48 protein-coding genes and 6 pseudogenes (2 of these 54 only partly in view) are annotated in these 57,671 nt (G+C 62.0%); 22 read left to right on the forward strand and 32 right to left on the reverse strand.

Annotated features, from left to right (window positions below; genetic code table 11):
- Positions 1-77, forward strand: partial view of a 2,3-butanediol dehydrogenase gene (locus tag VXM67_RS23880; protein WP_238346505.1) — the final stretch only. It extends 988 nt beyond the left edge of the window; 77 of the gene's 1,065 nt are visible here — the last part of the coding sequence; the start codon falls outside the window, past its left edge; it ends in the stop codon at positions 75-77.
- A 240-nt stretch (positions 78-317) separates the two neighbouring features.
- Here the strand turns inward: VXM67_RS23880 and VXM67_RS23885 are convergent, their stop codons facing one another.
- The 13 genes and pseudogenes from VXM67_RS23885 to VXM67_RS23945 form a co-directional block, all read right to left on the reverse strand.
- Positions 318-1,256 (reverse strand): LD-carboxypeptidase, encoded by a 939-nt coding sequence (locus VXM67_RS23885; RefSeq protein WP_367237414.1) that lies wholly within the window; start codon positions 1,254-1,256, stop codon positions 318-320.
- 95 nt (positions 1,257-1,351) lie between these two features.
- Positions 1,352-2,367: pseudogene (gene lipA / locus VXM67_RS23890) on the reverse strand (lipoyl synthase).
- 2 nt (positions 2,368-2,369) lie between these two features.
- A complete protein-coding gene (lipB, locus tag VXM67_RS23895) occupies positions 2,370-3,017 on the reverse strand; it encodes a lipoyl(octanoyl) transferase LipB (protein WP_023382523.1) in 648 nt (215 codons plus the stop codon).
- The gene (locus tag VXM67_RS23900; protein WP_023382524.1) at positions 3,017-3,292 is read right to left on the reverse strand and encodes a DUF493 domain-containing protein; all 276 of its coding nucleotides are present in this window, start codon (positions 3,290-3,292) and stop codon (positions 3,017-3,019) included. Before VXM67_RS23900 ends, lipB begins: the two co-directional genes overlap by 1 nt.
- 75 nt (positions 3,293-3,367) lie before the next feature.
- Positions 3,368-4,528 carry a D-alanyl-D-alanine carboxypeptidase family protein gene (locus VXM67_RS23905; RefSeq protein WP_023382525.1) on the reverse strand — a complete coding sequence of 387 codons (1,161 nt, stop codon included), beginning with the start codon at positions 4,526-4,528 and terminating at the stop codon, positions 3,368-3,370.
- Positions 4,529-4,684: 156 nt separating this feature from the next.
- Entirely contained in the window at positions 4,685-5,686 is a 1,002-nt protein-coding gene (locus tag VXM67_RS23910; RefSeq protein WP_023382526.1) for a septal ring lytic transglycosylase RlpA family protein, read from the reverse strand.
- Complete coding sequence (gene mltB, locus VXM67_RS23915; RefSeq protein WP_104883254.1) at positions 5,686-6,696, reverse strand: lytic murein transglycosylase B; 1,011 nt, start codon at positions 6,694-6,696, stop codon at positions 5,686-5,688. The genes VXM67_RS23910 and mltB overlap by 1 nt, the downstream gene beginning before the upstream one ends.
- A gap of 17 nt (positions 6,697-6,713) precedes the next feature.
- On the reverse strand, positions 6,714-7,817 hold the full coding sequence (gene rodA, locus VXM67_RS23920; protein ID WP_049818786.1) for a rod shape-determining protein RodA: 1,104 nt from the start codon (positions 7,815-7,817) through the stop codon (positions 6,714-6,716).
- Between the two features lie 38 nt (positions 7,818-7,855).
- Positions 7,856-9,745, reverse strand: a complete 1,890-nt coding sequence (gene mrdA, locus VXM67_RS23925) for a penicillin-binding protein 2 (protein WP_023382529.1) — start codon at positions 9,743-9,745, stop codon at positions 7,856-7,858.
- 17 nt (positions 9,746-9,762) lie between these two features.
- Positions 9,763-10,230 carry a 23S rRNA (pseudouridine(1915)-N(3))-methyltransferase RlmH gene (gene rlmH, locus VXM67_RS23930; protein WP_023382530.1) on the reverse strand — a complete coding sequence of 156 codons (468 nt, stop codon included), beginning with the start codon at positions 10,228-10,230 and terminating at the stop codon, positions 9,763-9,765.
- A 9-nt stretch (positions 10,231-10,239) separates the two neighbouring features.
- Positions 10,240-10,659 carry a ribosome silencing factor gene (rsfS, locus tag VXM67_RS23935; protein ID WP_023382531.1) on the reverse strand — a complete coding sequence of 140 codons (420 nt, stop codon included), beginning with the start codon at positions 10,657-10,659 and terminating at the stop codon, positions 10,240-10,242.
- Positions 10,660-10,702: 43 nt separating this feature from the next.
- Complete coding sequence (gene nadD, locus VXM67_RS23940) at positions 10,703-11,395, reverse strand: nicotinate-nucleotide adenylyltransferase (RefSeq protein ID WP_049818785.1); 693 nt, start codon at positions 11,393-11,395, stop codon at positions 10,703-10,705.
- A complete protein-coding gene (locus VXM67_RS23945; protein ID WP_367237415.1) occupies positions 11,364-12,635 on the reverse strand; it encodes a glutamate-5-semialdehyde dehydrogenase in 1,272 nt (423 codons plus the stop codon). Before VXM67_RS23945 ends, nadD begins: the two co-directional genes overlap by 32 nt.
- 286 nt (positions 12,636-12,921) lie before the next feature.
- Between VXM67_RS23945 and VXM67_RS23950 the strand changes: the two are divergent.
- Positions 12,922-13,615 (forward strand): annotated as a pseudogene (locus tag VXM67_RS23950) (DNA-3-methyladenine glycosylase).
- A 3-nt stretch (positions 13,616-13,618) separates the two neighbouring features.
- A complete protein-coding gene (locus tag VXM67_RS23955) occupies positions 13,619-14,935 on the forward strand; it encodes a bifunctional DedA family/phosphatase PAP2 family protein (protein WP_023382535.1) in 1,317 nt (438 codons plus the stop codon).
- A gap of 109 nt (positions 14,936-15,044) precedes the next feature.
- Here the strand turns inward: VXM67_RS23955 and VXM67_RS23960 are convergent, their stop codons facing one another.
- Genes VXM67_RS23960 through VXM67_RS23970 form a run of 3 tightly spaced genes read right to left on the reverse strand, consistent with a single transcriptional unit; the run spans position 15,045 to position 16,723 of the window.
- Positions 15,045-15,635, reverse strand: a complete 591-nt coding sequence (locus VXM67_RS23960) for an LON peptidase substrate-binding domain-containing protein (RefSeq protein WP_023382536.1) — start codon at positions 15,633-15,635, stop codon at positions 15,045-15,047.
- 9 nt (positions 15,636-15,644) lie between these two features.
- Complete coding sequence (locus VXM67_RS23965; RefSeq protein ID WP_023382537.1) at positions 15,645-16,361, reverse strand: LrgB family protein; 717 nt, start codon at positions 16,359-16,361, stop codon at positions 15,645-15,647.
- Entirely contained in the window at positions 16,358-16,723 is a 366-nt protein-coding gene (locus tag VXM67_RS23970) for a CidA/LrgA family protein (protein ID WP_023382538.1), read from the reverse strand. The genes VXM67_RS23965 and VXM67_RS23970 overlap by 4 nt, the downstream gene beginning before the upstream one ends.
- Before the next feature lie 143 nt (positions 16,724-16,866).
- Between VXM67_RS23970 and VXM67_RS23975 the strand changes: the two genes are divergently transcribed.
- The 3 genes and pseudogenes from VXM67_RS23975 (at position 16,867) to VXM67_RS23985 (ending at position 19,796) form a co-directional block, all read left to right on the forward strand.
- Positions 16,867-17,322, forward strand: a complete 456-nt coding sequence (locus tag VXM67_RS23975; protein ID WP_027907495.1) for a MaoC family dehydratase — start codon at positions 16,867-16,869, stop codon at positions 17,320-17,322.
- A gap of 69 nt (positions 17,323-17,391) precedes the next feature.
- The gene (locus VXM67_RS23980) at positions 17,392-19,125 is read left to right on the forward strand and encodes a C13 family peptidase (protein ID WP_023382540.1); all 1,734 of its coding nucleotides are present in this window, start codon (positions 17,392-17,394) and stop codon (positions 19,123-19,125) included.
- Between the two features lie 27 nt (positions 19,126-19,152).
- Positions 19,153-19,796 (forward strand): annotated as a pseudogene (locus VXM67_RS23985) (oxidoreductase).
- 82 nt (positions 19,797-19,878) lie between these two features.
- Here the strand turns inward: VXM67_RS23985 and VXM67_RS23990 are convergent.
- The 4 genes from VXM67_RS23990 to VXM67_RS24005 all read right to left on the reverse strand — a co-directional run bounded on the left by VXM67_RS23990 (position 19,879) and on the right by VXM67_RS24005 (position 24,142).
- Entirely contained in the window at positions 19,879-20,166 is a 288-nt protein-coding gene (locus tag VXM67_RS23990; protein ID WP_367237417.1) for a YceK/YidQ family lipoprotein, read from the reverse strand.
- Positions 20,163-20,792, reverse strand: a complete 630-nt coding sequence (ubiX, locus tag VXM67_RS23995; protein WP_023382543.1) for a flavin prenyltransferase UbiX — start codon at positions 20,790-20,792, stop codon at positions 20,163-20,165. The genes VXM67_RS23990 and ubiX overlap by 4 nt, the downstream gene beginning before the upstream one ends.
- Positions 20,789-22,138 (reverse strand): UDP-N-acetylmuramate:L-alanyl-gamma-D-glutamyl-meso-diaminopimelate ligase, encoded by a 1,350-nt coding sequence (gene mpl, locus VXM67_RS24000; RefSeq protein WP_023382544.1) that lies wholly within the window; start codon positions 22,136-22,138, stop codon positions 20,789-20,791. Before mpl ends, ubiX begins: the two co-directional genes overlap by 4 nt.
- A 66-nt stretch (positions 22,139-22,204) precedes the next feature.
- Positions 22,205-24,142, reverse strand: coding sequence for a sigma-54-dependent Fis family transcriptional regulator (locus tag VXM67_RS24005; protein WP_023382545.1), 1,938 nt, complete (start codon positions 24,140-24,142; stop codon positions 22,205-22,207).
- A gap of 268 nt (positions 24,143-24,410) precedes the next feature.
- On the opposite strand from VXM67_RS24005, the gene VXM67_RS24010 reads away from it, so the two are divergent.
- The 10 genes from VXM67_RS24010 to VXM67_RS24055 all read left to right on the forward strand — a co-directional run bounded on the left by VXM67_RS24010 (position 24,411) and on the right by VXM67_RS24055 (position 35,133).
- The gene (locus VXM67_RS24010) at positions 24,411-25,931 is read left to right on the forward strand and encodes an aldehyde dehydrogenase family protein (protein WP_023382546.1); all 1,521 of its coding nucleotides are present in this window, start codon (positions 24,411-24,413) and stop codon (positions 25,929-25,931) included.
- Between the two features lie 225 nt (positions 25,932-26,156).
- On the forward strand, positions 26,157-27,605 hold the full coding sequence (eat, locus tag VXM67_RS24015) for an ethanolamine permease (RefSeq protein WP_023382547.1): 1,449 nt from the start codon (positions 26,157-26,159) through the stop codon (positions 27,603-27,605).
- Between the two features lie 49 nt (positions 27,606-27,654).
- On the forward strand, positions 27,655-29,049 hold the full coding sequence (locus tag VXM67_RS24020) for an ethanolamine ammonia-lyase subunit EutB (protein WP_023382548.1): 1,395 nt from the start codon (positions 27,655-27,657) through the stop codon (positions 29,047-29,049).
- 8 nt (positions 29,050-29,057) lie between these two features.
- Complete coding sequence (gene eutC, locus VXM67_RS24025) at positions 29,058-29,876, forward strand: ethanolamine ammonia-lyase subunit EutC (RefSeq protein ID WP_023382549.1); 819 nt, start codon at positions 29,058-29,060, stop codon at positions 29,874-29,876.
- Positions 29,877-29,983: 107 nt separating this feature from the next.
- Positions 29,984-30,442, forward strand: coding sequence for a GNAT family N-acetyltransferase (locus VXM67_RS24030; protein WP_023382550.1), 459 nt, complete (start codon positions 29,984-29,986; stop codon positions 30,440-30,442).
- A gap of 305 nt (positions 30,443-30,747) precedes the next feature.
- Positions 30,748-31,395 (forward strand): DedA family protein, encoded by a 648-nt coding sequence (locus VXM67_RS24035; RefSeq protein WP_023382551.1) that lies wholly within the window; start codon positions 30,748-30,750, stop codon positions 31,393-31,395.
- 9 nt (positions 31,396-31,404) lie between these two features.
- Positions 31,405-32,220 (forward strand): zinc-dependent peptidase, encoded by an 816-nt coding sequence (locus VXM67_RS24040; protein WP_023382552.1) that lies wholly within the window; start codon positions 31,405-31,407, stop codon positions 32,218-32,220.
- A 93-nt stretch (positions 32,221-32,313) separates the two neighbouring features.
- Positions 32,314-32,841, forward strand: coding sequence for an inorganic diphosphatase (ppa, locus tag VXM67_RS24045; RefSeq protein ID WP_023382553.1), 528 nt, complete (start codon positions 32,314-32,316; stop codon positions 32,839-32,841).
- 184 nt (positions 32,842-33,025) lie between these two features.
- Positions 33,026-33,724: a helix-turn-helix transcriptional regulator gene (locus VXM67_RS24050; protein ID WP_027907493.1), complete on the forward strand. Its 699-nt coding sequence runs from the start codon at positions 33,026-33,028 to the stop codon at positions 33,722-33,724.
- Positions 33,725-34,315: 591 nt separating this feature from the next.
- Positions 34,316-35,133 (forward strand): IS5 family transposase gene (locus VXM67_RS24055; protein WP_367237418.1). Its coding sequence is split into 2 segments (ribosomal slippage): positions 34,316-34,625 and positions 34,625-35,133, totalling 819 coding nucleotides; the frame shifts between segments, so codons are not numbered across the junction.
- 42 nt (positions 35,134-35,175) lie between these two features.
- Here the strand turns inward: VXM67_RS24055 and VXM67_RS24060 are convergent.
- From VXM67_RS24060 to VXM67_RS24075, 4 genes and pseudogenes are all read right to left on the reverse strand, one after another.
- The gene (locus VXM67_RS24060) at positions 35,176-35,508 is read right to left on the reverse strand and encodes a hypothetical protein (RefSeq protein ID WP_367237419.1); all 333 of its coding nucleotides are present in this window, start codon (positions 35,506-35,508) and stop codon (positions 35,176-35,178) included.
- Between the two features lie 346 nt (positions 35,509-35,854).
- Positions 35,855-36,706: pseudogene (locus VXM67_RS24065) on the reverse strand (RHS repeat-associated core domain-containing protein); the annotation flags it as partial.
- A 508-nt stretch (positions 36,707-37,214) separates the two neighbouring features.
- On the reverse strand, positions 37,215-37,541 hold the full coding sequence (locus tag VXM67_RS24070; RefSeq protein WP_367237420.1) for a hypothetical protein: 327 nt from the start codon (positions 37,539-37,541) through the stop codon (positions 37,215-37,217).
- 344 nt (positions 37,542-37,885) lie between these two features.
- A pseudogene (locus tag VXM67_RS24075) lies at positions 37,886-38,518 on the reverse strand (RHS repeat-associated core domain-containing protein); the annotation flags it as partial.
- Position 38,519: 1 nt separating this feature from the next.
- On the opposite strand from VXM67_RS24075, the pseudogene VXM67_RS24080 reads away from it, so the two are divergent.
- A pseudogene (locus VXM67_RS24080) lies at positions 38,520-38,759 on the forward strand (transposase); the annotation flags it as partial.
- 363 nt (positions 38,760-39,122) lie between these two features.
- Here the strand turns inward: VXM67_RS24080 and VXM67_RS24085 are convergent.
- The 4 genes from VXM67_RS24085 to VXM67_RS24100 all read right to left on the reverse strand — a co-directional run bounded on the left by VXM67_RS24085 (position 39,123) and on the right by VXM67_RS24100 (position 47,772).
- A complete protein-coding gene (locus tag VXM67_RS24085) occupies positions 39,123-39,500 on the reverse strand; it encodes a DUF2750 domain-containing protein (RefSeq protein ID WP_041925556.1) in 378 nt (125 codons plus the stop codon).
- A 2-nt stretch (positions 39,501-39,502) separates the two neighbouring features.
- On the reverse strand, positions 39,503-44,149 hold the full coding sequence (locus VXM67_RS24090; RefSeq protein ID WP_367237421.1) for an RHS repeat-associated core domain-containing protein: 4,647 nt from the start codon (positions 44,147-44,149) through the stop codon (positions 39,503-39,505).
- Positions 44,146-47,172: a type VI secretion system tip protein VgrG gene (locus VXM67_RS24095; protein ID WP_367237422.1), complete on the reverse strand. Its 3,027-nt coding sequence runs from the start codon at positions 47,170-47,172 to the stop codon at positions 44,146-44,148. The genes VXM67_RS24090 and VXM67_RS24095 overlap by 4 nt, the downstream gene beginning before the upstream one ends.
- An 81-nt stretch (positions 47,173-47,253) precedes the next feature.
- Positions 47,254-47,772, reverse strand: coding sequence for an Hcp family type VI secretion system effector (locus tag VXM67_RS24100; protein ID WP_023381485.1), 519 nt, complete (start codon positions 47,770-47,772; stop codon positions 47,254-47,256).
- Between the two features lie 631 nt (positions 47,773-48,403).
- Here VXM67_RS24100 and VXM67_RS24105 point away from each other — a divergent pair.
- The 5 genes from VXM67_RS24105 to VXM67_RS24125 all read left to right on the forward strand — a co-directional run bounded on the left by VXM67_RS24105 (position 48,404) and on the right by VXM67_RS24125 (position 52,649).
- A complete protein-coding gene (locus tag VXM67_RS24105; RefSeq protein ID WP_023382568.1) occupies positions 48,404-48,610 on the forward strand; it encodes a co-regulatory protein PtrA N-terminal domain-containing protein in 207 nt (68 codons plus the stop codon).
- A 181-nt stretch (positions 48,611-48,791) separates the two neighbouring features.
- Complete coding sequence (locus tag VXM67_RS24110) at positions 48,792-50,537, forward strand: copper resistance system multicopper oxidase (RefSeq protein ID WP_104881197.1); 1,746 nt, start codon at positions 48,792-48,794, stop codon at positions 50,535-50,537.
- A 14-nt stretch (positions 50,538-50,551) separates the two neighbouring features.
- Positions 50,552-50,869: a hypothetical protein gene (locus VXM67_RS24115; protein ID WP_238346509.1), complete on the forward strand. Its 318-nt coding sequence runs from the start codon at positions 50,552-50,554 to the stop codon at positions 50,867-50,869.
- On the forward strand, positions 50,859-51,866 hold the full coding sequence (locus tag VXM67_RS24120) for a copper resistance protein B (protein WP_023382571.1): 1,008 nt from the start codon (positions 50,859-50,861) through the stop codon (positions 51,864-51,866). Before VXM67_RS24115 ends, VXM67_RS24120 begins: the two co-directional genes overlap by 11 nt.
- 9 nt (positions 51,867-51,875) lie before the next feature.
- Entirely contained in the window at positions 51,876-52,649 is a 774-nt protein-coding gene (locus VXM67_RS24125) for a cytochrome c (protein ID WP_023382572.1), read from the forward strand.
- A 91-nt stretch (positions 52,650-52,740) separates the two neighbouring features.
- Here the strand turns inward: VXM67_RS24125 and gabP are convergent, their stop codons facing one another.
- The 4 genes from gabP to lhgO all read right to left on the reverse strand — a co-directional run.
- Positions 52,741-54,153 (reverse strand): GABA permease, encoded by a 1,413-nt coding sequence (gene gabP / locus VXM67_RS24130; RefSeq protein WP_023382573.1) that lies wholly within the window; start codon positions 54,151-54,153, stop codon positions 52,741-52,743.
- Between the two features lie 183 nt (positions 54,154-54,336).
- Positions 54,337-55,614, reverse strand: coding sequence for a 4-aminobutyrate--2-oxoglutarate transaminase (gabT, locus tag VXM67_RS24135; protein ID WP_023382574.1), 1,278 nt, complete (start codon positions 55,612-55,614; stop codon positions 54,337-54,339).
- Positions 55,615-55,652: 38 nt separating this feature from the next.
- Positions 55,653-57,101, reverse strand: coding sequence for an NADP-dependent succinate-semialdehyde dehydrogenase (gene gabD / locus VXM67_RS24140; RefSeq protein WP_104883245.1), 1,449 nt, complete (start codon positions 57,099-57,101; stop codon positions 55,653-55,655).
- A gap of 37 nt (positions 57,102-57,138) precedes the next feature.
- Positions 57,139-57,671: the end of an L-2-hydroxyglutarate oxidase gene (gene lhgO / locus VXM67_RS24145; protein ID WP_041925759.1), read on the reverse strand. It continues 718 nt past the right edge of the window; the window shows 533 of its 1,251 coding nt (coding positions 719-1,251); its start codon lies beyond the right edge, outside the window; its stop codon occupies positions 57,139-57,141.

Raw genomic sequence — 57,671 nt, forward strand, 5'->3', positions numbered from 1 at the left:
TCGAGCTCGGCTTCGAAGAATTGGTGAACAACAAGGAGCAGAACGTGAAGATCATTGTTTCACCGGGCGGGCATTAGGGTCTGTCTGAAAAGTCTTGGGACGAAGGTCAGGCAAGGCGAAAACAGCCGAGGAAGCGGAGTTTACGGGTTGTAAATGAGCATTTCGAGGCTGTTTTCGACGCAGCATCACCGAGTTTCAAGGCTTTTCGTACAAAGCCTAGGTGCACTGGGCGATCAGGATCTTGGGGCGCGTTGCGCCCCTTTTGCCCGTCGAGGCCGCTGCTGAAGGCCGCAGGGATGATCTGCTGACGATGGCGGTCAGGACCGGAACAGGTCCTGCTGCAGCACCAAGGTCTGCTTGCTGCTGTCCAGTTGCACCCACGCCCCCAGGGGCAGACACACATTCGGGTCACAGTGCCCGCTGCGCCACCCGGCCAGTACAGGCACACCCAGCGACGCGAAGATGTCCTCCAGCAGCGGCGTCATGGCGGCGACCGTAACGCCGGCGAAGTCCCCCACCAATACGCCTTTGACGCCCTCGAGCTTGCCGGCCAGGCGCAGTTGGGTCAGCAGACGATCTACCCGGTACAGTGGCTCGTTCACATCTTCGATGAACAGGATACTGTCCTGGGTATCGACCTCGGCCAAGGTACCCATCGTAGCCCCCAGCAACGACAGGTTGCCGCCCACCAAGCGCCCACTGGCTTCGCCAGGCACTACACTGCTCAACGGGTAGGCTGCCGGATGGACGATGGCATCGCCCGCCGCCAGACGCCCGTTCAACTGCGCCAGTAGCGAAGATTCGGTGGGCTCGAGCTTGGCGCCCAGCAGGTCGGCGTTGAGCATCGCCCCATGGAAGGTCACCAGCCCACTGTGACGGCCGATGGCGGTATGCAGCGCGGTGATGTCGCTGTAGCCAATCAACGGCTTGGGATTGCGCCGAATCAGCTCGAAGTCGAGCTTGTCGAGCAGGCGCATGCTGCCGTAACCGCCACGCATGCACAAAATGGCGTGGATGGAAGGGTCGGCGAATGCATCGTGCAGGTCCTGCAGGCGACGCTGGTCGGAGCCGGCCAGATAACCCTGGGCCTGATTGACGCTCGGATAGATACGGGACTGATAGCCCCGGCTGGCAAACCACAGGCCGGCTTTTTGCGCATCCAGCCGGGCCGGCCCGGCGGGGGCGACCACGGCGAAGCAAGCACCTACGGGCAACGCGGCAAGCAAGCGGGACTCGAAGGTTTCAACGCTGTTCACTGGGTAACTCCTTACCGTGTTTCACCGACAATGCTCATACAAAAATGCCGATGCCGCCTTTCGGCGCGCATCGGCATGTCTGACTCAACACAGGATCAGAGCTTGATCTTGGCCTCATGAGCCTGCTGGTCAGCGTGATAGGACGAACGCACCAGCGGGCCGGACGCGACGTTCTTGAAGCCCATCTTGTAACCTTCCTCGGCGAACCAGGCGAAGGTATCCGGGTGGACGAAGCGCTGAACCGGCAGGTGACTGCGCGATGGCTGCAGGTACTGGCCAAGGGTCAGCATGTCGATGTCGTGCTCGCGCATGCGGTGCATGACTTCGATGACTTCTTCGTCGGTCTCGCCCAGGCCGAGCATCAGGCCCGACTTGGTCGGTACATGGGGCACCATCTGCTTGAACTTCTGCAGCAGGTCCAGCGACCAATCATAGTCCGAGCCCGGACGCGCGGCCTTGTAAAGGCGCGGGACGGTTTCCAGGTTGTGGTTGAAGACATCTGGCGGCTGTTGCGCAGTGATCTCCAGAGCGATGTCCATGCGGCCACGGTAGTCCGGGACCAAGGTCTCGAGCTGAACGCCCGGCGACAGCGCACGGATTTCGCGAATGCAGTCGGCGAAGTGCTGGGCGCCGCCGTCGCGCAGGTCGTCGCGGTCCACCGAAGTGATGACCACGTACTTCAGGCGCAGGTCGGCGATGGCGATGGCCAGGTTTTTCGGCTCGTCGACATCCAGTGGCTTTGGTCGGCCATGGCCAACGTCGCAGAACGGGCAACGACGGGTGCAGATGTCACCCATGATCATGAAGGTCGCAGTCCCCCCGAGAAGCACTCGCCCAGGTTCGGGCAGGATGCCTCTTCGCACACGCTGTGCAACTTGTGCTTGCGCAGCAGTTGCTTGATGCGGTCGACCTCCGGGGAAACCGGGATACGCACGCGGATCCAGTCCGGCTTTTTCGGCAGTTCTTCGGTGGGGATGATCTTCACCGGAATACGGGCGACCTTTTCGGCGCCACGCAGTTTAACGCCAGCTTCCACCTTCTTCGGCGCGGGGCGCGGGGTGGAATCCTGGGTAGGAGTCAGGTTCGGCACGGCTTCTTGCACAGTTGTCATATTCAGTCGATTCCGCCCGTGAGGGTCGTCTGCTCAGCATAGTCGAGGTGCTTGACCAGCTGTCCGCGCAGCCTTGTCCTGACCTCGTCGAGTTCGATCGGACCTGCCAGGTCGCGCAGCTGGGTCATGGCCAGCCCCGCGTACCCGCAGGGGTTGATTCGGCGGAATGGCGCAAGGTCCATGTCCACATTCAGAGCAAGGCCATGAAACGAACGGCCATTGCGGATTCGCAGGCCGAGGGAGGCGATTTTCGCTCCATCGACATAGACACCGGGAGCATCGGGTTTTGCCGCAGCCTGGACATCGTAGCTGGCCAGCAGGTCGATCAGGGTGCGCTCGATACGGCTCACCAGGTCACGCACACCGAAGCCAAGGCGACGTACATCCAGCAGCAGGTAGGCCACCAACTGCCCGGGGCCGTGATAGGTCACCTGGCCACCGCGGTCGGTCTGCACCACCGGGATATCGCCCGGTACCAGCAGGTGCTCGGCCTTGCCGGCCTGGCCCTGGGTGAAGACCGCGGGGTGCTCGACCAGCCAGACTTCGTCCTGGCTGTCCGGGCCACGCTGCTCGGTAAAACGACGCATGGCCTCCAGCACCGGTTCATAGGGCTGCAGGCCAAGATCGCGAAAACCGAGACACCGCGGCATCAGAGCACCATTTTCACGATGCCGGTCGCGCGCAGGGCGCTATTGATATCGTGCAGCTGGTTCTCGCTTTCGGCAACGATGTGCAATTGCACGGTGGTGTACTTGCCTTCCTTGCTCTGGCGCTCGGCCAGTGTCTGGAGGTCGACTTTGGCGTGCTTGCTGAGGATCTCGATCACCGTGTCTCGGAAACCGACAACGGTATCGCCGATCACCTTGATCGGGTAATCCTCGCAGGGGAATTCGATTTTGTGCGACTTGACGTCAGCTTCGCTCATGGCGGAAACGGCCTCGTAAGCCGTGGCAACAACAACGCTCCCGCAACGATGCGCGGGAGCGTGGCAGGTCACGTATCAGTTGAACAACCCGTAGAAGAATAGACGAATGCTATCCCACATACGGCGGATGAAACCACCTTCCTCGACGCCGTCGAGGGCGATCAGGTCGGCGCTGTGAACCACGTTTTCGTCCAGTTTGACTTCCACTTTGCCGATCACGTCACCTTTTGCGATCGGTGCGGTGAGCTGCGGGTTCATGGTCATCGAAGCCTGCAGACGCTTCAATTGGCCTTTAGGCATAGTCAGGGTCAGGTCGTTGGCCAGACCCGCTTTCACCTGGCTGGTGGCACCCTTCCAAACCGGCGCCTGGGCCAGTTCGGTACCCTTCTGGTAGAAGGTCTGGGTTTCGAAGAAGCGGAAACCGTAAGTCAGCAGCTTCTGGGTCTCGGCGGCACGGGCTTGCTCGCTGTTGGTGCCGAACACCACGGCGATCAGGCGCTGGCCGTCACGAACGGCCGAAGCCACCATGCAGTAGCCCGCTTCGTCGGTGTGGCCGGTCTTCAGGCCGTCGACGGTCTTGTCGCGCCACAGCAGCAGGTTGCGGTTAGGCTGCTTGATGTTGTTCCAGAAGAACTCTTTCTGCGAGTAGATGGCGTAGTGGGCCGGATCCTCGTCGATGATCGCACGCGCCAGCAGGGCCATGTCGTGGGCCGAAGAGTAGTGCTCCGGGTTCGGCAGGCCGGTCGGGTTCATGAAGTGGCTGTTGCTCATGCCGAGGTCGGCGGCGGTCTTGTTCATCATGTCGGCGAACGCGTCTTCGCTGCCGGCGATGTGCTCGGCCAGGGCGACGGAGGCGTCGTTACCCGACTGGATGATGATGCCGTGCAGCAGGTCGCTGACGGTGACCTGGCTGCCCACTTTGATGAACATGCGCGAACCACCGGTGCGCCAGGCGTTTTCGCTGACGGTGACCGGGTCGTTCTCGCCGATCTGGCCACGGCGGATGTCCAGGGTGGCGATGTAAGCGGTCATCAGCTTGGTCAGGCTGGCTGGCGGCAGACGCTCGTCACCGTTGTTCTCGACCAGCACGTTGCCGCTGGACGCGTCCATGAGTACGTAGGACTTGGCCGCCAGCTGCGGTGGCGATGGCATCATCTGCTCCGCCGCGAAAGCGGCAGGCGTGATCATCAGCAGTACGGGCAGGCAAAGTCGTTTGGCAAGCTTGGTGATGTTCATCCGTCTCTCGAAAATCGCTAATGGTCTGATGCCCGGAGGGCAAGGGTTCCCTGGCCGGCAGCAAAAGCGGCCATTGTACATGCCTGCGCCCGCCAATTCATGACAAAACCGACAGTTTGGCATGGTTCAGTACCGGCCCTGTTGCCGTCGACAGGGTCAGTCAGCTGTGACCAGCTTTGCCTGCCCCAAGTTCGCCAGGCGAATGCTGTCCTGAGCCTGCTGGATCTCGCCCTGGCTGCCGATCGGTCCCAGGCGAACACGGTGCAGGGTCTGCTGGTTACGCACGATGGAACTGATGAACACCGGGGCGCTGACCATGGTGCTCAGTTTCGAACGCAGCAGCTCGGCGGCGTCCGGGTTGGCGAACGCCCCCACTTGCAGGAAGCTGCCGCCGTTGCCGCTTGGCACATTGTTGCCGCCAACCTGCACCGGCACCACAGGTGCGGCGTGCTGCTGCGGCGGCGGCGTCCACTGCTCGACGCGCCCGGTGCTGGCCGGAATCGGCTGAGCCTGGGCCACCTGAGGCTCCTTGAGCATCAGGGGCGGCTGCTGGCCACGCTGGGCCCACCATTGCTGCGGGTCGATACCCTCGACCCGCACGTGGGCGGTACCGATCTCGGCGTAACCGAGCTTCTTCGCCGCCGCGTAGGACAAGTCGATGATCCGGTCCGAATAGAACGGTCCACGGTCATTGACCCGCAGGATCACACTGCGGCCGTTGGCCAGGTTGGTCACTCGCACATAGGCAGGCAGCGGCAGCGTCTTGTGCGCCGCGCTCATGCCATAGAGGTCATAGAGCTCGCCATTGGCGGTGTTCTGACCGTGGAACTTGGTGCCGTACCACGACGCCGTGCCTTCGGCGCGGTAATTGCGCGCGTCTTGCATCGGGTAGTAGGTCTTGCCCAACACCGTGTACGGGTTGGCCTTGTAGGGACCGGTGTGCACGGTGGGCGTGGCATCGGGGATCTTGTTCACGTCCACGTCCCACCAGGGCGCACCGTCCTTGTGGGCACGGTTGATATCCAGTCCAGGCTGGGAACGGACCACGTTACCGCTCTGCTGGGAGGTTGGGCGGCTGGACGAACAACTGGCCAGCGCCAGGCCGACCGCGACACAGGTCAGCAACTTGAAGGAGTTGGCAGAGATGATTGCGCGCATTACTTGACGCCCCGTGCTTGAACCAGCTGTTCCGAAAGCTGATGCACCGCCATGGCATACATCACGCTGCGGTTGTAGCGAGTGATCGCGTAGAAATTCTTCAGGCCCATCCAATATTCGGGGCCGTTTTCACCTTCCAGGCGGAAGGCGGTCACTGGCAGATCATCGCGCAGCGCATCATGACTCGACCAGCCTAGCGCTCGCAACTCCCCAACCGTCTTCACCGGCTCGATGCCGGTCGTCAGCCCCTGATCGGCCTGTGTACCGGCCACCTGGGCCCGACTGACCACAGGCTCGCCAGCTACCCAGCCATGGCGCTTGAAATAGCTGGCGACGCTGCCGATGGCATCATCGGGATTGTTCCAGATGTTGATGTGGCCATCGCCGTCGAAGTCGACCGCATAGTTACGGAAACTGCTGGGCATGAACTGCGGCAGCCCCATGGCACCGGCGTAGGAGCCCTTGAGGGTGAGCGGGTCGAGCTGCTCCTCGCGGGACAGCAACAGGAACTCGCGCAGCTCTTTGCGGAAGAACTCGGCACGCGGCGGATAATCGAAGCCCAGGGTCGACAGGGCGTCGATGACCCGGTAATTGCCCGTGTTGCGACCAAAGAAGGTTTCAACACCAATGATGGACACGATCACCTGGGCAGGCACGCCGTATTCCTGCTCGGCACGGGCCAGGGTCGCTTCGTGCTGGCGCCAGAAGTCCACGCCGCGGGCGATGCGTGCGTCGGTGATGAACATCGGCCGGTAGTCCTTCCACGGCTTGACCCGCTCGGCAGGGCGGGAAATCGCGTCGAGAATCGACTGCTTGCGCTGGACCTCGCCGAACACGGCCATGAGCTGCTCGCCGGCAAAACCGTAGTCACGGGTCATTTCGCTGACAAACTCGGCCACCTGGGGCGAGCCCTCGTAATCGCCGGCATTGGCTTGCTGGACAGCGCCAAACAGGCCCAACGCGCCAATCCAAGGCGCAAAACGGGCAGCCCAGCCACGCACTGCTTGCATGAAAATTTTCACCTTATTCAAACTTGCGCGATCCATTTGCGGTGCGTGTGGATCGACATCAGAACGCCAAACGCTGACAGCAGCGTCACCAACGAAGTTCCGCCATAGCTAATGAAGGGCAGCGGCACGCCCACCACGGGCAACAGGCCGCTGACCATACCGATATTGACGAATACGTATACAAAGAAGGTCATGGTCAGGCTACCTGCCAGCAGCTTGCCGAACAGGGTCTGGGCCTGGGCCGTGATCATCAGGCCACGACCAATGAGCAACAGGTAGATCAGCAGCAGCAGGCAGATGCCCACCAGGCCGAACTCCTCGCCGAGCACCGCGATGATGAAGTCGGTATGGCTTTCGGGAAGGAAGTCCAGGTGCGACTGGGTACCCAGCAGCCAGCCCTTGCCGAACACGCCACCGGAGCCGATTGCGGCCTTGGACTGGATGATGTTCCAGCCGGTGCCCAGCGGGTCGCTTTCCGGGTCGAGGAAGGTCAGCACGCGCTGCTTCTGGTAGTCATGCATGACGAAGAACCACATGGCCACCGCCACGGGCACCGCCGCCGCCAGCACGCTGATGATCCAGCGCCAGCGCAAGCCGCCCATGAATAGCACGAAGGCCCCCGAGGCCAGGATCAGCAGTGCTGTGCCGAGGTCAGGCTGGCGCACGATGAGTATGAACGGCACACCGATCAGCACCAGGCTGATGGCCACATGCTTGAGGTGTGGCGGCAAGGTGCGCTTGGACAGGTACCAGGCGATGGTCGCCGGCATGATGATCTTCATGAACTCTGACGGCTGGAAGCGGATCACCCCGGGGATGTTGATCCAGCGCGTGGCGCCCATGGCGTTATGGCCCATGACGTCCACCACGATCAACAGGAACACCCCGGCCAGGTAGGCCAGCGGAACCCAACGCGCCATGAAGCGTGGCTCGAGCTGGGCGATGATGAACATCGACACCAGACCGATGCCGAACGAGCTGGCCTGCTTGAGCAGCAGGTCCCAGTTCTTGCCACTGGCCGAATAGAGGACGAACAGGCTGCCGGCCGCGAGGGTCAGCAGGATGACCAGCAAGGGGCCGTCGACGTGGATGCGCTGCAGGAAGCTGGCGCGTCGACGCATCACGTCCTCGCTGGAGAGCATGCGATCGAAATTGTTCTTCACTGAGCCGTTTCCTGGGCAACGGTGGCAGGCGCGAACTCAGGCTTGAGCCGGCCGTTTTCGTCGAGCAGCCAGGCGTCCATGACCTGACGCACCACCGGGGCGGCGACACCAGAGCCGGATTCACCGTTCTCGACCATCACCGAGACCACGATCTTCGGATCGTCAGCCGGGGCGAAGGCAACGAACAGCGCGTGGTCGCGATGGCGCTCCTGCAGTTTGTTGCGGTCGTACTTCTCGCCTTGCTTGATCGCTACCACCTGCGCGGTACCGCTCTTGCCGGCAATCCGATACTGGGCACCCAGGGCAGCCTTGCGTGCTGTACCTCGGGCGTTGTGCATCACTTGCTCCATGCCATGGGTGACCTTGGCCCAATCGGACTTGTCACGCAGGACGATGTTCTCCATGGGGTTGTCGTCCACCGGGGGTTGACCTTCGATGGTCTTGGCCAGGTGCGGACGGTTCCACACGCCCTTGTTGGCAATCAGCGCGGTGGCCTGCGCCAGCTGCAGCGGCGTGGCCTGCATGTAGCCCTGGCCAATACCCAGGATCAGCGTCTCACCGGGGAACCAGGCCTGGCGACGGGTGGCGCGTTTCCACTCGCGGGACGGCATCAGGCCGGCCGATTCCTCGAACATGTCGAGGGAGACCTTCTGCCCGATACCGAACTTATTCATGTAGCTCGACAGCCGGTCGATGCCCATCTTGTGGGCAAGATCGTAGAAGTAGGTGTCGTTGGAACGCATGATGGCGGTATCCAGGTCGACCCAGCCATCGCCGGTGCGGTTCCAGTTGCGGTACTTGTGGTCGTAGTTGGGCAACTGGTAGTAACCCGGGTCGAACACCCGGCTGCTGGCGTTGACCACGCCACTGTCGAGGCCGGCGATGGCCACGGCAGGCTTGATGGTCGAGCCAGGCGGATACAAACCGCGCAGCACGCGGTTGAACAGTGGTCGGTCGATCGAGTCACGCAGCTCGGCATAGGCCTTGAAACTGATGCCGGTGACGAACAGATTCGGATCGAAGCTTGGCTGGCTGACCATCGCCAGCACCTCGCCGGTGCGCGGGTCAAGTGCGACCACCGCGCCACGCCGGCCACCCAGCGCTGCCTCGGCAGCCTCCTGCAGCTTGATATCCAGGCTCAGGACAATGTCCTTGCCCGGTTTCGGGTCGGTGCGCTTGAGCACCCGCAGCACACGGCCACGGGCGTTGGTCTCGACTTCCTCGTAACCTACCTGGCCATGCAGCTCGGCTTCGTAGAAGCGCTCGATGCCGGTCTTGCCGATGTGGTGGGTACCGCTGTAGTTCACCGGGTCGAGGGACTTGAGCTCTTTCTCGTTGATGCGCCCGACATAGCCGACCGAGTGGGCGAAGTGCGCACCTTGCGGGTAGTGGCGCACCAGCTGCGCAACCACTTCCACGCCAGGCAGGCGGAACTGGTTGACCGCCACGCGAGCGATCTGCTCTTCGTTCAGCTCGAACAGGATCGGCACCGGCTCGAACGGCCTGCGACCCTGGCGCATGCGCTTCTCGAACAGCGCGCGATCGTCGGGCGTCAATTCCAGCACTTCGACGATGGTATCCAGCACTTCCTGCCAGTTACCCGCACGTTCCCGGGTCATGGACAGGCTAAAGCTGGGCCGGTTGTCGGCGACGATCACGCCATTGCGGTCGAAGATCAGCCCCCGCGTTGGCGGGATGGGCTGGACATGCACCCGGTTGTTCTCGGACAACGTCGAGTGATAGTCGTACTGGATGATCTGCAGGTAGTACAGCCGCGCGATCAGCACGCAGATGAGCAACATGATCGCAACCGCGCCGACCACGACGCGGTTGCGCACCAGGCGGGCGTCTTTCTCGTGGTCCTTGAGACGGATCGGCTGCGACATCGGGCGGGCTTACAGGCTCATTTGTGATAAGGATGCCCGGACAGCACGGTCCAGGCGCGATAGATCTGCTCGCCGATGAGTATCCTTACCAATGGGTGCGGCAGGGTCAACGGCGACAGCGACCAGCGTTGCTCGGCGCGTGCACAGACTTCAGGCGCCAGCCCTTCCGGGCCACCCACCATCAAATTCACCGTGCGCGCGTCCAGGCGCCAGCGGTCCAACTCGGTCGCCAACTGCTCGGTGCTCCAGGGCTTGCCATGGACCTCGAGCGTGACGATGCGTTCCCCAGGCTGAACCTTGCTCAGCATGGCTTCGCCCTCCTGACGGATCAGGCGGGCGACGTCGGCATTCTTGCCACGAGTGTTCAGCGGGATTTCCACCAGCTCCAGCGACAGCTCAGGGGGCAGGCGCTTGGCATATTCATGCCAACCGTCCTCGACCCACTTGGGCATGCGCGAGCCGACCGCGATCAGGCGCAGACGCACGACGCTTCCTTATTCCCGATCCTTGAGCTTGTCGGAGTAGTCGTGGCTGTTCTCCGGGCTGTGGTGCTTGCCATCGGCCGAACGGCTCTGCTCGGCGCCCAGCCACAGACGCTCCAGGTCATAGAACTGACGGGCAGCGGCGGTCATCATGTGCACGATGACGTCGTTCAGGTCCAGCAGCACCCAGTCGCTGTCGCCCTTGCCTTCTTCACCCAGAGGCTGAGCGCCCTTGGCCTTGACCGCTTCACGGACCTTTTCCAGCATCGCGTTGATCTGACGATTGGAGGTACCGGTGGCAATGATCATGTAGTCGGTCAGGCTGTGCTTGTCGCGCACGTCGATGACCTGGATGTCCTGGGCCTTGACGTCTTCCAGCGCTGCCTTGGTCAGCTCGACCAGCTCTTCGCCATTGATTTTCTGCTTGCTCATAAAAAACTCTTTCAACTCGTTAGGTGAGGTGCCTGCGGCACCGTCAGTTAGGGGCACGGTACAGGTCGTGCGCCTCGATATAGGCCAGTACGGCGTCCGGCACCAGGTACCTCACCGACTTGCCGCTGGCCAGCAGCTGTCGGATCTGAGTAGCCGACACCGCAAGCGGCGTCTGCCAGACGAACGAAATATTCCCCGCCGGGCCGGACATGGCGGTGGGATCGCTCTCCGAGCGCGCCGCCAGAAGGTTGCGCAGCTCGTCAGGGGGTTCTACGTCGGCATCCGGGCGTTGCAGCACCAGGATGTGACAGTGTTGCAACAGCTCTTCCCAGCGATGCCAGCTAGGTAGGCCACAGAAGGCATCCCAACCCATCACCAGAAACAATTGGTCGGCAGCGCCCAGCTCGGCACGGATCGACTCCAGGGTATCGATGGTGTACGACGGCTTGTCGCGCTCCAGCTCCCGGGCATCCACGCTCAGGCATGCGACGCCTTGAACCGCCTCGCGAACCATCGCCAGCCGGTCCTGCGCCGCCACCTGCGGGGTGTCGCGGTGCGGTGGCCGGGCGTTGGGCAGCAGGCGCAACTCATCCAGCGCCATGAACTCGGCAACCTCCAGCGCGCTGCGCAGGTGGCCGATGTGCACGGGGTCGAATGTGCCGCCTAGAACGCCAATGCGCCGGACTGCCTGGGCCTTGCTCAACTCAGCAGGACTCCTGGCCGCGTAGCTGGCCATCACCGATCACCACGTACTTCTCGCAGGTCAGCCCTTCCAGGCCGACCGGGCCGCGAGCATGCAGCTTGTCGGTGGAAATGCCAATCTCAGCACCCAGGCCATATTCGAAACCATCGGCGAAGCAGGTCGGGGTATTGAGCATCACCGATGCGGAATCGACCTCGGCCATGAACTGGCGGGCCTGCCCCTGGTGTTCGGTGATGATCGAATCGGTATGGTGCGAGCCATAGTGGTTGATGTGCTCGATGGCCTGGTCCAGGCCGTCGACCACTCGAATCGACAGGATCGCGTCGAGGTACTCGGTGTGCCAGTCGTCCTCGGTGGCCGGCTTGGCATCGATCAGCGCCTGGGTGCGTTCGCAACCGCGCAGCTCGACCCCTTTCTCGGCGAAGCGGCGGGCCATTTTCGGCAGGAAGCCTTCGGCCACGCGCTGGTCGACCAACAGGGTTTCCATCGCCCCGCAGATGCCATAACGGTAGGTCTTGGCGTTGAAGGCCACACGCCAGGCCTTGTCGAGGTCGGCATGCTCGGCCACATAGACGTGGCAGATGCCGTCGAGGTGCTTGATCACCGGGACCCGGGCGTCACGGCTGATGCGCTCGATCAACCCTCGGCCACCACGCGGCACGATCACATCGACGAACTCCGGCATGCTGATCAAGGCGCCCACGGCTTCGCGGTCGGTGGTCTCGACCACCTGCACCACCGCCGCCGGTAGGCCGGCCTCAGCCAAGCCACGTTGAATGCAGGTGGCGATGGCGCGGTTGGAGTGGATGGCCTCGGAACCACCGCGCAGGATGGTGGCGTTACCCGACTTCAGGCACAGGCTGGCAGCATCGATGGTCACGTTGGGACGCGACTCGTAGATGATCCCGATCACACCAAGCGGCACGCGCATCTTGCCCACCTGGATGCCCGACGGGCGGTAGCTCATGTCACGGATCGCACCGACCGGGTCCGGCAGGCTGGCCACCTGGCGCAGGCCGGTGATCATGCCGTCGATACGCGCCGGGGTCAGCGCCAGGCGGTCCAGCAGGGCTGGCTCCAGGCCATTGGCACGTCCGGCGGCCAGGTCCAGTTCGTTGGCTGCGGCGAGCTCGTCACGGGCAGCATCCAGCGCATCGGCGGCAGCTTGCAGGGCGCGGTTTTTCTGCGCGGTGCTGGCACGGGCGATCACCCGGGAGGCCTGGCGAGCAGCGCGACCCAAACGGGTCATATAGTCAAGAACGGACTCAGTCATGGGTTCGGTGTCTTGGCGAAGGGGAAATCGGCTGATTATAACTGTCGCGCAGGTATACGCCCAGCGGCGGGTGGCGGATGGTAGAAAATGGTAGCGGGGAATGCCTGGGAAAGATGTAACCGCTCTTATCGAAATTGCTTCAAGCCACCTCGACCTGATCGCCGGCAAGCCGGCTCTACCGGGCCTTGGACTGACTTGCCGCGATGCGACGGCATTTCCTCAGCTTCAGCCTCGGTTAAGCCAATCATTGTTATCATCGCCGCCTCTGAAACGACGAACCGCCAGCATGCCAGCTACCGCACCCTGCCCTGCCCGCGCCCTGCCCGACAGCTTCTTCGACCGCGACGCCCAGACGCTCGCCAAGGACCTGCTGGGTAAAGTCATCCGCCATCGCCACGGCGACCTGTGGCTGGCGGCGCGCATCATCGAAACCGAGGCCTACTACCTGACCGACAAAGGCAGCCACGCCTCGCTCGGCTACACAGACAAGCGCAAGGCACTGTTTCTCGATGGCGGGCACATCTACATGTACTACGCCCGCGGCGGCGATTCGCTGAATTTCAGCGCCCAGGGTCGCAGGCAATGCGGTGCTGATCAAGTCGGGCTATCCGTGGGTGGACGCCCTTTCGGATGCCAACAGCCTGGCACGGATGCAACTGAACAACCCCGATGCCAGCGGCAACCTGCGCCCGGCCGAGCGCCTGTGTGCGGGCCAGACGCTGCTGTGCCGGGCGCTGGGCCTGAAGGTACCGCGCTGGGACGCCCAACGCTTCGACCCCGAAAACCTCTATGTCGAAGACTGCGACATACAGGTCCCTCGGATTGTGCAATGCGCCCGACTGGGCATTCCCACAGGCCGCGACGAGCATCTGCCGTACCGCTTCGTCGACGCCGAGTACGCCCGCTTCTGTACCCGGAACCCGCTGCGCCGGGGACAAGTCGAAGGGCATGATTTCTTCACTCTCGAACAAGGAAGCTGATAGATGGGCCAATGGCTCGATAGCCTGACTGGCTGGCTCAGCGCCAACCCTCAGTGGCTTGGCCTGGCAATTTTCCTGGTGGCCTGCGTGGAGTGCCTGGCCATCGCCGGCATCATCGTGCCAGGGACCGTGCTGCTGTTCGCCGTCGCCGTGCTCGCGGGTAGCGGCACGTTCGGCCTTGGCGAAACGCTGCTGCTCGGTTTCCTGGGCGGCCTGCTCGGCGATGCGATTTCGTACACGATCGGCAAGCACTTCCACCAGAACATCCGCCGCCTCCCCGTGTTGCGCCACCACCCGGAATGGATTGGCAGCGCCGAAAACTACTTCCAACGCTATGGCATCGCCAGCCTGCTGGTAGGCCGCTTCATCGGCCCGCTGCGCCCGATGCTGCCCATGGTCGCGGGCATGTTCGACATGCCCCTGCCGCGCTTTATTGCCGTCAGCCTGGTGGCGGGCGCCGGGTGGTCAGTGGCGTACCTGCTGCCAGGCTGGGCCACCGGCGCGGCCATGCGCCTGCCTCTGCCGGAAGGCTTCTGGCTGGATGCAGGAATCATCGGCGGCAGCCTTGCGGTGCTGATCGGTCTGAGTCTGAGCAGCAGCATTCGCGATCAACGTCATGGCACACGGCTGATCGCCGGCCTGAGCTTCCTGGCGCTGCTGGGACTGTTCCTTGGCTGGCCTTATCTGCATGAGTTCGATCAAGGCGTGATGAGCCTGGTCCAGGAGCACCGCAGCCAGGTCATCGATGGCGCCGTGGTGCTGGTGACCCGCCTGGGCGATTTCCGTACCCAGCTGTTCCTCGGAGGGTTGCTCACTGGCTTGCTGCTGCTTGCCCGCCAATGGCGCCATGCGCTGTTTGCCGGCGGCGCACTGATGGGAACGGCCATTGCCAATGGCACACTGAAATGGTTGTTCGCCCGGGCTCGACCTGAGGTGCTGACCGACCCATTGACCAGCTACAGCATGCCCAGCGGGCACAGTTCGGCCTCGTTCGCATTCTTCGTGGTGCTGGCGTTGCTGGCCGGACGCGGGCAGCCACCGAGGATGCGCCTGACCTGGGTGCTGCTGGGCTGCATTCCTGCCCTGGCCATTGCGCTGTCGCGAGTGTATCTGGGGGCGCACTGGCCGACTGATATTCTGGCCGGCGCATTGCTGGCTTGCTGCGTCTGCGCGGTCAGCCTGACGCTGGCCCAGCACCGCCAGCCGCTGGGTGCCTTGCCGCTGCGAGTGTGGTGGCTGGTGTTGCCGGCCTGTATCGCGCTACTGGCGTTCTTTGCCCTGCATGCGCTGCCTCAGGCGTTGTTGCGGTATCAGTATTGAGCCTGGCGGGGGTTGTTGGCGCCTGTGAGAGCGCGCACCGCCGGTGCGGCGCATCGCGAGCAAGGCTCGCTCCTACGCTAGTGAGGGGCCTTGCTCGAATCGATGACCTTCAGGCAAACAGCTCACCCTGGATGCGCTCCAGCAGTTTCTGGATTTCAGCCAACCGCTCCTGAGGCGAGTCGATCGCCAGCAAGTCCAGCTTGTCCTCCTCCATGAACGGCAACAGATACGCCAGCTGATTAGACAAGGCCTGCCGCCCATCGACCTCCCGAGGCATGTCCAGAGCTTCGACCATCGGGTGCTCACCCAAGGCCACCAGCAACGCCAGCAGGTCATCATCGTGCTCGGTCAAAGGGCTGTCGGCCTGCTCCGGCAACCAATTGACTTCCCCGACCAACAACTGGTCCTTCTGCACCTCGGTCTGGCTCAGCTCGAAGCGTCGAACACCTTCCACACGAATACCCAGCAGGCCGTTCTCCTGCTGCACGAAATCGCGAATCATCGCTTCGCAGCCAATCGACGCGACCACTGGCGGCGCCTTGCCGACCTGCTCGCCTTCCAGGATGCAGACCACTCCAAAACCTTCGCCCTTCTTCATGCAGCGCCCGATCATGTCCAGGTAGCGCGCTTCGAAGATCTGCAAGTCGAGCAGGCAGCCGGGAAACAGCACGGTATTGAGGGGAAACAGCGGTAGCGTCATCACAACTCCTCAGGCCACCAGGCTGACGGCCAAGGGCAGGAATACTGCCGTGGCCACGCCCATCAGGCTCATCGCCAGCGCTGCGAAGGCGCCGCATTCGTCACTTTCCTGCAAGGCCACCGAGGTCCCCACGGCGTGCGCCGTGACGCCCAGGGACATGCCGCGCGCCTCGGGGTTGTGGACCCCGAAACGGGTCAGCAAGGCCGGGCCGAAGATCGCCCCGATCACCCCGGTAATCAACACGAACACCGCCGCCAACGCCGCCACGCCGCCGATCTGCTCGGCCACCAGCATGGCGATTGGCGAGGTCACCGACTTCGGCGCCATGGTCATCAGAATCATGTGTTCGGCGCCAAACCACCTGCCCAGCAGTAGGCAGGCCACAGTCGCGAACAAGCCTCCGACTACCAGCGTAGTAAATGTCGGCCAGAACAACTGCCGGATCCGTCGAAGGTTCAGATACAGCGGTACCGCCAAGGCTACCGTGGCCGGGCCCAGGAGGATGTTCATGATTTCGGTGCTCTTGCGGTATTCGGCGTAATCGATGCCGCAGGTCAGCAACACGCCGATCACCAGCACCATCGACACCAGCACTGGCTGCAGGAAGATCCAGCGAGTCTTCTCATAGGCGGCCAGCACGATCTGGTAGGCCCCCAGCGTGATGCCTATGCCGAACAGCGGGTGATGGATAACAGCATCGAGCGCGCCTTGCCAATCGAGGTTCATGGCCGCTCCTCGCCGCGCTGGCCTTGGCGCTGCATGAGCTTCTGCATGAGCACGCCGACGAACACCAGGGTCACCAGGCAAGAAATGAACAGAGCACCCACGATGGCCCAGAAATCGGCGGCGATATCCTTGGCATACACCATCACCCCCACCGCTGGTGGCACCAGCAACAGCGGCAAGTAGCGCAGCAGGCTGCTGGCCGCTTCGTTCAACGGCTGGCCCACTTCACCGCGGGCCATCAGGAAGCACAACAACAGCAGCAGACCGATGATCGGCCCCGGCAGGATCGGCACGAACAAATGGTTGATCGCCGTACCCAGCAGCTGAAACAGCACTAGCCAGGTCAAACCACGCAACAGCATAAGCATCTCCTTCGGGCATGGCGGCCATTATAAGCACGCCCGACTGATAAGCCGATATTCGCCGAAAAGCTGGCAACTTGACTGGAACGGTTCATCGTGCTGATCTTGCACCTTCGTACCAAAAGACAACTTGGAGAGTCGCGATGCCTTATGTACCGGTTACAGAGCTTTCGCAGTACGTTGGTAAGGAACTGGGGCGCTCCGCGTGGTTGAAGATCGACCAGCAGCGCATCAACCTGTTCGCCGAGGCCACCGGCGACTTTCAATTCATCCATGTCGACCCGGAAAAAGCCGCGAAAACCCCATTCGGCACGACCATCGCCCATGGTTTCCTGACCCTTTCGCTGATCCCCAAGCTCATGGAAGACATTCTGGTCATGCCAGAGGGCCTGAAGATGGTCGTCAACTATGGCCTGGACAGCGTGCGCTTCATCCAGCCAGTGAAAGTCGACAGCCGGGTGCGCCTGAAAGTCGAGTTGGTCGATGCCCTCGAGAAGAAACCAGGCCAGTGGCTGCTAAAGGCCACCGTCACACTGGAAATCGAGGGCGAAGAAAAACCGGCCTACATCGCCGAGCCGCTGTCGCTCTGTTTCGTTTGACCTCTCATCAGGGCCGCAAAGCGGCCCATTCTGCGGCATACTCGGCAGATCTATTGCCCGGATCCCGCCATGCGTCCACTGCTCCCCCTAGCCCTGACCCTGTTACTCGCTGCCTGCGGTGATGGCGAATCGCTTCTTCCGCCGGATGCACGTCTGCCTGACGGAGGGCGCTACCGCGGTGAAGTGGTCAATGGCTTGCTGCAGGGCGAAGGGCGTATCGACTACCCCAACGGCAGCTGGTACGCCGGCACGTTCAAGGATGGCCAATGGCACGGCCAAGGTGAGTGGCATGGACGCAACGGCGAGGTCTATCGAGGGCAATTCGCCGAAGGCCTGTTCCAGGGGCTGGGCGACCTGACGACGCCTGGCAGCCATTATGCCGGCACCTTCAGCCATGGCCGCCGGGACGGCGAGGGCACGCTCAAGCAAGCCGACCAGACCTACCGCGGCCAGTTCAAGGACGACCTGTACGAAGGCGCCGGCGAACTGGAACTGGCCGATGGCAGCCGCTACCAGGGCCTGTTCGCCAGGGGCAAGCCCAACGGGGCGGGCGTGCGCAGCGATGCCAGTGGCAACCAGTTCAGCGGCCGTTTCGTCGACGGCCTGCTGCAAGGCAGCGGCACCTACGACAGCGTCGATGGCGAACAGTACATCGGCGAATTCAAGGACAACCGCCTGGAAGGCCGAGGGCGCTATGAAAACGCCGACGGCGATGTCTGGATCGGCGAGTTCAAGGATGGATCGCTCAGCGGCGAAGGTGAGTTGTTGGGCAGCGATGGCAGCCACTACAAGGGCAACTTCGTCGATTGGCGCCTGTCTGGCCAGGGCAACCTGCAGTTGGCCGATGGCAGCCGTTATATCGGCAGTTTCCAGAATGACGCCTATCACGGCCGCGGCAAGCTGATACAGGCCAATGGCAAGGTCGAGGCCGGGTACTGGGTCAACGGTGTGCGCGTGCGCGACCAGAAAGGCACTTTGCTGCCCGACCCGCTGGACCTGGCCCTGCTCAATCAGGGCCGCCTGCTGGAAGACGCCCTGGCCAAGGTACCTCGCTCCGCCCCGCCCGTTCAGCTGTACAGCCTGGTGGTTGGCGGCGATGGCCAGCAAAGCGTCTTCCTGCGCGAAGCAGACTATGTCAGCAACATGCTCAAGGTGCGCTTCGGCGCCCGGGGCCAAGTCACCCTGGTCAACCATCGCGACCACATGACCACGCGCCCCATGGCCACCCGCGAGAACATCACCCGTGCCGCCCGCATCCTCGCCGAGCGCAGTGGCCCGGAGGACCTGGTGTTCATCTACCTGACCAGCCATGGCAGCCAGGACCACCAACTGGTACTCGACCAGCCGCGCCTGCAACTGGCCGACCTGTCCGCCGATGAACTGGCCAGCGCACTGGCTCCGCTCAAGGAACGCGACAAGGTGATCGTCATCTCCGCCTGCTATTCCGGTGGCTACATCACCCCGCTCAAGGATGATCGGACGGTCATCATGACCGCGGCACGTGCCGATCGGGTGTCCTTCGGCTGCTCCGAGGAAGCGGATTTCACCTACTTTGGCGACGCCCTGTTCGCCGAGGCGCTGAACCAGACCGACGATTTGAAACTGGCGTTTGAACTGGCCCGGACCAGCGTTGCCGAACGTGAACGAAGGGAAGGTTTCGAAGCCTCGGAGCCTCAGATATGGGCACCACCCGCAGTACTGGCACACTGGCAGCAGTTGCGCCGACAGCAGGCCGAGGAAGCCTTACGTAACGCGGCACAAGCCCCTGTGGGGGAGCAGGCAAAAAAGCCCGGCAACCACTAAGCTTGTGTGTAACAAGGGAGAGACATCATGTACTTGACGCCTCAGCATGTCCTGCTTGCCGGAGCCACGGGCCTGACGGGTGAACACCTGCTCGACCGCCTGCTCAACGAACCCACCATCAGCCGCGTGCTGGCGCCTACCCGCCGCCCCCTGGCCGAGCACCCACACCTGGAAAACCCGGTCGGCGACCCTGCAGTGTTTCTCCCCCAGCTGGCCGGCCGGGTCGACATCGCCTTCTGTTGCCTGGGGACCACCCTCAAGCAAGCGGGCTCCGAATCCGCCTTCCGCGCGGTCGACCTGGACATGGTCGTGGCATTCAGCAAGCGTGCCCGGGAAATGGGCGCTCGGCACCTGCTGGTGGTCAGCGCCCTGGGTGCCGATCCCAAGTCGTCGATTTTCTACAACCGGGTCAAGGGTGAAATGGAAGAAGCCCTCAAAGCCCAGGATTGGCCGCAACTGACCATCGTACGGCCGTCGCTGCTGCTGGGCGAACGTGTCGAGCCGCGGCTTGGCGAACGATTGGCGTCGCCATTTGCCCGTCTGATCCAGGCAAGTACCGGGGCATCGAAGCCTGCACCCTGGCGCGGGCGCTCTGGCGGCTGGCGTTGGAGGAAGAGGACGGCGTGCGGATTATCGAGTCCGACGAGTTGCGAAGGCTGGGCAAGAAGTAGGCGCCGCCGAGGGCTTCTGCGCGGGTGAAACCGCTCGCACACGCCTTCTCGGCACTTTAGGCAGCAGACCTGCTTTGGGCCATCAAAGGCCGCCGGTGGCCTGAAACCCAACCCCCGCCGCCGTCAGCAGGGACAACGGCAGCAACAGGGTATCGAGCAACAGGCTACCCGGCAGGTCCAGCCCAGGATACGCCGGCGCCTCGGCGCCGAAGCGGTCCTTCGGGCAGCACCCGCCGTTGATCACGTACACGTCCAGACGCGTGCCGGCATATACCAGCGGTGCGCCCGGTTTGTTGGTATCCAGCGTACGCACCGTCGCACAACCGCCGAGCAACAGCGTGGCGAGCAGCCCGACCAGCGCCGGCTTCAATCATCGACCCCGAAGTGGTGCTCGCCCCAGCGCGGTAGCATGTCCTGCGGAATATTGAGCAGGTTGAGGATGCGCGCCACCACGAAGTCGACCAGGTCGTCGAGGGTCTGCGGCTGATGATAGAACCCCGGCGCCGCCGGCAAGATCACCGCCCCCATCTGCGACAGCTTGAGCATGTTTTCCAGGTGGATGGTCGAGAGCGGCGCCTCCCTCGGCACAAGAATCAACTGGCGACGCTCCTTGAGGGTGACATCCGCAGCCCGCTCGATCAGGTTGTTGCAAGCACCTGTAGCGATCGCCGACAACGTGCCGGTGGAACACGGCACCACCACCATTGCCGCCGGGGCTCCCGAACCGGAGGCGACTGGCGACATCCAGTCCTCCTTGCCATACACACGGATCTGCCCATCGGCTGCGCCAGTGTACTCGGTCAGAAACGCCTGCATGGCCTGGGGCTTGGCCGGCAACACCACGTCGGTTTCGGTGGACATGACCAGTTGCGCTGCCTTGGAAATCAGGAAGTGCACCTCACGGTCCTCGCGCACCAGGCAGTCGAGCAGGCGCAGGCCATACTGCGCCCCCGAGGCACCGGTCATGGCCAGTGTGATGCGTTCCGGCCCGCTCACTTCAAGGCCTCGGCCAGTTTGCCGTGCAGGCCGCCAAAGCCGCCGTTGCTCATGATCACCACATGGGTGCCCGGACGCGCCTGGCCCTTGACCCGCTCGATGATCGCCTCGAGGCTGTCCGCCACGATCGCCGGCACCTTGCACTGCGCAGCAGTGGCCGCCAGGTCCCAGCCCAGGTTAGGCGGCGCATACCAGATCACTTGGTCGGCATCCGTCACACTGCCGGGCAAACCCTCGCGGTGGGCGCCGAGTTTCATGGAATTGGAGCGAGGCTCGATCACGGCGATGATCGGCGCCTCGCCTACCCGCTTGCGCAGGCCATCAAGGGTGGTGGCAATGGCCGTCGGGTGGTGGGCGAAGTCGTCGTAGAGGGTCACGCCCTGCACTTCGGCGACCTTTTCCATGCGCCGCTTGACGCTCTTGAAGGCACTCAGGCCCTCGATCCCCATGGCCGGTACCACGCCCACATGGCGAGCGGCGGCCAGGGTCGCCAGCGCGTTGGCGACGTTGTGCTGGCCGGTCAGCGCCCAGTCCACCACGCCCTGCGCCTGACCTTCGAACAGCACTTCGAAGCGCGAACCATCGGCGCTGAGCAGCTTGGCTTGCCATTGGCCACCTTCGCCGGTGGTTTGCACCGGGGTCCAGCACCCCATGCCGATCACCCGCTCGAGTGCCGGCTCGGTGGTGGGATGAATGACCAGGCCCTCGCTGGGGATAGTGCGCACAAGATGGTGGAATTGCCGCTCGATGGACGCCAGATCAGGGAAGATATCCGCGTGATCGAACTCAAGGTTGTTCAGAATCGCAGTGCGTGGGTGGTAGTGGACGAACTTGGAGCGCTTGTCGAAGAAGGCGCTGTCGTACTCGTCAGCCTCGACCACGAAGAACGGGGTGTCGCCCAGGCGTGCGGACACCGAGAAGTTCTGCGGCACCCCGCCGATCAAAAAGCCCGGACTCATGCCCGCATGCTCCAGCACCCAGGCCAGCATGCTGCTGGTGGTGGTCTTGCCGTGGGTACCCGCCACGGCCAGGACCCAACGCCCCTGCAAGACATGGTCGGCCAGCCACTGCGGGCCGGACACATATGGCAGGCCTTTGTTCAGCACGTACTCCACGGCCGGGTTGCCGCGCGACATGGCGTTACCGATGACTACCAGATCCGGCGCCGGGTCGAGCTGAGCCGGGTCGTAGCCCTGGGTCAGTTCGATGCCCTGGGCCTGGAGCTGGGTGCTCATCGGCGGATAGACGTTGGCGTCCGAGCCGGTGACGCGGTGGCCGAGCTCTTTGGCCAGCACCGCCAGCGAGCCCATGAATGTGCCGCAAATACCGAGAATGTGAATATGCATGGTCGACCTCGCAAAACTTCGAGGCAGGGTAGCCCAGGGCGCAGGAAATCGCACCCGCTGTTTCGCTCAGACGACCCTGGCGATGCCGTGTTTACGCAGTTTTCGATACAAGGTATTGCGGCTGATCCCCAGATGCTCGGCGACATGGGTCATGTGCCAGTGTTTTGCCTCTAATGTGGCCAGCAGCGTGTCGCGTTCGGCACTTTGCAGCGGCGCGCCCATCGCCAGCACGCCTCCGCCCTCAGCGGCGGTGTCGTCAACGTCGCGATCGAGGGTGGCGCCTTCGCGTACGATGGCAGGGAGATCGAGGTATTCGATGCGGCCGTCGTCACACAGCGCCACCAGAGTGCGCAGCACATTGCGCAGCTGCCGCACGTTCCCCGGCCAGGCAAAGCCCAATAATGCCTGACGCGCCTCGGGGGCCAATTGCACGACCTGCCCCTGCGACTCCTGGCGTAACAGGAACTCCAGCAACTGCTCTTTGTCGCTTCGCGCGCGCACCGCCGGCAGCGCTACTTCAAGGCCGTTGAGGCGGTAGTAAAGGTCTTCGCGGAAACAGCCCTGCTCAACCCGCTCGAGCAGGTCTCGGTGGGTGGCGCTGATGATGCGTACATCCACTGCCTGGGGCTCACCGCCGATGGGCACCACCTGGCGCTCTTCCAACACGCGCAGCAAGCGGGTTTGCAGGGCGAACGGCATGTCTCCGATTTCGTCCAGCAACAAGGTGCCGCCATCGGCCTGAAGCAGCTTGCCGCGCATGCCTTCCTTGCGCGCCCCAGTGAAACTCCCACCGCGATAGCCGAACAACTCGCTCTCGATCAGGCTCTCTGGGATCGAGGCGCAGTTGACCGCCACGAACGGCTTGCCACGGCGTTGGCTCGCCTGGTGCACGGCCTGGGCGAAGGCCTCTTTGCCACAGCCGGTCTCACCGCGCAGCAGCAAGGGTACATCACGCTCGAACACCCGCACCGACCTGCGAAACTCATGCTGCAGCGCCGGGTCGAGCAAGCAAATGCCCGGCTCTGCCACAGTGGGAGCCTGAGGCAAGCTCACCGGCACCGACCACGCCGGCGCCCGCGCCCGACCGCGCAGGCTGGCAAACACCAGGCGGCCATCACGGGTATGCAGCGGCCAGGCGGTGCTGCCCTGGGGCTGGGCCCGGCTGAACAAGTCGTCATGACTGCAGGCGAAGAACTGCTCCATCGGCTTGCCCAGCAACCCGCCACGAACGGTGCCCAACAGGTTCAGTGCGCTCTGGTTGGCCGCGCAGATGCGCCCTTCGCCATCGAAGGCCAGCAACCCTTCGCTGAACAGCCCCACCGACTCGGCCTGCAAGTGAAAGCGCAGCAGCCACTGCTGCTCGAAATGGCGCAGGAAGTAACAGCTTTCGATCATCTTGGCCGACAGGTTGACCAGCGCCATGGTGTGGAACTGGCTCTGGCGCGAGACGTCAGGCCGCGCCGACGACACATCGAGCACCGCCAGCAACTCGCCATGGGGGTCGAAGACCGGGCTCGCCGAGCATGTCAGCCCGGTGTGGCGGCCACGGAAGTGCTCGTTCTGGTGGATGGTCAACGCCTGGCGCTCGACCAGACACGTGCCGATGCCATTGGTGCCCTCACGGGCTTCGCTCCAGTCGGCGCCCAGCCACAGGCCGGCGCGCTCGAAACTGCGGCGCTCGGTAGGAGCAGTGACACAATTGAGGATGACCCCGCGAGCGTCGGTCAACAGCACCGCGTGGCCGGCACCGGAGAGTTGCTGATGCAGGCTGTTCATTTCGCTATCGGCGATCTTGAGCACCTGGCGCAGGCGCTCACGGCTCTCCAGCAGACGCCCATGCTCAAGCACCACAGGGGCTTCGATCAGCGCCGGATCGAGGTGATAGTCCTCCAGGCAACGCAGCCAGGAACGGGCGATGGAGGGATCGCTGCCGGCGCCGCCCGCCTCGCCGCGGGCGACGGTATGCACTTGCTGGGCATGGCTGCTGAACGGGTTGCTCTGCATTTGTTGTTGTTCTCCGCAGATAGAGATTCCCGTCAGCATCCTCCACCTGACCTTCCATTGCAATGGCACCGGGACTGCCCAGTCACACAGCGTGTCGCAAACGGTACAAAGTGTCACCCACCCCGTGCCAACGCTGGCACAGCACACGCCTGGCGCGCCTGTAAAACTGTCCCAACTCATTGATTTACAAGGGGTGCAAAGCACTGGCCCAACCTTTGCTCTACGCTTTACCAGCTCCCTAACAAACACAATAGCCAGGAGACACACCATGCGTTACGCACATCCCGGTACCGAAGGCGCGAAGATTTCCTTCAAGAGCCGCTACGGAAACTACATCGGTGGTGAGTTCGTTCCTCCGGTCAAGGGTGAGTACTTCACCAACACCTCTCCGGTGAACGGTCAGCCGATCGCCGAATTCCCTCGCTCCACTGCCGAAGACATCGAGAAAGCCCTGGACGCAGCCCACGCCGCTGCCGATGCCTGGGGCCGCACCTCGGTGCAGGACCGCTCGAACGTCCTGCTGAAGATCGCCGACCGCATCGAGCAAAACCTCGAAGTGCTGGCCATCACTGAAACCTGGGACAACGGCAAGCCGATCCGTGAAACCCTCAACGCCGACATTCCGCTGGCCGTCGATCACTTCCGCTACTTCGCCGGTTGCATCCGCGCCCAGGAAGGCGGCGCCGCCGAGATCAACGAAAACACCGTGGCCTATCACATCCACGAGCCGCTGGGCGTGGTCGGGCAGATCATCCCGTGGAACTTCCCGCTGTTGATGGCGGCCTGGAAACTCGCGCCGGCCTTGGCCGCTGGCAACTGCGTGGTGCTCAAGCCCGCCGAGCAGACCCCGCTGGGCATCACCGTGCTGCTCGAGCTGATTGGCGACCTGCTGCCCAAAGGCGTGCTAAACGTGGTGCAAGGCTATGGTCGCGAGGCCGGTGAGGCCCTGGCCACCAGCAAACGCATCGCCAAGATCGCCTTCACCGGCTCCACCCCGGTGGGCTCGCACATCCTCAAGTGCGCTGCCGAGAACATCATCCCGTCCACCGTCGAGCTGGGCGGCAAGTCGCCGAACGTGTACTTCGAAGACATCATGCAGGCCGAGCCGAGCTTCATCGACAAGGCCGCCGAAGGCATGGTGCTGGCGTTCTTCAACCAGGGCGAGGTCTGCACCTGCCCGTCGCGGGCGCTGGTGCAAGAGTCGATCTACTCGCAGTTCATGGAAGTGGTGATGAAGAAGGTGCTGCAGATCAAGCGCGGCGACCCGCTGGACACCGACACCATGGTCGGCGCCCAGGCCTCGCAGCAGCAATTCGAGAAAATTCTCTCGTACCTGGACATCGCCCAGGAAGAAGGCGCCGAGCTGCTCACCGGCGGCAAGGTGGAGAAACTCGAAGGGACCCTGGCCACCGGGTACTACATCCAGCCGACCCTGCTTAAGGGCACCAACAAGATGCGCGTGTTCCAGGAGGAAATCTTCGGCCCGGTCGTCAGCGTCACCACCTTCAAGGACGAAGCCGAGGCCCTGGCCATCGCCAACGACACCGAGTTCGGCCTCGGTGCTGGCGTGTGGACCCGCGACATCAACCGCGCCTACCGCATGGGCCGTGGCATCAAGGCAGGCCGCGTGTGGACCAACTGCTACCACCTGTACCCGGCGCATGCCGCGTTCGGTGGCTACAAGAAGTCCGGCGTCGGTCGTGAAACCCACAAGATGATGCTCGACCACTACCAGCAGACCAAGAACCTGCTGGTGAGCTACGACATCAACCCGCTGGGCTTCTTCTAGACCGCGTTGCCTTCTTCGCGGGTAGACCCGCTCCCACAGGGACCGCACAGGTTTCACTTCCAGTGCGGTCACCGTGGAAGCGGGCTCACCCGCGAGGGGGCCAGACCTGCGGCGTCAAAGCCAGGGCGGCATCCGTGCACCATCCGCTCTGGCTCGCTTCCTGCAACCTCTATCACCAAGGGCCGGAATCCTTCTGGCCACCAAGAAAAAAAAACAGGTGAAACCATGCCAAGCGATCATTCCGCCGGCACGCCGGCAGGCTCTTCCGTCGACTTCGAAAAAGTCGGCTCGGATTATTTCCAGCAACGTGAACTGAAAAAAGGCGCCGCCGGCTGGGTCCTGCTGGTAGGCCTAGGCGTTGCCTATGTAATTTCCGGCGACTACGCCGGCTGGAACTTCGGCCTGGCCCAAGGTGGCTGGGGCGGCATGTTCCTGGCCACCCTGCTGATGGCCACCATGTACCTGTGCATGTGCTTTTCCCTGGCAGAGCTGTCCTCGATGATCCCCACCGCAGGCGGCGGCTATGGCTTTGCCCGCAGCGCCTTCGGGCCTTGGGGCGGTTTCCTGACCGGGACGGCCATCCTGATCGAATACGCCATCGCCCCGGCCGCCATCGCCGTGTTCATCGGCGCCTACTGCCAGTCGCTGTTCGGCATCGGCGGCTGGATGATCTACCTGGCGTTCTACATCGTGTTCATCGGGATCCACATCTTCGGGGTCGGCGAGGCACTGAAGCTGATGTTTATCATCACCGCGATCGCCGCCATCGCCCTGGCTGTCTTCTTGGTGGGCATGTTGCCCCATTTTGATGCAGCCAACCTGTTCGACATCGCCAAAACCGACGCGGTGGGCGCCAGCAGCTTCCTTCCATTCGGCTATGTCGGTGTGTGGGCGGCCATTCCCTACGCCATCTGGTTCTTCCTGGCTGTCGAGGGCGTGCCGCTGGCCGCTGAAGAAACCAAGAACCCGCGTCGCGACCTGCCGCGCGGCCTGATCGGTGCCATGCTGGTACTGCTGGCATTCGCCCTGCTGATTCTCGTGGTTGGCCCAGGTGGCGCGGGCTCCGAGGCCCTCAAGGCATCCGGCAACCCGCTGGTCGAGGCCTTGGCCAAAGCCTATGGCGGGTCCACCTGGATGGGCAGCTTCGTCAACCTCGTGGGCCTGGCTGGCCTGATCGCCAGTTTCTTCTCAATCATCTACGCGTACTCCCGGCAGATCTTCGCCCTGTCCCGCGCCGGCTATCTGCCGCGCAAACTCTCGGAAACCAACAAGAGCAAGGCACCGGTCTTGGCGCTGGTCATCCCCGGTATCATCGGTTTCGCACTGTCGCTGACCGGCCAAGGCGACCTGCTGATCCTGGTGGCAGTGTTTGGCGCCACCCTGTCCTACGTACTGATGATGGCCGCGCATATCACCTTGCGCATCCGCCGGCCGAAGATGGAGCGCCCCTACCGCACCCCCGGCGGCATCTTCACCTCCAGCGTGGCCCTGGTACTGGCCTGCATCGCAGTGGTCGCCGGTTTCCTGGTCGACCCGCGGGTGGTGATTGGCGCCGCGGTGATCTATGGAGTATTAATTGCCTACTTTGCTTTCTACAGCCGCCACCATCTGGTAGCGGGCACACCGGAAGAGGAATTCGCCGCGATTCAGAAGGCTGAAGAGGCCCTGCACTGATCGCCGACACCCGTCGCGGGCCACGCCCGCGGCGCTCTGGAGAATCTGTATGGCAAGTTTCGTACACACCGTGGGCCATCTGGTCTACCGCTTCGACAGCCTCAAAGAGGTCATGGCCAAGGCCAGCCCGGCGCGTTCGGGTGATTACCTGGCCGGCGTCGCCGCCAGCAACGACGGTGAACGGGTCGCCGCGCAAATGACCCTGGCCAATATCCCGCTCACTCACTTTCTCAACGAAGCGCTGATTCCCTACGAAGAAGACGAAGTCACCCGCCTGATCGTCGATACCCATGACGCCGAGGCGTTCGCAGCGGTCAGCCACCTGACCGTGGGCGGCCTGCGCGACTGGCTGCTCAGCGACCAGGCCAACGAAGACAGCCTGCGTGCCCTGGCCCCGGGCCTGACGCCGGAAATGGCCGCGGCGGTGTCGAAGATCATGCGGGTGCAGGACCTGGTGCTGGTGGCTCAGAAAATTCGCGTGGTCACTCGTTTTCGCGGTACCATGGGCCTGCGCGGTCGCCTGTCCACCCGCCTGCAGCCCAACCACCCCACCGACGAACCCGCGGGGATCGCCGCCAGCATCCTCGACGGTTTGCTGTACGGCAATGGCGACGCCATGATCGGCATCAACCCGGCCACCGACAGCATCGCGTCGATCTGCGCCCTGCTGGAAATGCTCGACGCCATCATCCAGCGCTACGACATCCCCACCCAGGCCTGCGTGCTGACCCACGTCACCACCTCGATCGAAGCGATCAACCGTGGCGTGCCGCTGGACCTGGTGTTCCAGTCGATTGCCGGCACCGAGGCAGCCAACGCAGGCTTTGGCATCAACCTAAACGTCCTGCAGGAAGGCTACGAAGCGGGTCTTTCGCTCAAGCGCGGCACCCTCGGGCAAAACCTCATGTACTTCGAAACCGGCCAGGGCAGCGCGCTGTCGGCCAATGCCCACCACGGTGTCGACCAGCAAACCTGCGAAACCCGCGCCTACGCCGTGGCCAGGCACTTCAAGCCATTTCTGGTGAACACGGTGGTCGGTTTCATCGGCCCGGAGTACCTGTACAACGGCAAGCAGATCATCCGCGCCGGCCTCGAGGACCATTTCTGCGGCAAGCTGCTCGGCGTGCCCATGGGCTGCGACATCTGCTACACCAACCACGCCGAAGCCGACCAGGACGACATGGACACCCTGCTGACCCTGCTGGGTGTAGCCGGGATCAACTTCATCATGGGTATCCCCGGCTCCGACGACATCATGCTCAATTACCAGACCACCTCGTTCCACGACGCGCTGTATGCGCGCCAGACCCTGGGCCTCAGACCCGGCCCCGAATTCGAGGCCTGGCTCGAGCGTACCGGCATCTTCACCCAGGCCGACGGCCGGGTGCATTTCGGTGACAACCTGCCGCCGGCTTTCCGCCAGGCTTTGGCACAGCTTGCATAGGGATGACCATGGACCATCGCACGCCTACCCCTGACAACCCCTGGCTGGCCCTGCGCAACCTGACCCCGGCACGCATCGCCCTAGGCCGCGCCGGCACCAGTCTGCCGACCGGCGCCCAGTTGGATTTCCAGTTTGCCCATGCCCAGGCCCGCGACGCGGTACACCTGCCCTTCGACCATGAAGGCCTGAGCACTCAGCTCAGCGACCGTGGTCGCGAGAGCCTGGTGCTGCACAGCGCGGCCAGCGACCGTCACCAGTACCTGCAACGGCCCGACCTCGGTCGGCGCCTGAACGAAGACTCGGCAGCCTTGCTGCGCCAGCATGCTCAAGCCAACCCGGGTGGCGTCGACCTTGCCATCGTGGTGGCCGATGGGCTCTCGGCCCTGGCCGTGCACCGCCATACCCTGCCCTTCTTGACCCGATTCGAAGAGCAGGCGGCCGCCGACGGCTGGACCAGCGCCCCGGTAGTGCTGGTCCAGCAAGGGCGGGTTGCGGTGGCCGACGAAGTGGGCGAGCTGCTGGGTGCCCGCATGACCGTCATGCTGATCGGCGAACGACCAGGGCTCAGTTCCCCTGACAGCCTTGGGCTGTACTTCACCTACGCGCCAAAGGTCGGTCTAACCGACGCCTACCGCAACTGCATCTCCAACGTGCGCCTGGAAGGGCTGAGCTACGGCATGGCCGCTCACCGTCTGCTATACCTGATGCGCGAAGCCTGTCGCCGGCAATTGTCCGGAGTGAATCTGAAGGACGAAGCCGAGGTCCATAGCCTCGACAGTGAGCATGCCCCCAGCCCAAAAGGTAACTTCCTGCTGGGAAAAGGGTAAAAAACATGTCACGGAAGGCGGATTGCGCTCGAAGCCCGCATTGGGCAGGATGCCATCAGAGCCACTGGCAATCCGCTGTTTCCCCAAATGGACTCTGAGGGCTGCACATGCGCATCATCAAGGCAACGCTGGAACACCTCGACCTGCTGACCCCGCTGTTCGTCAAATACCGTGAGTTCTATGGGCAACTGCCCTACCCGGACAGTTCACGCAGCTTCCTGGAAAAACGCCTGAAACGCGACGAGTCAGTGATCTACCTGGCGCTACCGGATGACGACGACCACAGGCTGCTGGGCTTCTGCCAGCTCTACCCAAGTTTTTCGTCGCTGTCGCTCAAGCGCGTCTGGATTCTCAACGACATCTACGTGGCCGAGGACTCCCGACGCATGCTGGTGGCCGACCACCTGATACGTGAAGCCAAGAAAATGGCCAAGGACACCAATGCCGTGCGCATGCGGGTATCCACCAGCGCCAACAACGAAGTGGCACGCAAGACGTACGAGTCGATCGGCTTTCGCAAGGACACCGAGTTCGAGAGCTACGTGCTGCCGATCCAGTTGGATTGAAGCCAGTCGCCAACCTCTGAAAAGCTGGCACGACGCCTGTGGGAGGGGCGGTACGGCGATTGGCCTAGATTGCCTGCACGGCGGATATAACCGCTCCCACAGGCTCAGCTGAATCGGCTGGTCCGCCGCCGCCCGTTGGTAACCCCCCGCTACAATCTCTCCGGGCACGATTCCTACTTCGCCGTATAATGCCTCCCTCTGTCATGTGTGAATTTTTACCCATTGCGCGGTAAACAAGCCCACGCCCTTGGCATTGTCCGTCATCGCGTGCCCGTCGTAGCGGGTCAAGAACACAGGTGCTGTACATGGATTTCAACCCGCTGGACCTCATCCTGCATCTCGATGCGTACCTCGATCTGCTGGTCACCAATTACGGTCCCTGGATCTACGCCATCCTGTTCACCGTGATTTTCTGCGAGACCGGCCTGGTGGTGATGCCGTTCCTGCCGGGCGACTCGCTGCTGTTCATCGCAGGGGCCGTTGCCGCGGGCGGTGGCATGGACCCGGTGCTCCTGGCAGGCCTGCTGATGGCGGCGGCAATCATGGGCGACAGCACCAACTACATCATCGGGCGAACCGCGGGCGAACGGCTGTTCAACAACCCCGAGTCGAAGATATTCCGTCGTGACTACCTGCAGCGCACCCACGAGTTCTACGAACGCCATGGCGGCAAGACCGTGACCCTGGCGCGCTTCCTGCCCATCCTGCGCACCTTCGCGCCCTTCGTGGCCGGCATAGCCCACATGCACTACCCGCGCTTTTTGGCCTTCAGCGTCGCGGGCTCGGTACTTTGGGTCGGAGGCCTGGTGACCTTGGGCTTCTTCTTCGGCAACGTGCCGTTCATCAAGCAGCACCTGTCGCTGATGGTGGTGGCCATCATCTTCCTGTCGCTAGTGCCGATGATCCTCGGCTTGCTGCGCAGCCGCCTGGGCCGCGCGGCCAAGGCCCACTGACCACAGCCCATGTGGTCGTTGAGCGCCTGGCGGCGCAAGCGCACCCTGGCGCGCTTCCCGGTCACCGCACAGCAGTGGCAGGTGGTCCGCGACCATCTGCCGATGCTCGATGGCATCAGTGATGAAGAGGACCGCTGGCTGCGCGAGGCCTGCATCCTCTTCCTGCACGACAAACACCTCACCACCCTGCCCGGCGTCGAACTCAGTGACGAACAGCGCCTGTTCCTCGCCGCCCAGGCACAACTGCCGCTGATGCACCTGGGTGACCTGAACTGGTACCAGGGTTTTCACGAAATCATCCTCTACCCCGACGATTTCAAAAGCCCCCAGCGCCACCGTGACAGCAGCGGTGTCGAGCACGTCTGGGATGCCGAGCACAGCGGTGAGGCCTGGCAGCAGGGCCCGGTGATCATGGCGTGGCCCGGCGTGCTGGCCAGCGGTGGCTGGGAGGCCTACAACCTGGTCATCCACGAGCTGGCACACAAGCTCGACATGCTCAACGGCGATGCCAACGGCCTGCCGCCGCTGCACAGCGGCATGCACGTAGAGCATTGGGCCAGCGCCATGCAAGCGGCCTACGACGACCTCAACCGGCAACTGGATGCCGACCCCGACGCAGAGACCGCCATCGACCCTTATGCCGCCGAGAACCCGGCGGAGTTCTTTGCCGTCAGCAGCGAATACTTCTTCAGCGCTCCCGACCTGCTGCAGGGCAGTTATCCACAGGTGTACCATCAACTGTCGCTGTTCTACCGGCAGGACCCGCTGGCCCGCCTGACCCGGCTGTTGGCGGAGCATCCGGACTACCGCGAAAGCCACGCCTGATGCGGCCGCACATCAGGCCAGGCGTGGCATGCCCGGGCAGAATGTGCCTATAATCGCCGCCACTTTTTTGATCAAACACGGGGGCATAGCCCAATGAGCTACAGCAAGATCCCGGCTGGCAAAGACCTGCCGAACGACATCTACGTCGCCATCGAGATCCCGGCCAACCACGCGCCGATCAAATACGAGATCGACAAGGACAGCGACACCCTGTTCGTTGACCGCTTCATGGCCACCCCGATGTTCTACCCAGCCAACTACGGCTACATCCCCAACACCCTGGCTGACGACGGTGATCCGCTGGACGTGCTGGTCGTTACCCCCTACCCGGTTGCCCCAGGCTCGGTCATCCGCGCCCGTCCGGTTGGCGTCCTGCACATGGACGACGAAAGCGGTGGCGATGCCAAAGTCCTGGCCGTACCACACGACAAGCTGAGCCAGCTGTACGTCGACGTGAAGGAATACACCGACCTGCCAGCCCTGCTGCTGGAGCAAATCAAGCACTTCTTCGAGAACTACAAAGACCTCGAGAAAGGCAAGTGGGTCAAGGTCAAGGGCTGGGCAGGCGCCGACGCCGCCCGCGCCGAGATCACCAAATCGGTTGCAGCCTACAAGGGCTGATACCGATTGGAAAAAGACCCCGCTTCGGCGGGGTTTTTTGTAAGCGAAATTCAAACCTCGAAGGTTGGCTGTAAGTAATCCTACTTAGTCCTAATCCATTTCCCACAACTCAGGCAGCTTGCCGTAGTTCGCATCAACATCAGGTTCATTTCCCCGCTGGCACTCGGTCGTTACACTCGCTGTCATGAATACATCCGGTGAACGCTTAAGGGCCCTGCTCAGGGAATGCGGTCTGACCCCTTCCGACCTTGCCGCCTTGCGTCATGTGTCGGCCCAGCACGTCAACAACTGGTTCAAGCGCGGCGTCCCACTGGCCCGACTAGACGAACTGGCCGAGCTGTTCTGCGTAAACCGACGCTGGCTACACACAGGCGATGGCCCCAAGCACCCGACGTCCATCTTGCGTCAGCCCAGACAACCAGAGGCTGGCGAAGGGTTGGTTGCCGTGTCGACGATGGATGGGCGGCTGCTGCCAGTACCCTTGCACGAACTGCACGAAGGCAAGCTGGTACCCATCAAAGGCAAATACCTGCGCCTCCCTGCGCAAGCGCTGCAGAAACTCGGCGTCGCCGCCAGCCAGACCGTCTGCATGATCATGCCGGCCACTAACATGGCGCCGCTGATCCCAGGAAACGCCCTGTTGGCCATCGACCTTAGCCTGACCGACGTGATCGAAGGCGAAACCTATGCCTTGCTGCATAACGGCACGCTCAGGGTGAACTGCCTGAGCCTGGGCCAATCGGGGACCCTGTGCCTGCACAGCCACGACCGTCGAAATCACGCGGTCGAACGCTACACCCCCGCGCAGCTAAGAAGCCAGGACCTGAAAATTCTAGGCTGGGTATTCCACTGGTCACATTTTCGCCAGAAGCGCGCCGAATGAAACAACCTGTGCCATTTTTCGCTGGGCATCCAGCGCCAGCCCTAGTATGCTACGCGCCACATCAGCCCCGACCGGTGCAAACCGCGATCCAGAGGGCTTGGCGACGTCTCACACAGCCGTCTGCCATCTCTATTCTGGCCGAGTGCCAACACGATTAAGGCGATTGCGGCTTACCAAAAATTAGCCAAGACCGTCCCCGAGAAGCCGGCCACAAGCCGGCTTTTTAATTGCCCAAAATAATCTCCTCCCATCCTAGTCACCGCCTAGATAAGGTTTACGCAGATCAAATTCGCCCTCTTCAAAAGTTAATTCATTAAACATCCCACACCTCTAAATCAAATCGTACAAGGACAGTTCGACAAGAACTGCTCCGCTTCCTGCCTTAACTGCCGGGCTCGAGAGGCCGGCAGGCCTGATGTTCGCAACGCTCACTGCCAAACATCCATCTGACGCCTACTAGGCTCTGTCTGAGATCCCAAGAAACTGAAATGTGGCCCCGGAACAGCCGGGGTTCTGTACAGTCGCCGGCCATCTGCGGAAAGGAATTCTGTGATGGCAAAGCGTTATTAACTCTCGGATGAGGCGTGGGCAGTGGTCGCCGATCTCTTTACGGCAGCCCACGTCAGGGGCAGGCCCCGCAGCAGTGATCGCTTGATGCTCGATGGTGTGCTCTGGGTGCTGTGCTCAGGAGCAGCCTGGCGAGATATGCCCGAGCGCTTCGGGTCTTGGGCGACGGTCTATCACCGCTTCCGGGTCTGGCGAAACCGCGGAACATTCGATCAGATGCTCAGACGATTGCACCTCAGACTCAATGACAAAGGCTGGATCGATCCCCACACCTGGATGATCGATTCGACCGCTGTTCGAGCAACCAGTGCTTCATCTGGAGCGCGGAAAAAAGGGGGCCTGACGAGCCTACCGATCACGCTCTAGGCCGCAGTCGCGGCGGACTGACAACCCAAATTCATATGCTCTGCGATGCCAACGGGATACCGTTGCGCTTCCTTCTCTCTGGCGGCCAAGCCAGCGACATCAGCTATGCCCAGCCGTTACTTGATGATGTCAGCATCCCGACAAACCAGCGTGGTCGTCCACGCAAACGATGCAAATGGTTGCTGGCTGACAAAGGCTACGACGCCGAGGCCTTGCCCCGTTACTGCGATCGATATCGGATGCAGCCGGTCATTCCGCTGCGCTCAATGAAACGCAAGCCCAAACCCGGCTTGCCAAGACTGTTTGACCGCCCAAAATATCGACAGCGCAACATCATCGAACGCATGTTCGGCTGGCTAAAAGAGAACCGCCGAATCGTCACGCGCTTCGACAAGCTCGCAAAAAGTTATGCCGCAATGGTCTCGCTGGCTTGTGTCATGCGGTGTATGCGACGGCTTTTTTCAGACAGAGCCTAGGCTCAAGCACCTACTGGTTAGCCAGTCTAGAAAGCAGCGCAGCTAGAGTTTCTTCGCACGAATATCCATCAAAGCCTTCTCAAGAGATCTTAAGTCATCTGGGTCTTTGAATCTTGCCTTTGAGCGCAACCACTTATCGACTGCATTATTACGACCACTTGATAGCAAATCGCCCTCCGCGGTAATTTCGCTACTCATAATCACACGCTTTACTAATTTCCCGCGCTCATCACTTACCCGACAATTCAAAAGACCATTACTTTCCATGAACAAAAATAGGTTTCCAAGAGCTCTACCAATGCTTGCATGCCACTCTGGTATATTAGCATATGCTTCAAGCACACCATCTATATCCCATACTGGATAGTCGCTCATTCAATCTCTCCTAACGACCTCTGAAATGCCCGCCACAGGTACTAGTTTCCCAGTGGAGCGATCTTTAAACATATTTACCACCCGTCGCTAATATTCGACGCTCTTTAAGAATCTGGTCCGTTTTATCAGCCGTCATACTCGTAACCTCGTAGGTTTTGGCCTCTCCGCTCTCGATCACAACTGTGTCTACCCGCCGGCGTTCACCAGTATGAGGGTCTTTGACTGACTTCCCGCTTGCATCCCGCAGATAACACTCACTCTGAATAGTCGCATTTGGATGCTGCGTTTTAATTTCCGCATTGAATTCCTGATGGCGGCGATCCCCATCAATCGCATTCTTGATCCGCTTCAGTCCCCACGGATCGATCCAATCAATAGGGTTCGGAACATACTCATAGAGGTTGAAACCACCAACGTAGCTAATCGGGTCCTGGCTCACAAACCGCCCAACCCTCGGATCATAGTACCGATACCGGTTGTAATGCAGCCCGGTCTCATGATCGTGGTACTGCCCCTGGAAGCGAATCGGGTTGCTCATCCCAACCTGCTTGGCCCACTCCGAACGCTCCTCGCGCACTTCCCCCCACGCCTTGTACTGCCCCGCCCACGCCACCTCTCCGTGGTGGTCGGTCAGCTCCATCGGCGTACCGAGGTGATCGCACTGGTACCAGGCAATCGCATCGATCGGCTGCGGTTTCACTTCGTGCTGCCACAGCGGGTCCTGGTCGATGTCGTATTCGCGTCCACGCCAGTCCGGCTGCCGTAACAGGCGAATCGGTGCCTTGCGCAGCGCCTGCGCAACGGGCACGAAGCTGTCCGGTTCGTACAGGTAATGCACCGTCCGCCCGGTCTCCCCTTCGTCCTGCGGCGGCGAGCTTTCCCAGGCGAGGTTGTCGCCATCCCAGCCGTACAGGGTGTAACCGCAACCCAGTTCGCGCTGGCGCTTGGCGCGTTGCATCTGGTTCCAGCCGCTGCCCGCACGGGGATCGTCGTAGTGATGCGCGGTCGAGTGTTTGTGCAGGCGACGGCCCAGGGCGTCGTAGCTGTACGCGACGCTGAACTTGCCATCGTCGAAGCGGACCAGACGGTCGAACAGGTCCCAGGTCAGGCGGGCCTTGTCGCCGTTGTGCAGGCGGTGGATGAGGTTGCCGCGTTCGTCGTACTGGTAATGCGTGCCGGCGTACTCGCGCAGCAGGTTTCCGGACGGGTCGAAGGCGAAGGTCTGCACACCCAGGCGACCCACCGGTTTTCTTCTTGTAAAGCTTTATGAGCTTACCGTTTTTAGCACCTCATCGAACCACTGGAGCTGAATGCCGCTTCACACTCTCTTTGTGTCCTGCCGAAGGCTTTAGCTTTATCATGATCAACGTGCTCCCTGGCCGAGATTCTGTTGTACATGCCTTACTCATACGAGCGACCAGGCCGTCGACGTCCATCGCCTCCGGTAGGTAGCTGCCTGGACTGTAGCGGAAGCTGGTCTTGCATGCGCTCGCCAGCCGATCCAGCGGCCCTACTTGTCCGAATCGCGACTCAATGCATTGTGAGCGAGTCTAATTCTGACGGAGGCAATTGACAGTGCGTCGACCACCATATATTGGCCGCAAAAATGCATTAATCTTTACAGGCAGACCTGAGCCATACTCCGTAATAACGTTAACAGGAGCTAAAGTCACAATGCATCTAACAGCAAACAAATCACGCCACAATCAACGCCTTATTTCCAAGAGCGCCCTTTCCAACATTTTCATATCTGGAGGAGTTTTCTGAGCCCCCTTCGAAGCCAGCCATCTATGAACAGGGTTTTTAGGACCAAATGCTATACTTCTACCCTCATCTGTAAGCTCACTAAATTTTACCTTCCTCTTTATTATCTGCCCCCTCTCATTTGTCACCCTACAACAAAGCAGGCCATTCATCTCAAGGAATCTGAACAGTTCCTCTAACGTATTATTTACACTAGCCTCCCACTCCGGGATATCCTTGTAAGACTCTAAAATACCATCGATATCCCACATTACAAAGTCTTCAGACATCACTCCCTCCTATGCAATTTAGACAGCCCCGAGACTGGCACAAGCTCTTGAGTACTTCTATCCCTAATATAGCTACCGCCCGCGGCCAAGATTCGTCTTTCTTTAGCCTGCTGCTCCATTTTGTTAGCGGCCATACTGGTGACTTCATAAGTTGTTGCAGTACCGTTTTCAATGACAACTGTATCGACTCGTCGACGTTCGCCAGTCACTGGATCTCTGACGGAACGACCAGTCACATCCCTCAAATAACATTCGCTCTGAATTGAAGCAGTTGGGTGTTTAGCTTTAATTTCCGCATTGAACTCCTGATGGCGGCGATCCCCATCAATCGCATTCTTGATCCGCTTCAGTCCCCACGGATCGATCCAATCAATAGGGTTCGGAACATACTCATAGAGGTTGAAACCGCCGCCGTAGCTAACCGGATCCTGGCTTACAAACCGCCCAACCCTCGGATCATAGTACCGATACCGGTTGTAATGCAGCCCGGTCTCGTGATCGTGGTACTGCCCCTGGAAGCGAATCGGGTTGCTCATCCCAATCTGCCTGGCCCAGTCCGAACGCACCTCGCGCACGTCACCCCACGCCTTGTACTGCCCCGCCCACGCCACCTCTCCGTGGTGGTCGGTCAGCTCCATCGGCGTACCGAGGTGATCGCACTGGTACCAGGCAATCGCATCGATCGGCTGCGGTTTCACTTCGTGCTGCCACAGCGGGTCCTGGTCGATGTCGTATTCGCGTCCACGCCAGTCCGGCTGCCGTAACAGGCGAATCGGTGCCTTGCGCAGCGCCTGCGCAACGGGCACGAAGCTGTCCGGTTCGTACAGGTAATGCACCGTCCGCCCGGTCTCCCCTTCGTCCTGCGGCGGCGAGCTTTCCCAGGCGAGGTTGTCGCCATCCCAGCCGTACAGGGTGTAACCGCAACCCACTTCGCGCTGGCGCTTGGCGCGTTGCATCTGGTTCCAGCCACTACCCGCAAGCAGTTACAAACATCACGGCAAAGACAGCGTGCTGTACCGAGTCAAGCGCAAAATCGAATACGCCACGGCGCAGCTGCGTGCCAAGGTCGAGCATCCCTTCCAGGTGATCAAGGTGCGCTTCAATCATCGTAAGGTTCGCTACCGTGGACTGGAAAAGAATACGGCGCAGTTGTTCAGTCTGTTTGGGTTGGCCAATCTGGTACTGGCCAAGCGGTATTTGCAACGGACGCCGGGATAAGTCCGTCTGAAAGGCGGGGCTGGCCCGCTAACTCAGCAAAATCAGGATAGAAATCGGCCCAAGAAACACAGAGTAAGGCCAGTAGGTTGGAAAAACCGGCTTGAAAATGGGGACGGTAAGAAACGGCTAATTGTTCAGCGTCTCCGTATCGAAATGATGACGGCAATGATAGCCAAGCACCATGAGAAACCCATCTTTAATTCAATAGCCTCTGAATCTGCCCCTAACTACTCTGTAAATCCGCATCATGCAACGCCGAGCAAATCATAAAATTGCTCGGCGCCTCTATAAAAAATACAACCCCCCTTAATCGCCACCTAGATATCGATCATTGAGCAGGTACTCGCGCCTCAAAGCGAACATCTACTCGTATTGTTCAAGCTCTTCTCGCAAAGCAACTTCAAGAGCAGTCGGAGAAATCACCACCCCCACATCCCCTGGCACAGGAAACACTTGACATAGTCGAGAATCTGAATGCATACCCGGAAGCCACTTATCTAAAAAGTCCTCAATAGCAATTTTACGCGGCCAAAAATCACCCCATTCATCCGTCGCACAGCGCTTAGCAAATTCCTCCTCAGGCCAGAACGGCACCACTACGTTTCCTTCTAGGGTAGCAGTGGCCCATCCCTCATCATACAAACCCCAAACAACCTCAAAATCTGCAACTTTTCTGATGAAAAACTCAAACCTACCCTCTGAGCTTAGAGAGGATACATTTAAAACTTTACTATCGTGCATTCTCAATATCCTCCTATCCTGTGCTGAGTTTTATGAAGGTCTGCATCTTGCAGTTTAGAGTGACGATAGCAGAAGCCATCTTTCGCCTCTGTATTATATCCATGCGCCAACTCCTTCCCCTTACCTTTTGAGTTGCGTGAATTCCCTGGTAGTCTTAGCACCGTTCTGTTTCCACTCTTGATATGGCGCATGTCATTCTTCACCCATCCTCGAATCCACGCTGGCTGCTTATCGTCACCCGCCAATGCCCGAATCCGCTCCTGCTTGTTTGATCGACCATGCGATCCATCTTGACAGATCGGACACTGCTTCTTGGGAGCTAAACCAAATACGTCAAACCACTCAATTGGATTCGGGGCGTAAGCATATAAATTCAGCCCCCCCTCATAACTGATCGGGTCTTGGCTAATGAAACGGCCCGCCTTCGGATCATAGTACCGATACCGGTTGTAATGCAGCCCGGTCTCGTGATCGTGGTACTGCCCCTGGAAGCGAATCGGGTTGCTCATCCCAATCTGCCTGGCCCAGTCCGAACGCACCTCGCGCACGTCACCCCACGCCTTGTACTGCCCCGCCCACGCCACCTCTCCGTGGTGGTCGGTGAGTTCCATCGGCGTACCGAGGTGATCGCACTGGTACCAGGCAATCGCATCGATCGGCTGCGGTTTCACTTCGTGCTGCCACAGCGGGTCCTGGTCGATGTCGTATTCGCGTCCACGCCAGTCCGGCTGCCGTAACAGGCGAATCGGTGCCTTGCGCAGCGCCTGCGCAACGGGCACGAAGCTGTCCGGTTCGTACAGGTAATGCACCGTCCGCCCGGTCTCCCCTTCGTCCTGCGGCGGCGAGCTTTCCCAGGCGAGGTTGTCGCCATCCCAGCCGTACAGGGTGTAACCGCAACCCAGTTCGCGCTGGCGCTTGGCGCGTTGCATCTGGTTCCAGCCGCTGCCCGCACGGGGATCGTCGTAGTGATGCGCGGTCGAGTGTTTGTGCAGGCGACGGCCCAGCGCGTCGTAGCTGTACGCCACGCTGAGCTTGCCATCGTCGAAGCGGACCAGACGGTCGAACAGGTCCCAGGTCAGGCGGGCCTTGTCGCCGTTGTGCAGGCGGTGGATGAGGTTGCCGCGTTCGTCGTACTGGTAATGCGTGCCGGCGTACTCGCGCAGCAGGTTGTCCATCAGCTTGTTGCGACGCGGGTCGCTTTCCAGCGGGCGGTTGAGTTCCTGGGTCTTCTGGTCCAGCAGGTTGCCGGCCGGGTCGAAGGCGAAGGTCTCGACACCCAGGCGACTGGTGGCTTGCAGCAGGCGGCCCACCGGGTCGTACTGATAGGCCAGGTGACCACGGCGGGTGTCGTGGATGTCGGTCAGCTGGCCGACGGCATCGTATTGATACTGGCGCTTGAGCAACGTGGACTTGCCGTCGTGGCTACCCAGCCATTGCGCCTGCAGGCGACCCGCCGGGTCCCACGCCTGGGTCTGCATCAGCTGGTTGCCCTGATGCCGGACCACCTCACGGTGCAGAGCATCGCGCTCATAGGCCAGCAGCTCATGCTGGTCAAGGGTCATGCCCAGCACATGACCGCTGCCGTAGGTGAGCGTGCTGACCTTATGGCCATCGGGACGAATCGTCGCCGTGCGCAGGTTCAGCGCGTCGTACTCGTGCTTCCACACCGCGACCATCGGCACAGCGGTCTTGAGGTAGTACTGATGCTCGCGAGTGAGGTTGCCCGCTTCGTCATGGAACCATTGCAACTTGCTGTCGGCATTGATGGCCTGGATCAGCTTGCCGTTGCCGTCGTAGGCAAAGGTTTCTTCCTGGCGCTGGTCGCCCTGGCGGGCCGTGCGCGAGGCCAGACGCCCGACGGCATCGAAGGTGATGTCGATCCGGCGTTGACCGACCTGGGTGCTGGCCAGTCGACCGCTGTCCGGGTCGTACTGGTAGCGGGTGACCAAACCATCGAAGCCCTTTTCTTCCAGCAGGCGGCCGACCGGGTCGTACAGGAACGTGGCCTTGCTGTCGTTCTCGTTCTCCAGCCCGATCAGGCGGCCCAGCTTGTCCCAGCGGTAGCGCAAGGTGTGCTCGTTGGCGTCGACCCGTTCGACCAGTTTGCCGGCCGCGTCGTAGGACCAGGTGGTGCAGCGGTCCAGCGCGTCGACGTGGGCCAACAGGCGGCCTTCGGCATCGCGTTCGAAACGCTCTTCGGTGTTGTCGGGGTGGGTGACTTTCGCCAGCTGACCGGCCTTGTACGCGTAGGTGGTCTTGTTGCCCGCCGCATCGGTGAACAGCACCAGACGACCGACGTCGTCGTACTCCCATTGACTGGTCTTGCCCGAGCAGTCGGTGTACTCGATCAGCTGGTCCGCCGCGTTGTACGCCAGCTTCTTCTCGTTGCCGTTGGCATCCTTGATCGCCTTCACCAGGCCCGAAGGCGTGTAGGTGAATTCGGTCTTGTTGCCCAGCGGGTCGGTGGTTTCGACCAGGTTGCCTTTCCGGTCGTAATCACGCAGCCACAGGCCGCCTTCTGCGTCGCGGATCTTGATCGGGTGACGACGGTCGTCGTAGGCAAAGTGCGTCTTGCTGTGGTCGGCACGGATATGGCGAATGACGCTGCCTTGATCGTCGTAGTCGTAGCGGTCTTCGCTGCCATCGGCGTGCACGTGGCGCAGGAGCTTCTTGCGCTCATCGCGGAACAGCCACTCGGAGCGTTCGTCCGGGTAGCGGATGCGATACAGGTGGCCCTGGATATCGTAGTAGTACCAGGTCTCCTGGCCGTGAGCGTCGGTGACGTAGGTCAGGCGGATGTTCTCGTCCCACGCCAGACGCGTGTCGTAGCTGCCGTCGTCGGCCCATTCATGGATGGCCTTGGCCTGGGCGCTGCTGCCCTCCCATTCCAGGTTCATGCCGCGCCCGGTGCGGTCGGTGTAGCGGGTAACCAGGTGGTGCTGATACTGGTAATGCCAGGCGGCGCCGTTCTCGTCCTGGGCGGCGATCAGGTCGCCCTGTTCGTCATAGTGATAGGCGCAGAGCTGGCGTAGCGGCTGACCGTCGCGCATTTCCCACAGGCCTTTGATATGGCCGTGATCATCGATCAGGGTGCCGAGGTGACGTAGGACGTTCTTCGCATCACCCTGGAAGGTGATGATGTCGGACAGCACCGGGCGGCCTTCGTGGCGATGCTCGTAATGCAGCATGCAGCCGGCGTCGTTCTCCAGCAGGATCTTGCGCAGGTAATAACGATCGCCCACGCGCAGGTAGTATTCCTTGCGCACGAACCCACGGCAGATCACCAGTTCGCTGTCGGTGCTGCGCACCAGCAGCAAGTCTTCGATGGCGTTGAACAGCGCCTTGCCGACCTTGGGCAGCTCGAATGCGTGGCTGCGGCCGTCGAAGTCGTGGAACAGCACGCCTTTGCCGACGATGTCGATGCGGGTGGTGAACTCGGTTACCCAACGAGCGCCCAGGCTGCCCTGGTCGTACTCGGCCAGGCGCGAGTGGTAGATCCGCTCCCACTCGATGGGAAATGGGCCAGGCAAGCTGAAATCGGTGTGCTGAATGAATTCCGAGCCCAGCGAGAAGCTGATGCTGTGGCCGGTACGGGCCTTCGGTTCAGCGGGGCACGGTGGACGCTTGGGGCTTGGGGTCTGCTCGGCTGGGGCCTGTTTACCCACGACAGCAAGCTCACCCTTGCTCTGCTCCCGCTCCACCTTGGTCACGGTATCCGGCTTGGCCACCCCTGGCTGGCCGTTCTTGTGGCGGCTGCGGAAGCCTGCCACCGCCCCACCCAGCACCGTCAGCATCCAACCGATGCTCATCTGCGTCGCAGGATCGGACAGCTTGTTCAGCTGCGTGGCCATTTCCCCGCCCAGCGCTCGCAGCTGCCCGGTATTGGCCAGCACGCTGTTCTTGATGTCATCGGGCAACAGCTTGCTGGTAGCGCTGTTGGCCATGCCTTTACCAGCCGCCTTGCAGGCGCTGTGCACCGCCCCGAAGAAGTTGCTGATCGCCGCCTTGGGGTCGTTGAGCAACTGGTCGCTGGCGGCTGCCATCTGCTTGCTCGCCGCCGCCTTGTCGCCCTGGGCGTCGAGTTGGCCGAGCACGACTTTCTCCAGGCCCGTGGCAATTTCGCCAGTCACCTTGGTACCCAGATCGCCCGCGTCCTTGAGAATGCCGGCGATCTTTGGCTGTGCCTGGGTCACAAAGTCGTCGAGGGTCCCGGCGATGGTGGCGTTGAGGTGGCCCATCAGCACCGTGATCAGCGAGTCGCCCAGCAGCATCTTGGCGCTGTTGCGCAGCTCCTGGCGGACCAGGAACAAGGTCGGGCGCAAGCTCATGCGGGCGGCTGCCATGGTCGGCGGCGCCGGCAATACGCCGATCAGGTTGATGCCCAGGCTGACCCAATCGAGCACCTGGCGGTGCTTGCTCTTGACCAGGGTGACCACATCGCCCAGGGCGTCGACCAGGGCCATGATGTTGCCCACCACCGGCAAGGCACCGGCCACGGTCTTGATCCGTTCGAGGGTGACGTAGCCGCTGCTGACCGACTGCAACCAGGCGTCGAAGGCGGCGGCGCCGCGGCCCACGTCCTTGGCGTCGATGGTGTTGAGCGGGGCGACCGCGACTTGCGCTTCGCGTTGCTTGGTTTCGCCACTCATGCCAGCACCTCACTGCCCTGCGGGCGCTTGGCCGGGTTGGCGGGAGGGCTCAGCGTCGGCAGCGTGGGCAGTTGCTTGAGAGTGTCGGCGGCCTTGAGGGCCGAGGCGGCGCCGGGCACCACCGTGCTGGCGAGCTGGGTCATGGCGCTGGTGTCGCCGCCGACGACGGCCTTGACCTGTTGCACCTGTTGCAACGCGGCCTGGCCACTCTGGGCCAGTTTCATGCCGGTGCTGGCCAGGGACTTGCCCTGCTCCAGCAGGCCGCCGCCGCTCGAACCCAGCATGCCCTGGGCCACGGTTTTTCCTTGTGCCATCGCGTCCTGTACCAATGCCTTGCCTTTGTCCATGCCTTGCTGGGCCAGCGCCAAGCCCTGGCCCAGCAGCCCGTCCGCGCCCTTGGTGCCACTCGCGACTTCGCCGACCACGGCCTGCTGGCCGGGGGCGATGTCGTCGAACTGGCCTTTCACCGGCCAGGCGTTCGCGCCGAAGAAGCTGGCATCGGACCAGGTGTCGGCCGGGTCTAGGCCGAAGTCGACCCACAGCGGGCCAGCGGCAGCGCCGGATGCCTGATTGAAGCCCTTGCCGTCGAGGCTGCCCTTGATCGAGGCGCCCAACGCGTCGATCACCCCGTAGTCGCCGGTCTTCACACCCGCGCTGTTGACGTACTGGTAGAGCAGTTCGAGGTTGCCCTTGCCCGGCTTCGGCGGTTCGGGGAACGTACCCGCCTTGCTCGCGGCGCCGATGTGGGCGAACTGCGCCGCGTGGGCGGTGTAGTTGCCACTGGTGACATGGGTGATACCCGCCGCGTTGTACGTGGTGGCGCTGCCGCCGCCTTGCACGACCAATTCGGTCTTGGCGGTTAGCACGATGCGGTCGGCATTGGCGGTGATGTCGAGCTTGGCCAGCAGGTTGATGTTGTCTTTCAGCGCGCGGATATCGATGTCGCCCGCAGCCGCCACCAGTCTCCAGCCCAGGCTCTGCACGAACAGGCGCATGCCCTGGCTGGCACTGGCCAGCAGGCGTTTGCCGATCGACAGGCTGGTGTGCCCGGTACTGCTCAGGGCCAGGTGCTCACCGGTCGACACGTGCGTCGGCCCTGGCGTGGTCAGGGCGATGCCGGCAGGGCTGGCGAGCACCAGGTGCGGCTGGGTGAGTTCGGGAAACTCATTGGCGCTCTGGTTGGCCGGGCCGCTGCCGAGAATGCCCTGATGCTGCTCGTGCAGTCGCTTGGCCACCTCGTCCTGATCGCCTGGCTCCTGTGCCTGCATCTGCTTGGCCAGTTCAGCCAGGCTGTCCTGCTGCTCGCTGGCGGTGGCCAGGCGCTCGGCCGTCTCGGGCAGGTCCTTGTGGTGCCTGGCTTCGTTCGGCCGGGGCTCGGTGGTGATCAGCAGGCCACCAGCGGCGCGCACGGCGCCGTGGCGGTCGGTGCGCAACTCGAAGCCTTCACCGCGCGGGGCGCCGCCGCTCGGCCGGGGGTGGGTCAGGTAGCCGAGGTTCAGCGCACTGGCGCCGTGGTCGCTGCGCAGGGCGATGCTGATTTCACCGGTGGTGTCGTCGATGCGCAGTTCGTTGCCGCGGCTGCCCTTGTATTCCTTGCTCTTGATCGTGGCCAGGGTCTTGAGGTCGGGCAGCTTGTAGTGCGGCATGTTCACGCCGTGGTACAGGCAGCCGGTCACCAGCGGCTGGTCGGGGTCGCCTTCAAGGAAGCTGACCAGCACTTCCATGCCCACGCGGGGCAACTGCAGGCCGGCGATGCCCTGGCCGGCCCAGCCGGAGGCGACGCGCAGCCACACGCTGGACTTGTCGTCGGCCTGGCCTTCGCGGTCCCAGAAGAACTGCACCTTGATGCGGCCGTATTCGTCGCAGTAGATCTCTTCGCCGGCCGGGCCGCTGACCACGGCGCGCTGGTCGCCCAGCACCCGGGGCTTGGGGTGGCGCAGCGGCGGGCGGTACGGGGCGTCCCACGGCGTGGCGGTGAAGGTGTTGCGGTAACCCTGCTGGAAACCGTCGTACTTCGCGTCGATGTCGCTGGTGATGACTTCTTCCAGCACCTGCGGCTGGCGGCCTTGGTGGTGCACGGCGAGCAGCAGCCAGAGGTCGTTCCAGGCCGCGTTGGGGTGGCTGGCCAGGGCCAGGAAGTGCCCGCTGGCCAGCAGCGGTTGGTCACTGCGGCCCTCGGCCTGGCGGAAGTCGCTGCGGTGGCGCTCCAGGGCGCGGGTGGCCAGGTGCTTGCCACGGGCGCGGTCGAGGAAGCGGCCGGGGTAGTCGTAGTCTTCAAGGTCCGGCTCGGCGTGGCTGACGGCCTCGCCTTCGAGCTGGATCAGCGGCTTCTTGAAGTCGTAGTCGCGGCGCGTGACGCTGCTGGTGCGGGTTTCCAGGCGCAGGGCGAAGCCCTTGATCATCGGCGTGTCGGCGACCAGCCCGGCGTCGTGCTGGAAGCTGACCGGGGCCAGTTTGGGAAACACCGTCTGGTCGTCGCCGAACACCAGCAGGTGGCCGTCGGCGCGGTGACGAAAGTGATAGTGGATGCCTTCTTCTTCGCACAAGCGCTGGATGAAGTGCAGGTTGGACTCGTCGTACTGCACGCAGTATTCGCGTTGCGGGTACTGCGCGCCCAACTGGAACTGGTAGGCATTGGCGAGGATGCCATGCTCCTCCAGGACCAGGGCGATGATCTGCGGCACGGTCTTGTGCTGGAACATGCGCTGGTTGATGCGGTGGTCCAGGTACGCCAGCTGCGGGCGCAGGGTGACCTGGTAGCGGGTCAGGCGCTTGCCCGACTCGCCCTGGGCGGCGCGATAGATCAGGCCGTGCAGGCCACGGCCGGCATCGTCGAGCTGGAGGAAGGCGGGTTTGTGCAGCAGGCGTTCCAGGTCCAGCGAAGGGCGTTCGCTGACCAGCTCGAGGTCAATGGCATAGGCGTGGCTGATGGCTTCCGTGCCGTTGAAGGCGAGGACCTGGAAATCGTGCTCCAGGCCGTCGATGTGCAAGCTGAAATGGGTCTGGTTCGCGGCGGCAAACATCCCTGTCCTCCTTTAGGAAAACGTAGTGAAAACGACCGCAGCCCGCCGCGCGAACGCGGCAGGCAGCGGTGTGATCCAGGTTTAGCCTGCGACCGGAACGCGCCAGTCGTCGGAACCGGAAGTCCCGGAGACCTCGTGGGTCCAGGTGATCTTGCGGTAGGTGAAGTACACGTCTTCCAGGTGGGTGAAGTGGGCGTTGGCCGGGTCCTGGCAGTTGTGCATGTAGTCCTTCATGTCGACGATGATCGCGTCTTCCAGGACGGTGGTGTAGTAGTGCTCCTGGGTGCCGGCGGCCGAGGTGCGGTACCACTTGATCTCGACCTTGGTCATGCGCTCGCCGGAGGTCAGGGCCGCCAGCAGCAGTGGCGAGGCCTTGTCGAAGACCTTGGTGATCTTCACCGGTTTGTGCACGCGCTGGCCGGTCGGTTGGCCGGACTGCGGATCACGGGGGATGATCACCTGGTGGTCGAAGCCCTGGACCATCACCTGGTCTTCGTGGCCTTCCTGGTAGGTGTTGCCCACCGAATCGGCGGTGAACGCGCCAGCGGTGATCAGGCCTTGTTTTTCGCCGGTGACGGACATGTACGCGGGTGTTGCCATGGTGCTGCTCTCCTTGCTGTGGATAAGTGCCTTTTTCGGCAGCTAATTGCCGGTCAATCGGGTCTTGATATGACAAAAGTCGTGCCAACTTGAGGAAAAGCCTTATAGATCAAGGCCTGCAGCGATCCACGCTGAAAATCGGGGAGCTTTTTCGGAAAAAACCACGGGAAAAGTGCGCAACTTCTTGCGCAGTGGTGTGCAAAAAGTTGCGCAGTTGCCTGTACGCCATATTTCTCAAGGCCTACAGGAATGTATGCACAGGCTTATCCACATTTGAGTGCGCAACTTCTTGCGCAGTTGACTAAAAAGTCAGGAGAGTGCGCCGAAGCTGTAAAAAACATCGCAAAGTGCAGCACGCCGGCCACAAACTTAAGCTCGGGTTGCCATGGACTGGCTGTAGGCAAACACGAGGTAGGCGACCCAGCTACTGCTTGGTGGGGTACTGTCAGGAAGTGCCGGATGATGGCCTTTCCGAACCACCGCTGCGTGCGCTTCAAACTGGCAGCCAAGCCACCCTGCAAAAGCTGACGCAAACGTCATGCGCCACTCAGTTTCCTGACAGGCTCAGGTCCCTAAATTGCCTCTGGACAGAGCGCCGATCGGCGCCAACGAAAAACCAGAGGGAACACCCATGAACAGCGTCAAGGCAGTTGTGATGGCAGCAACCTTCGGCATGGCAAACCTGGCCCATGCAGAAGGCGGTGGGGACCGCACCTTCATGAGGATGGAAGCCGCTCGGCAATCCTCCCAGCAGGCTTATCAGCTTACCCAGGAGAACAATGACCAGACACCCGTCGCCGCTCAGCAAGACCAGCACACAGGGCACAAGCACTGCTGAAGCAAGCTTACAGAAATGTAATCACCCTCGAACCCGAACTATGGCAGTTTCAAGTGACCTCCTCCGGCAAATCGGGTGCTTCGTCGAAAACCTGCGAAGCTTGCGAGGACCGAACTGAAACCGAGGGCTGCGACATTCGGCGGCCTGGATATCAGCTATTTCTCTGACTGGACGCAACGGCATGCAAAGCAAAACCACACGACGATCCTTCGTCAAAGGCCTGGCTGCTACCGGACTACTGGGCGGGTTGGGCATGTGGCGCGCGCCGGTGTGGGCGGTGACCAGCCCTGGCCAGCCCAATGTGCTGACAGGCACAGAATTTGACCTTTACATCGGTGAGCTGCCGGTCAATATCACCGGCGCCCCGCGCACCGCCATGGCAATCAACGGTTCTCTGCCAGGCCCCACGCTCCGTTGGCGCGAAGGCGATACCGTCACGCTTCGGGTGCGCAACCGTTTGAAGCAGGACACGTCCATCCACTGGCACGGCATCATCCTGCCGGCGAACATGGACGGTGTCCCAGGCCTGAGTTTCCATGGCATCGCCCCTGATGGCATGTACGAGTACAGGTTCAAGGTCCATCAGAACGGCACCTACTGGTACCACAGCCATTCTGGCTTCCAGGAGCAGGTCGGGGTGTATGGCGCACTGGTCATCGATGCGAAAGAGCCCGAGCCGTTCAGTTATGACCGGGACTATGTGGTGATGCTCAGCGACTGGACGGACGAAGACCCTGCCCGGGTGCTCTCCAAGCTCAAGAAGCAGTCTGACTACTACAACTTCCACAAGCGAACGGTGGGTGATTTCGTCAACGACGTCGGCGAGATGGGCTGGTCCGCCGCGGTCGCTGACCGCAAGATGTGGGCCGAGATGAAGATGAGCCCCACCGATCTTGCCGACGTCAGCGGGTACACCTACACCTACCTCATGAATGGCCAGGCGCCAGACGGAAACTGGACCGGCGTTTTCAAGCCCGGTGAGAAAATCCGGCTGCGCTTCATCAACGGCTCGGCCATGACGTACTTCGATGTGCGCATTCCTGGCCTGAAGATGACCGTGGTCGCGGCGGATGGGCAACATGTCAATCCCGTTTCGGTCGACGAGTTCCGTATCGCCGTTGCTGAAACCTACGATGTCATCGTTGAGCCACAGGATGAACAGGCATACACCATTTTCGCTCAATCCATGGATCGCTCGGGGTACTCCAGGGGCACCTTGGCTATCCGCGAAGGCTTGCAAGCACCGGTTCCAGCCGTCGACCCTCGCCCCGTCATCTCCATGGGTGACATGGGCATGGACCACGGCAGCATGGCGGGGATGAATCACGGCAGCATGGCCGGCATGGACCACGGCGACATGGCCGGTATGGATCACGGCAACATGGCAGATACCGGTGGGGCCATGCAAAGCCATCCCGCCTCAGAGACCAACAACCCGTTGGTCGACATGCAGACGATGACTCCAACCGCAAAGCTGAGCGACCCGGGGGTTGGGCTGCGCGACAACGGCCGTCGGGTTCTGACCTACTCGGATCTGCGAAGCACCTTCATCGATCCGGACGGTCGGGAACCTGGCCGAACCATCGAACTGCATCTGACCGGCCACATGGAGAAGTTCGCCTGGTCCTTCGACGGCATCAAGTTCTCCGATGCCGCCCCCCTGCGCCTGAAGTACGGCGAGCGCCTTCGCATCACCCTGGTCAACGACACCATGATGACCCACCCCATCCACCTTCATGGCATGTGGAGCGACCTGGAGGATGAGCACGGCAACTTTATGGTTCGAAAACACACGATTGACATGCCCCCCGGCTCGAAACGGAGTTATCGCGTGACCGCAGATGCCCTGGGACGCTGGGCCTATCACTGTCACCTGCTGTTCCACATGGAAATGGGCATGTTCCGAGAAGTCCGCGTGGACGAATGAACTGGAGATCCGAAATGAGCAAACCCCTGAAACGAAACACCTTTGTCCTTTGCGCTGCGATGGCGGGCCTGTTCACCGTTTATGCCCCATCGTCGTGGTCGAGCGACACCCATGAACAACATACCCAGACGTCTGCCGATTACGCGAAGGCCAAGGGCGCTCAAGGCATGGATCACGGCGCCATGAAAGGTATGGATCATGGCTCGATGCAGGGCATGGATCACGATGCGATGAAAGGCATGGATCATGGCTCGATGCAGGGCATGGATCACAGCAAAATGATGCAATCGCATGGCAGCGACGACGCTAAGGCAGGGAAAGATGACCAGTAGCCTGGCGCGACCCTCGCTGCTGGCCCTGACCGTTTCGCTTGGCGTGCTGGGCGTTGCGCCCAGCTTCGCCGCTGAAGAGGTGGACCACTCGGCGATGGATCATTCGTCCATGGGGCACGACTCGATGCCAGGCATGGACCACAGCCAGATGGGCGCAAGCGAGCCTCGGAAAAAAACCGCGCCCGCCGATCACAGCAAGATGGATCATACGAGCATGCAGGGGATGGACCATGGCGCCATGGATCACTCAACGATGAACCACGGTTCCGCGGCGCCTGCCACTACCAGCCGTACCCCGATTCCCGTACTCACGGATGCAGACCGCCAGGCGGCGTTCCCGCCGTTGGGCGGACATCGGATGCACGACAGCGCAATCAACAGCTTCTTCTTGCTGGACCAACTCGAGTACCAGGATGCTGACGAAGGCAGCGCGCTGGCCTGGGATGCTACTGGATGGATAGGCGGTGATATCAACCGGCTCTGGATACGCTCCGAGGGTGAACGGACCAACGGTGTCACCGAAGATGCCGAACTACAGCTGCTCTACGGCCGCTCGGTCAGCCCTTGGTGGGATGTGGTTGCCGGGGTTCGCCAGGACTTCAAGCCGCAATCTCCTCAGACCTGGGCTGCGTTCGGCATCCAGGGCATGGCACTGTACGGTTTCGAAGCCGAAGCCACTGCATTCCTCGGCGAAAACGGCCAGACCGCCGCCCGCCTGGAAGGCGACTACGACATACTCCTGACCAATCGCCTGATCCTGCAGCCAACCGCTGAAGTCAATTTCTACGGCAAGAACGATCCTGAGCGTGGTGTGGGTTCCGGTCTTGCCAATACCGAAGTCGGCGTGCGGCTGCGGTATGAAATCGTTCGCCAGTTCGCACCTTACATAGGCGTCACCTGGAACCGCTCCTATGGCAAAACCGCCGACTTCATCCGTGATGAAGGTGGGGATGTGGATGAAGCACGTTTCGTCGCCGGCATCCGCATGTGGTTTTGAGAGCCAGACATGAAAAGAACGATAACAACGCTGGTTGCAGCAGGCGCCGTCACCAGCGCGAGCGTTCTGGCAGCCGCGTACTTTGGCGTGGTGAACGTCGCGGCCGATGATCCTCACTTCCCGGCAGTACATGCCTTTCTGGCCATGGTTCGGGATCGTTCCATCGAGGTGCGCGCCAGGGATATCGAGGTACCAGACCTCAAGGACGAAAACCTGATTCGCATGGGCGCTGGTAACTACAACGCCATGTGCATCGGTTGCCATCTTGCCCCCGGCGTTGAGAAGACAGAGCTCAGCCAGGCGCTGTACCCCTCTCCTCCCGACCTGACCAAACTTGGGGTCAGCGGTGATCCCGCTGTCGCGTTCTGGACCATCAAACACGGCATCAAGGCCACAGGCATGCCAGCTTGGGGCAAGAGCATGGGTGACCCGTACATCTGGGGAATTGTCGCCTTCCTCGATCAGCTACCCCGAATGAACGCCCAGCAGTACAACGCGATGGTCGCGATCAGCGGCGGCCACCAGCACGGGGGTGGCGAAAGCGAAATGCACAATCATGAAGGCCAACACGGCGACAACGTGCCAGGTCGCTACGAAGAGGCAGCCTCGGGAAGTGGCCACCATGACAAGGGGCAATCCAAGGCGCATCATCCGGCTTCGCCAAGCGCACCCACCGCGCCTGGCCATCACGGGCATGGCGAGGCCGACAGCGCCCAACACTCGAAGCCGGCTCCGAAGTCGCATTTTCACCGCGATGGAAAGGAGCACACCCATGAGCACTGAAAGTCATCGGCATCGCCATGGCATGCCCAGGGGCTGAGAAAGTTTACCGTGAATATCCCCCTCGACGCGCGCACCTCGAGGGGGAGCTCCATCAACCAGCGACCCCGCTTCCGGAGCTCGTCAGCGGGTTGGCGCCGCCCTGCTCCACACGCCGGCGACGTCGTGTCACCAGCAGGCCCGAGCACACCACCAGTATCGCCAGCGCCATGGTCGATACCACTTCGAGCCGGTGGTCGGGGCGCAGCAACATCAGCACCAGCACGGCGCTGATGAACAAGATCACACCCCATGTCAGCCAAGGGAACAGCCACATCCTGTAGCTCAGGGTCTTACCTTCGGCGATCAGGCGTTTACGCAGGCGCAGCTGGGAAATGGCAATCACCAGATAGACCAGCAGAGCAATCGCACCCGAGCTGGCCATGAGGAAACCGAACACCTTCGAGGGCACCAGGTAGTTGGCGATCACCGTCAGGAACGCGGCACCGGTAGACAGCATTACGGCATAGATCGGCGTACCGCTGCGGGCGGTCACCTGGGCACAAGCGGGCGCATCGCCCCGGCGGCTCAGCGAATAGAGCATGCGCGAAGCGGTGTACAGCGAGGAGTTCAGGCAACTGGTCACCGAGGTCAGCACCACGAAGTCGATGATGGCCTTGGCATGGGGCACGTTGAGAATATTCAGCACCGCCACATAGGACCCTTCGCTCGCCAGCCTTGGATCGTTCCACGGCACCAGCGCCACGACGATGAAGATCGACAGGATGTAGAACAACGTGATCCGCCAGATCACCGAGTTGGTGGCCTTGGAGATCTGCTTGCCAGCGGCATCGGACTCCGCCGCGGCAATGGTCACCACCTCGGCACCGAGGAACGAGAACATAGTGATCAGCATCGCGCTGAGCACTGCACCAAAGCCGTTGGGCATGAAGCCGCCGTTATCCCACAAGCGTGAAACCCCGCTCACGCCGGTGCTGGGGAACAGGCCAAGGATGGCGCAGGCACCGAGGATGATGAAGCCGACGATAGCGGCCACCTTCACCAACGCCAACCAGAACTCGAACTCGCCGTAGTGCTTGACGCTGAACAGGTTGGTGGCGGTCAGCAGCAAGGTGATGACCAACGACAGCACCCAGATTTCCATCTGCGGCACATACGTGTTGATGATGGTTGCGGCGATATTGGCTTCGATGGGAATGATCAGCACCCAGAACCACCAGTAGAGCCAGCCGATGGTATAGCCCGCCCACTTGCCGATGGCCTGGTCGGCATAGGTGGAGAACGAACCGGTGTCTGGCGACGCGACGGCCATTTCCGCCAGCATGCGCATCACCAGCACGACCAGCACGCCGGCGAAGATGTAAGCAAGGATGGTGGCCGGGCCGGCCTCTGCAATGGCCCGTCCTGAACCTACGAACAAGCCGGCGCCAATGACACCGGCAATGGAAAGCATGGTCACATGACGGGACTTGAGCCCGTGACTGAGATTGTTCTTATCGTTCTGCATGGCATTACCTTTGTTCTTGTACTGCCTCTGAGGGCATTTTCGGTGTCCGCGCTCACCAGCATCGGACGAAAAAGCCCGCCCTGTCCGAGAGGGTGAGTCGGACAGATGCGGGTGAGCACAGACCAGGGTGACGCTGACTCAAGAAAGCGCCGACGGCCGTCGAGCGACCGTCAGGCATGAGTGTCAGGCGAGCTCGTCGAAGCACTCGCCGATCAAGGCCAGACCGCGCTGCAAGTCCGCGTCGCTGACGGTCAGCGGAACCAAAATGCGCAAGACGTTGTAATAGGTGCCGCACGACAGCAGGATCAGCCCTTTGTCACGGGCCTTGGCCACCACCTTGGCGGTCAGATCGGCCGCAGGCTTGCTCAGGTCACCGCCCTCGAACAACTCTACGGCGACCATGGCACCCAGGTTGCGCACATCCACCAGGCTGTTGTGACGCTCGCCGATGGCGCGCAGGCCGCTGGTGAGGATTTCACCGACCGCCTGGGCCCGCTCCAGCAGTTTCTCGTCGTCGAAGGCTTCCAGCACGGCCAGGGCAGCGGCGCAGGAGACTGGGCTACCGGCGTAGGTCCCGCCCAGGCCACCGGGAGCCACCGCATCCATGATCTCGGCACGGCCGCACACACCAGCCAGCGGGAAACCACCGGCGATGGACTTGGCGAAGGTGGTCAGGTCGGCGGCGACGCCCAGTTGCTCCATGGCGAAGAAGGTACCGGTACGACCAGCACCGGTCTGCACTTCGTCGGCGATCAGCACGATGCCGTGCTCGTCGCACAGGGCGCGCAGACGGGCCAGGAAGTCTTTCGGCGCGACGTTGAAACCACCTTCGCCCTGGACCGGTTCGAGAATGATCGCGGCGATGTCAGTCGGCGCGGCGTCGTTCTTGAAGATGCGTTCGACGCTGGCGATGGCGTCATCGCTGCTCACGCCATGCACCGCGTTCGGGTACTGGGCACGGTAAATGCCACCTGGCATCAGGCCCATGCCCGCAGAGTAAGGCACGACCTTGCCGGTCAGGCTCAGGGTGTAGTGCGTACGCCCATGGTAGGCGCCGGTGAAGGCGATCACACCCTGGCGCCCAGTGGCGGCACGGGCGATCTTGATGGCGTTCTCCACCGCTTCGGCGCCGGTGGTCACCAGCAAGGTCTTTTTCTCGAAGTCGCCCGGCACGCGCTGGTTGATCTTCTCGGCCAGGGCCACGTAGGGCTCGTAGCCAAAGACGTGGAAGCAGGTGTGGGTCAGCTTGGCCAGCTGCGCCTGGACGGCTGCCATGACTTTCGGGTGCAGGTGGCCGGTATTGAGCACCGCGATACCGCCGGCGAAGTCCAGGTACTCTCGGCCCTCGACGTCCCACACGGTGGCGTTCTCGGCACGCTCGGCGTAGATCTGGTGGATTTGCCCGACGCCACGTGGAATGGCGGCCAGGCGGCGTTGTTGCAGGCTCTGGTTGGTGTTCATGTTCGCTCCGTTCAAGACTCGATCAACGACGGTCGTGGTTACACGCCGATGCACAGGTATTTGATTTCCAGGTAGTCATCGATGCCGTACTTGGACCCTTCGCGGCCCAGGCCAGAGGCTTTAACACCGCCGAATGGCGCGACTTCGTTGGAGATGATCCCGGTGTTGATACCGACGATGCCGTACTCCAGCGCCTCGCCCACACGGAACACCCGGCTCAGGTCGCGGGCATAGAAATAGGCCGCCAGGCCGTATTCTGTGTCGTTGGACATGGCGATGACTTCGTCTTCGTCCTTGAAGCGGAACAGCGGCGCCAGCGGGCCGAAGGTCTCTTCCTTGGCCACGGCAGCATGCTGGGGCACGTCGACCAGAATGGTCGGCTCGAAGAAGGTGCCGCCCAGCGAATGCGGTTTGCCACCCGCCACCACACGGGCGCCCTTGGCAACGGCATCCTCGATGTGCTCCTGGACCTTGGCCACGGCCTTGGCGTCGATCAGCGGGCCGGTGGTGATGCCGGCTTCCAGGCCGTTGCCGATGTTCAGGCGCGCGACTGCCGCCTTGAGCTTGTCGACGAAGGCGTCGTAGACGCCGTCCTGCACATACAGGCGGTTGGCGCAAACGCAGGTCTGGCCGTTGTTGCGGTACTTGGAAACCAGGGCACCTTCGACGGCTGCATCCAGATCGGCATCGTCGAACACGATGAACGGGGCATTGCCGCCCAGTTCCAGGGACACTTTCTTGATGTCCTTGGCGCATTCGGCCATCAGTTGGCGACCGATTTCGGTAGAGCCGGTGAAGGTCAGCTTGCGTACGATCGGGTTGTGAGTGAGTTCGCCGCCCACTTCACCGGCACTGCCGGTGACCACGCTGAGTACCCCCTTGGGAATGCCGGCACGCTCGGCCAACTCAGCCAGGGCCAGGGCCGAGTACGGCGTCTGCGAAGCAGGCTTGAGCACCATGGTGCAGCCGGCGGCCAACGCCGGCCCGGCCTTGCGGGTGATCATCGCCGAGGGGAAGTTCCACGGGGTGATCGCCGCGGTGACGCCAATCGGCTGCTTGATCACCATCAGGCGCTTGTCTGGCTGGTGGCCGGGGATCATGTCGCCATAGACACGCTTGGCTTCTTCGCCGAACCACTCCAGGAACGAAGCGGCATAGGCGATTTCGCCTCGGGACTCGACCAGCGGCTTGCCCTGCTCGAGGGTCATCAGGCGCGCCAGGTCTTCCTGGTTCTGCATCATCAGTTCGAACCAGCGGCGCAGGCGATTGGCGCGGTCCTTGGCAGTCAGGGCGCGCCAGGCCGGCAAGGCCCGTTCGGCGGCTTCGATGGCGCGGCGGGTCTCGGCAGCGCCCATCTTCGGCACATGGCCGATCAGTTCGCCGGTGGCCGGGTTGTTCACCCTGAGGGTCTGGCCGCTGTCGGCATCGACCCAGGCGCCATCGATGTAGGCCTGCTGGCGGAACAGGCTGGAGTCTTGCAATTGCACGCTAGTCTTCCTCTGCTGGGATGGCGGTGGCGGCACTTCAGCCGGCGGCCCGCTGCGGGTTATCGGGGATACGGGCCGTCAGCCGGGTGCCGGTGGCGGCGAGCTGTTCGCGTACCTTGTCGACGATGTGCGCGCCAATCGGGATCGCCGACGTGGCCGCTGGCGACGGGGCGTTGCACACGTTCACGCTGCGTCGGGTGTTGACGAACAGGAAGTCATCGATGAGCTTGCCGTCGCGGGATACCGCCTGGGCGCGGACACCCGCCGGATAGTCGGTCAGGTCGGCCTTGGTGATGCTTGGGCAGTACTTCTGCACCTGCTTGAGGTAGCCGCCCTTGAACAGCGAGTTCTTCAGCTCGATCAGCCCCGGACGCAGGTTCTTCGCCAGCACCTTGAGAATGCCTGGCGTGGTGAGCGTCTCGAACAGGTCGGGCAGCGAGATATCGGACTTGCGATAGCCCTCGCGCTTGGTGGCCAGCACCGCGTTGGGGCCGACGGTGACGGTGCCGTCGATCATCCGGGTCAGATGGACGCCGAGAAATGGCATCGACGGGTCCGGGATCGGGTAGA

Origin of the sequence: Pseudomonas sp. Rh2, assembly GCF_040762985.1 — a bacterium.
GTDB classification, from domain to species: Bacteria; Pseudomonadota; Gammaproteobacteria; order Pseudomonadales; family Pseudomonadaceae; genus Aquipseudomonas; species Aquipseudomonas taiwanensis.

Bases quoted from the DNA above. Each gene is read 5' to 3' on its own strand.
- VXM67_RS24070 (WP_367237420.1), bottom strand. From the start codon at position 37,541: ATGTCTGAAGACTTTGTAATGTGGGATATCGATGGTATTTTAGAGTCT.
- VXM67_RS24040 (WP_023382552.1), top strand. From the start codon at position 31,405: ATGTGGTCGTTGAGCGCCTGGCGGCGCAAGCGCACCCTGGCGCGCTTC.
- VXM67_RS23905 (WP_023382525.1), bottom strand. From the start codon at position 4,528: ATGAACATCACCAAGCTTGCCAAACGACTTTGCCTGCCCGTACTGCTG.
- VXM67_RS24005 (WP_023382545.1), bottom strand. From the start codon at position 24,142: ATGCAGAGCAACCCGTTCAGCAGCCATGCCCAGCAAGTGCATACCGTC.
- VXM67_RS24085 (WP_041925556.1), bottom strand. From the start codon at position 39,500: ATGCACGATAGTAAAGTTTTAAATGTATCCTCTCTAAGCTCAGAGGGT.
- VXM67_RS23945 (WP_367237415.1), bottom strand. From the start codon at position 12,635: ATGACTGAGTCCGTTCTTGACTATATGACCCGTTTGGGTCGCGCTGCT.
- VXM67_RS24125 (WP_023382572.1), top strand. From the start codon at position 51,876: ATGAAAAGAACGATAACAACGCTGGTTGCAGCAGGCGCCGTCACCAGC.
- VXM67_RS24030 (WP_023382550.1), top strand. From the start codon at position 29,984: ATGCGCATCATCAAGGCAACGCTGGAACACCTCGACCTGCTGACCCCG.
- VXM67_RS24100 (WP_023381485.1), bottom strand. From the start codon at position 47,772: ATGGCAACACCCGCGTACATGTCCGTCACCGGCGAAAAACAAGGCCTG.
- VXM67_RS24105 (WP_023382568.1), top strand. From the start codon at position 48,404: ATGAACAGCGTCAAGGCAGTTGTGATGGCAGCAACCTTCGGCATGGCA.
- VXM67_RS23960 (WP_023382536.1), bottom strand. From the start codon at position 15,635: ATGACGCTACCGCTGTTTCCCCTCAATACCGTGCTGTTTCCCGGCTGC.
- gabP (WP_023382573.1), bottom strand. From the start codon at position 54,153: ATGCAGAACGATAAGAACAATCTCAGTCACGGGCTCAAGTCCCGTCAT.
- VXM67_RS24110 (WP_104881197.1), top strand. From the start codon at position 48,792: ATGCAAAGCAAAACCACACGACGATCCTTCGTCAAAGGCCTGGCTGCT.
- gabT (WP_023382574.1), bottom strand. From the start codon at position 55,614: ATGAACACCAACCAGAGCCTGCAACAACGCCGCCTGGCCGCCATTCCA.
- VXM67_RS24010 (WP_023382546.1), top strand. From the start codon at position 24,411: ATGCGTTACGCACATCCCGGTACCGAAGGCGCGAAGATTTCCTTCAAG.
- VXM67_RS24115 (WP_238346509.1), top strand. From the start codon at position 50,552: ATGAGCAAACCCCTGAAACGAAACACCTTTGTCCTTTGCGCTGCGATG.
- eat (WP_023382547.1), top strand. From the start codon at position 26,157: ATGCCAAGCGATCATTCCGCCGGCACGCCGGCAGGCTCTTCCGTCGAC.
- nadD (WP_049818785.1), bottom strand. From the start codon at position 11,395: ATGGCCAGCTACGCGGCCAGGAGTCCTGCTGAGTTGAGCAAGGCCCAG.
- rsfS (WP_023382531.1), bottom strand. From the start codon at position 10,659: ATGAGCAAGCAGAAAATCAATGGCGAAGAGCTGGTCGAGCTGACCAAG.
- eutC (WP_023382549.1), top strand. From the start codon at position 29,058: ATGGACCATCGCACGCCTACCCCTGACAACCCCTGGCTGGCCCTGCGC.
- VXM67_RS23980 (WP_023382540.1), top strand. From the start codon at position 17,392: ATGCGTCCACTGCTCCCCCTAGCCCTGACCCTGTTACTCGCTGCCTGC.
- lipB (WP_023382523.1), bottom strand. From the start codon at position 3,017: ATGCCGCGGTGTCTCGGTTTTCGCGATCTTGGCCTGCAGCCCTATGAA.
- VXM67_RS23970 (WP_023382538.1), bottom strand. From the start codon at position 16,723: ATGCTGTTGCGTGGTTTGACCTGGCTAGTGCTGTTTCAGCTGCTGGGT.
- VXM67_RS24050 (WP_027907493.1), top strand. From the start codon at position 33,026: ATGAATACATCCGGTGAACGCTTAAGGGCCCTGCTCAGGGAATGCGGT.
- VXM67_RS23900 (WP_023382524.1), bottom strand. From the start codon at position 3,292: ATGAGCGAAGCTGACGTCAAGTCGCACAAAATCGAATTCCCCTGCGAG.
- VXM67_RS24120 (WP_023382571.1), top strand. From the start codon at position 50,859: ATGACCAGTAGCCTGGCGCGACCCTCGCTGCTGGCCCTGACCGTTTCG.
- VXM67_RS23965 (WP_023382537.1), bottom strand. From the start codon at position 16,361: ATGAACCTCGATTGGCAAGGCGCGCTCGATGCTGTTATCCATCACCCG.
- VXM67_RS24090 (WP_367237421.1), bottom strand. From the start codon at position 44,149: ATGAGTGGCGAAACCAAGCAACGCGAAGCGCAAGTCGCGGTCGCCCCG.
- rodA (WP_049818786.1), bottom strand. From the start codon at position 7,817: ATGCGTCGACGCGCCAGCTTCCTGCAGCGCATCCACGTCGACGGCCCC.
- VXM67_RS23910 (WP_023382526.1), bottom strand. From the start codon at position 5,686: ATGCGCGCAATCATCTCTGCCAACTCCTTCAAGTTGCTGACCTGTGTC.
- VXM67_RS24095 (WP_367237422.1), bottom strand. From the start codon at position 47,172: ATGTTTGCCGCCGCGAACCAGACCCATTTCAGCTTGCACATCGACGGC.
- mltB (WP_104883254.1), bottom strand. From the start codon at position 6,696: ATGCAAGCAGTGCGTGGCTGGGCTGCCCGTTTTGCGCCTTGGATTGGC.
- ppa (WP_023382553.1), top strand. From the start codon at position 32,314: ATGAGCTACAGCAAGATCCCGGCTGGCAAAGACCTGCCGAACGACATC.
- VXM67_RS23955 (WP_023382535.1), top strand. From the start codon at position 13,619: ATGGGCCAATGGCTCGATAGCCTGACTGGCTGGCTCAGCGCCAACCCT.
- mpl (WP_023382544.1), bottom strand. From the start codon at position 22,138: ATGCATATTCACATTCTCGGTATTTGCGGCACATTCATGGGCTCGCTG.
- VXM67_RS24020 (WP_023382548.1), top strand. From the start codon at position 27,655: ATGGCAAGTTTCGTACACACCGTGGGCCATCTGGTCTACCGCTTCGAC.
- VXM67_RS24035 (WP_023382551.1), top strand. From the start codon at position 30,748: ATGGATTTCAACCCGCTGGACCTCATCCTGCATCTCGATGCGTACCTC.
- mrdA (WP_023382529.1), bottom strand. From the start codon at position 9,745: ATGTCGCAGCCGATCCGTCTCAAGGACCACGAGAAAGACGCCCGCCTG.
- VXM67_RS23975 (WP_027907495.1), top strand. From the start codon at position 16,867: ATGCCTTATGTACCGGTTACAGAGCTTTCGCAGTACGTTGGTAAGGAA.
- VXM67_RS24060 (WP_367237419.1), bottom strand. From the start codon at position 35,508: ATGAGCGACTATCCAGTATGGGATATAGATGGTGTGCTTGAAGCATAT.